The sequence below is a fragment of the Amycolatopsis marina genome, assembly GCF_900111885.1.
Taxonomy (GTDB): domain Bacteria; phylum Actinomycetota; class Actinomycetes; order Mycobacteriales; family Pseudonocardiaceae; genus Amycolatopsis; species Amycolatopsis marina.
The window spans coordinates 1-53,791 of sequence record NZ_FOKG01000031.1 but is presented as its reverse complement, the minus strand read 5'-3'; the positions used below and the strand labels follow the sequence as shown (position 1 = coordinate 53,791).

The following is a 53,791-nucleotide window of genomic DNA, read 5'->3' as shown; positions in this document are numbered from 1 at the left end:
GCTGGGCGTTCCAGCCGAACCCTGAACCGTGGGCCTTGTCATCGCTCGCCCGCGTTGTCCCGGTCGCGATCGCCCGGGATAAGCGCGTCGGTGGCCTGTTGTGACGGCGTCCGCGCGGCCTGTGCGCGCGGCAGGGGTTTGCCGGTGAAGGTGACGTGGCCTTCCCGGTGCATCGTCTCCATCATGTGCGGGTAGTGCAGCTCGAAGGCGGGCCGTTCGGAGCGGATTCGGGGCAGTTCGGTGAAGTTGTGCCGCGACCTCGCCGTAGCGGTAGCTCTTGAAGATGTTCCAGATGAACGGCAGCGTCGATGCGCCGAGGACGTAGGCACCGATCCTGCCGTAGAGCACGTAATGGAAGTGCGCCACGACAAAGTACGAATCGGACACTTGGAAGTCGATGGCGGGCGCGGCAAGCAGGATGCCGGTGAGGCCACCGAACAGGAAGGTGACGAGGAAGCCGACCGAGAAGATCATCGGCGTCTCGAAGCTGAGCTGGCCCTTCCACATCGTGCCGATCCAGTTGAAGAACTTCACCCCGGTGGGCACCGCGATCAGGAACGTCATGAAGGAGAAGAACGGCAGCAGCACGGCGCCGGTGGCGTACATGTGGTGCGCCCAGACCGCGACCGACAGTGCCGCGATGGCGAGCGTCGCCCAGACGAGGCCCTTGTAGCCGAAGATCGGCTTGCGGCTGAACACCGGGAAGATCTCGTACACGATGCCGAAGAACGGCAGCGCCACGATGTAGACCTCGGGGTGGCCGAAGAACCAGAACAGGTGTCGCCACAGGATCACGCCACCGTTGGCCGGGTCGAACACGTGCGCACCGAGGTGCCGGTCCGCGAGCAGGCCGAGCAGGGCGGCGGTGAGGATCGAGAACGCCAGCAGCACCAAGAGGCTGGTAGGTCGGCTCGCCGATTGCGGTACTCCTGCTCGTCGATCTCGCCTCGGGCATATCGCTCGTCGAGGAACTGGCGTGCGGAGGGGGAACCCGCTTGCGCACCGGGCCTTTACTCTGTAGACCCGCTAGGTCGCGCGTAACCGAGCAGAGTCAGCAGAACCAGCCCATCATAGAATCGTCCATCATGGTCATCACTCGAGTCGTCGCCGGTCGCCTGTTTCGCCTCGCTGACGGTGGGTTCCAGTCTTCGAAGCGCTGCTAACCATTGGCGGTTGTCAAAGCGTCGAGGGCGGTGTTGATGCGGTGTTCGGCGTCGTCGGCGATGGGCTTTAGGTCGTCGAGTTCGGGCACGGTGACCATGACCTGAGGGTTGAGGGCGTGGACCAGAGTCTGGTTGTCGCCGGTGACGCGGACGACGACGTTGCACGGCAGCAGCAGTCCGATCTGGCGGTCGATGTCGAGGGCGCGGTGCGCGAGCTGGGGGTTGCAGGCGCCGAGGATGACGTAGGGTTCCATGTCCGCGTCGAGCTTGTTCTTGAGGGTAGCTCGCACGTCGATCTCGGTGAGCGTGCCGAACCCCTGCGCTTGGAACGCTTCCTTGACTTTGGGCACGGCCTGCTCGTACGGCATATCAAGAGTAATCGTGCGTGCGTAGTCCATCGTCGACCTCCATCTGGTAACCGGCGTTCGTTCAGGCGGTCCTCGTGGCGAGGGTGCGTTCCTTCACCGCTTGGGCTTCGCGGGTTCGTCCCTGTGGTGTGTTTGTGGTTTCTTTGTTTCAGCAGCAGGCGCCGGGTTCGGACGTGTCGCACCCTGTTGTGTCGAGTTGGCGTCCGAGCTGGTAAGAGTCGGCGACCGGGAGCACGGTCCCGTCGGGGTGTTGGTCCAACCAGGGCTGCGCGGCGTGGGTGTCGGTGAAGAAGTGCACGTGGTTGCAGAAGGAGCCCCGTACCGAGGTCAGGTCGGCCGGGATGACGATGGACACGACCGCGGTCTCAGGGTCGACGGCGGTGACCTGGTCCGGTTCGACGGTCGCCCGGATCGGCTGGCCGGTGGTGTGGCAGGGCGATTCGACCTGGGCGGGCCGGCCGAGGATGGTGGGGAAGATCAGGGTGTCCAGCGCGCACCAGGTGTAGAGCTGGCGCCCGTCGAGGGTGAACCGGTGCTGGGTGGGGCGCAAGGTGACCCCGTAGCCGACGATGCGGCCGGTGTCGTCGTACTCGGTGTCGGGTAACTGTTCCATCGCCTGTTTGACCTCTTCCTCGGCGCGGCCGGTGGTGATAGCCAGGTCGGGGATGGTGACGGGTTCGCCACGGGAGAGTAGGAGCAGCAGGGGGTGCCACAGCCATCCGGTCGGGCTGTCCTGCCGGGAAAAGACACTGTCCATGGTGGACGCGAGCGTCTGGATGTCGTTGGTCATCGGGTGTTTCCTTTTTCTGCGTGGTGGTCAGGAGGCGCAGCAGGACAGTTTGGTGACGTCGCGGGTGTAGGTTTGGGCGGCGAGTTTGAGGCCTTCGGCCATGGTCAAGTAGGGGCACCACAGGTCGGCCATGTCGTGCACGGTCATGTGGTTGGCCAGGGCGTAGACGGCGGTGGCGATGACGTCGCCGGCTCCGGCGGCGAGCACGTGCGCGCCGAGCAGGCGTCCCGTTTCGCGTTCGGCGACGAGTTTGATCGCGCCGCGGGTGTCGCGGTTGACCAGGGCCCGTGGCACATACTCCAGGGGCAGCACGCGACAGTCGCAGTCGTAGCCCTGTTCGACGGCGGCGGCGTCGGTGAGCCCGGCCGAAGCGAGGCTGGGTGTGGTGAAGGTGACCGCGGGCAGATGGTGGTAGTCCAGGGTGCGGTCGGCGTTGTCGAAGGCGTTGTCGGCCACGACCGCACCATGGGCGCCCGCGACGTAGACGTACTGCGGGTGTCCGGTGACATCCCCGGCCGCCCAGATGCGGGAGTTGTGGGTGCGCAGGTGCTCGTCGACGACGATCTCGCCGCGAGAGCCGGTTTTCACGCCGACCGCGTCCAGGTTGAGTCCGGCGGTCACGGGATGCCGCCCGGTCGCGAGCAGCAGCCGCTGCCCACTGACCCGCTGACCGGTGTCCGTGGTGACCGCCACGCCCCCAGCGTCAGTGTCGTCGGTGTCGACGCTGGTGGCGCGTTCGGCGATGACGGTGATCCCGTCGTCGCGGAACACGTCGGCCAGGATCGCGGACAGTTCCGGTTCGGTGTGTGGAGCGAACCTGCCCACGACGGCGACCTCGACACCGAGGTGCGCGAACAGTTGGGCCTGTTCCAGGCCGACGTAGCCGCCGCCGACGACCACCAGCGATGTGGGCAGGTCGGTCTGCTCCATGGCGGTGGTCGAGGTGAGGTAGTCGACCCGGTCGGTGCCGTCGAGGTCGTGTGCGCGGGGGGTGGAGCCGGTGGCGATGAGGTAGTGCTCGGCCTCGATCCGGGTCCGGCTGCCGTCGCGGCGATCCACCTCCAGCGCGGGGCCCTCGGTGAACCGGGCCTCGCCGGGCAGGATCTCCCAGCCGTACTCGGCGGCCAGGTCGACGTACTTCTCCGCCCGCAGCCCCTCGACCAGGGCGTCCTTCCCGCCGATCAAGGCGGCACCGTCCACCGGATCCGCGCTGGTCGCGATCCCCGGAAACCGTTGGTCCAGGGCCACGTGGCGGGCCTCGGCCGCGGCCAGCAGCGCCTTCGACGGCACGCACCCGACGTTGACGCAGGTCCCGCCGACCGTGTCGCGCTCGATCATCACCACGCTCTTGCCCTTGCCACGCGCCGCGATCGCCGCCGCGAACGCACCCCCGCCGGAACCGATCACTGCCAGGTCGTAGTGCACCGTCGTTCTCCGTCCAGTCCCATGCATCTGTCTTGCCGAATGCCTCAATGCTAACCTAAGATTCGGACATCCGGATACGACAAGACTCGATGAGGGGACGGCACCCGTGGCCGATACTTCTGAATCCAGCATGACCCTGCTGCCCACCGAGGCCAACGGGGTGGAGATGGTCGCCAAGTTCTTCCGCGCCCTGGGCGACCCGAACCGGCTGCGGCTGCTGGAGTTCCTGCTGCACGACGAGCACTCCGTCAGCGAGTGCGTCACGCACATCGGCCTGTCGCAGGGCCGGGTGTCGAGCCATCTGGCCTGCCTGTCCGACTGCGGTTACGTGCACCTGCGCCGCCAGGGCCGCTTCTCCTACTACCAGGTCACCGACCCGCGCGTGGCCGAACTGGTGCTGCTGGCCCGGTCACTGGCCGCGGACAACGCCACCGCCCTGGCCACCTGCATGCGCATCACCCCCGGCAGCTGAGCGAGAGAGAAAGGACGCGGTCCGTCATGCCCACCAGTCCCGATCACGAGGGCCAGCGCACGGCCCGGGCCACCGGCGCTGTCGTCCTGCTGTCCGTCTTGTGCTGTGGCCTGCCGCTGCTGATCGCCGGTGGCGCACTCGCCGGGCTCGGGTCGGCCCTGGGCAACCCGTGGGTGATTGGCGCCGGCGTGGCGCTGCTCGTCGGCGTTCTGGTGTGGCGGCTCCGCCGCCACACCGACACCTCCACCCCCTCCGGGGACCCCGGATGCCGCCCACCGCAACAGCCGGCCCGTGACCAACCCCGCCAGAGCACGCAATCGCCGACACACCCCAAGGAGCACTGACTCATGCCCCACGCCCCGACCGGCGCCCGCGCCGAGGCGACCCCCGGTCGTCGACGCACGCTGTTCATCGCCCTGGCCGTCGTCGCCGTGCTCGGTGTTGCCGCCGTGCTGTACTCCGCGTTCTCCGGGGCAGAGCGCCCGGCCACCTCCGCCCCGGCCGGCGCGAACGCTGGTAACGCCGCGGCTCCCGCGGCATTGACGGCCCGCACGGTGGACGGCGGCCAGATCACGGTGCCCGGCAACCGGCCCAGTGTGCTGTTCTTCTTTTCCGTCGAGTGCGGCAGCTGCGGCCCCGCCACCACAGCGCTGGCTCAAGCCGAGCAGGCCGTCGGGGACACAGCGAACTTCGTCGCGGTCGACGTCGCCGGCTACGAAACCAAGGCCGACGTCACGGACTTCCTGACCGCCCACGAGGCCACGACGCTGGCCTACGCCATTGACACCGACGGGCAATGGATCCGCACCTATCAGGTCAACCAGCTCTCCACTGTGGTGGTGCTCGACGCCTCCGGTAAGGAAGTGTTCCGCGCCATCGAACCGTCCGCCGAGCAGATCCAGGCCGAGTTGGCCACGGTGACCGCCTGATGGAGGCGCTGCTCGCGCTCGCGTTCGGCGCAGGCATGCTCGCCCCGGTCAACCCCTGCGGATTCGCCGTGCTGCCGGCGTTGCTGGCCCACGCCGTCGGCACCGACACCACCGACGGAGCCGCGGCGAGCAGGAGTACGGCGGCGCGGCTGGGCGGTGGACTGCGCGCCGGGGCCGCGCTCACCCTCGGGTTCGCCGGAACCTTTACCGTCATCGGCATCCTGCTTGCGGTCGGCATGCGGTCGCTGATCGGCGTCGTCCCGTGGGCCGCCGCCGTCCTCGGCGGTGTTCTCGCCGTGGCCGGGCTGGCGATGGTGGCCGGAAGGCGAATTCCACTGCGCCTGCCCTCCCGCCGCAGCGGCACCCCACGCCAGGGCCCCAGGGGAATGATCGCCTTCGGCGCCGGGTACGCCCTCGCGTCGGCCTCCTGCACGCTGGCGGTGCTGCTGTCCGTGGTCACCCAGGCCCTGGCCACCACCAACTTCTCCGGAATCCTGGTCATGTTCGGTGCCTATGCCGCCGGATCGGCCACTCTACTGCTGTTTCTCGCGGTGTTCGCCGCGTTCGCCAGCGGTCTGATCAATCGGTTCCTGCGGCGGCTGCTGCCGCACATGCACCGCATCACCGGTACCGTGCTCGCCCTCTCCGGCGGCTACCTGCTGCTCTACTGGCTACCCCAACTCACCGGCAGCGGCGGGCCGGGCAGCAACGCCCTCGCCGGCCCGGTCAGTGGCCTCGCCGTGTGGATCAACACCCACCAACTGTTGATCGTTGCCATCGCGCTCACCCTCATCGCCGCCATCGCCCTCACCGCGTACGCCCAGCGCTCCCGCACCTCCGCGACTGGCGGGCGTGAAGATCCGCTGGAGGACTGCTGCGCACCGACCACCGCCGCGGAGGCCGAGGTCACTCAGTCCCGAGAGGACCGCGGCACCTGAGCGAGCTCGGGGCAGGGTGGGGTCACGACCGGCTCTCCAGGTCGAGGTTTTGCAGGGCTTTGAGGTAGCCCTCGTTGTAGGTGGGGAACTGCGCGATCTGGTCGAGCAGCCGGTCGATCGGGATCTGTTCGCGCACGGCCAGGGCCGCGGTGTGGATCCATTCACTGGCCTGCGGGCCGACGGCCCACGCCCCGAGCAGCACCCGGCGCTCGCGGTCGGCCAGCACACCGAGGTGCCCGCGCGGGTCGGTTTCGTAGGTCCACGGACGCGCGAGAACCTGGGCCAGGTCGACCTCGGCCGCGGCGTTCGGCAGCCCCTGGTTCTGCGCCTGCTCGGCGGTCAATCCCACCGCGGCGATCTCCGGATCGGCGAACACGACCCGCGGGATCCCCTCGTATCGGGCGGTGCGCGGGGTACCGAGGATGTTGTCGACCACGACCCGCCCCTGATACATCGCGACGTGAGTGAACGGCATGACGCCCGTGACATCGCCCACTGCCCACACTCCGTCACCGGCGCGGCAGTGCTCGTCCACGGACACCCCACCCCGCTCACCGAGGCGCACCCCGGCGCGGTCCAACCCCAGCCCGTCGGTGCGGGGACTGCGACCGGTGCCCACGACGATGACATCGCAGCGAACCTCGCCGCCGCCCTCGAGCTCCACGACGGTGTCCGCCCCGTCACGGCGGACCCTGCGTGCGGTGGCGTTCGTGCGCACGTCGACGCCGTCCTCACGCAGGTACTGCTCCGTCAGCTCTCCCGGCCGCGGATCCTCGCGGGACAGCAGCCGGGCCGAGCGCTCCAGCATGGTGACCTGGGCGCCGTAGCGGGCGAGGAACAGACCCAGCTCGACGCCGACCGCGCTGCCGCCGATCATCACCACCCGCGCCGGGATCTCGGTCAGGGTGGTGGCCTCCCGGTTGGTCCACACCGGCACCCGGTCCAGGCCCTCGATCGGCGGAACCACGGCACTTGAGCCGGTCGCGATGACGATGTCGGCGGCGCGCAGTTGCTGCCCGTCGACCTCGACGGCACCCGGGCCGGTGATACGCGCGGTTCCCTTGATCACCGTGGCGCCGGACTTCTCATAGCCCGCGACCTGGTTGCTGTCATCGAGGTGGCGAATCATGTAATCGCGGTACTCGCGCGTCGAGGACCAATCCAGCCGCGCGCCGTCCACGCCGGCGGCGCGATCCACGCCGCGCTGTGACTCCGGTGGACGCAGCAGCGTCTTGGACGGGATACACGCCCAGTAGCCACACTCGCCACCGATCAGCTCCCGCTCCACCACAGCGACCCGCTTACCGGCGGCCAGCAACTCCCCGGCGACCACCTCCCCACCCGGTCCCATCCCGACCACGATCACATCGAACTGCTGGACCATCCCGTGCACCTCTCCTGAACAGGCCGTGGTGGAACCCGCGCCACCTGCTTCAGGGTTCGGCGAGCCACCCCGGGCATAGAACTATCGCATTCGTGTTTCCGGATGAATCAGTCCTACCCTCGATGGCAGCGCCGCAAACTCGATCCGTCGCGACGCCGCTGACGTGTCCACGGCGTGCCAAGCGTGGTTTCGTCACGTGCACTCCGGCGTGTCCATGCCGCGCAGCATGAGGCCGAGGCCCAGGTCGAACTGCGCGCCGGGGTCTGACTGTCCACAGAAGACCTCGGCGACCTCGGCCAGTTCCGGCGGGACATCTGGCCGCAGCAAGTCACCAATGGCGGTCGGCCGGCATCCTTCTTGGCCGGAACCCCACGCGACCTCGTTGAGAGCGGCACCCAGTGCATAAGAGGTGACGGTGCGCAGCGACGCGTACGCGGACGCTTCCGGGACCCGTGCCCTTTTGCCGCGCTGATATGGGTGCGAATGCATCGCAGCGCGGGCACCGGCATGTTTCCGTGGCTGGCGATCAGGGGATGCCGCGTTCGGGTGGCGATGGACCGTGTCCCGCAGCGAGTGCGCAAAGCCCCAGTGTGCCAAAGGCTGCACGCCGAGGGCTCCGCCGCGTCGGAGCCGGGCCAGCGCCACGACGTGTCTCTCGTGTCTCTCGATGAGGCCCGGTCGATCACCGAGCAGTGCCCGAGGCACCGAAGAAGACGGCCGAGAAAATCCTCGATCACTACGGCGGGGAAGGAACCAAAGTAGACCCCGCACGACGTCCGGGTCACGGGGTCAATCCGAAAGGCACGCTACGCCCGTCGAACCGGGCCGGCTCGGGCCGGTCCGGCCACCGCGGGGAGACCACACGAGCTTGCGATCCCCGTTCGGCACCACCGGTCAAGGGGCGACTACTTGTGGGCGGTGTGGTCTGCCGCGTTTACCTCACAAACCCCTTTTGTCACGCTCGTGGGAGGGGTGGTGCACGGGCAGAGCTGGTGTGAAGGTCGGGCACTCGGTCCCGATTCCGGGTTAGCGGGGTGCGCGGTAATCCCTGCCCCTCTAAAAGTAGTAGGGACAGAGAGATTCCCACCGTCACTCCATCGAGCCATTGCGCCAGCCCTACGGGGTGACAACCGCAGATCGCTTGACGAGCAGGGGTTGCTGAGGATGCAGGACTTGAAGGTCTTGGACCAAGGTACCGATGAATCGTCAAACTCGTCCGTGGACAGCTGCGGTCGCCCGTGGTGTCCGGTTGACCTCCGTGGTTCATCTACTATGGCACTACGTAGTTGGCTGCTGTGGGGAGAGACGGAGAGGAATGCCGGACTCGGTTGTGTCGCGCCGCAGTGTGCTGTTGGGCGCGGCCGGTGCGGGAGGTGCTGCCTTGACCGCTGGCGCTTGGTGGGCATTTCGTCCCGAGGAAGCGGTAGGTGCGGGACGGGTACAGGCGTCCTCGGATGATGTGCGGAGGGTCGAGCAGGTCCGGCGGCGCCAGGGTTCAGGTCGCACCGTGCGGGCGTCGCTGGTAGCCGAGCCGGTCGAGGTGGACCTCGGGGGGCGGATGGTGCAGACCTGGGCCTACGACGGGCAGGTGCCGGGGCGGGTCGTTCGCTGTAGTGCGGGCGACCAGCTCGAGGTTGACGTGGTCAACCGGTTGCCCGAACCGACCACGGTGCACTGGCATGGGCTGCGTCTCCGCAACGACATGGACGGGGTACCGAACCTCACTCAGCCGTCGATCGGGGAGGGCGAGAGCATGCGTTACTCGTTCGTCGCGCCTGATCCGGGCACTTACTGGTTTCACCCTCACGTCGGATTGCAGCGTGAGCGGGGGTTGTTCAGCCCGCTGATCATCGACGATCCGCGCGAGGCCGGTGACTACGATGTCGAGTTCATCGTGGTGCTCGACGACTGGATCGACGACGCAGGCGCGACCCCTGATCAGGTGCTGACCCAGTTGCGCAGCGGCGGCATGGACGCCAGATTCCAGACTGCGGTGCAGGCCGGGCAGATCGCTGACAGATCGCAGGCGTGGCAGTACCACGTGCCCGAGTCGCTGGCGAATCCACCGGCGGGAATCGCCCCGGTGTCGGCGGCTTCTCGCCTGGCGGGAAGCGTCGACTTCCCTTTCTACCTGCTGAACGGGCGGCTGCCGACCGCGCCGGAAACGCTCCGGGCGAAGCCCGGCCAGCGGGCCCGTATTCGACTGATCAACGCCGCGGGGGCGACCGTGTTCCGAGTCGCCCTCGGCGGCCACCGGTTGACCGTGACACACACCGACGGCTTCCCGGTTGAGCCGATCACCGTCGACACGTTGCAGCTAGGCTCAGGAGAGCGCTACGACCTGCTGGTCACCCTCGACGACGGGGCTTTTCCCCTGGTCGCCGTCGCGGAGGGCAAGCGCGCCCAGGCGCTGGGCGTGGTGCGCACCGCCGCCGGTCCCGTGCCGCCCACTTCAAGCGCGCCGCGCGAGCTGGCCGGCCGGCTCCTCGCTCTCGCCGACCTCCGGTCGGCACCCGACGTGCGGCTTGACGACCGAAAGCCCGACGTGAGCCACAGCTTGTACTTGACCGGCGACATGTCCACCTTCGAGTGGCGCATTAACGCTGAGACCTACAACCACCACCGCCCGTTCGACGGCATCACCCCGATGCCCTTGCACGAGGGGCAACACGTCCGACTGGAAGTGATCAACCAGACCCCGATGTATCACCCGATGCACTTGCACGGGCACACCTTTGCCATCAGAACGATCGACAACACGAATGTGCCTACCGGCACCCGTAAGGATACGGTGATGGTCGCGCCAGGTGAGCGCCTGCTGGTGGATTTCACCGCGGACAATCCTGGGCAGTGGCTTATGCACTGCCACAATGCCTACCACATGGCCGCTGGAATGGCGTCTGTGCTGTCCTACCTGCCAAGCCGACCAACCGGTTGAGACCAGGGGAAACTATGCGCGGGACAGTCGTTGTCGTGGACGACGAAACCAAGATCCGCAGTCTCGTGCGTTCCCATCTCGAGCGCGACGGATACACGGTGCTGGAGGCAGGCACCGGTGCCCGCGCATTGGAACTGGCGCGCGTCGCCGATTTGATGATATTGGACCTGCGATTGCCGGATCGGGCGGGCGAGGACGTGGCCCGGGAACTCCGCGCGGCAGGCGGCCTGCCGATCATCATGTTGACCGCGAAAGCCGATGAGGCGCAGCGGATCGCCGGGCTACGGGTGGGCGCGGACGACTACGTCACCAAGCCGTTCAGTCTCGCCGAGCTGGCCGCCAGGGTGGATGCGGTGCTCCGCCGCACCAGGGGAGAAGCCGCTCGGACGGAACCGGCTTCCTTCGGCGGCGGGATGCTTCGCCTTGATGCCGAACGCCGCGAGGTTTCGGTGGGCGACCGCGATGTCGACCTGACGCGCGCGGAGTTCGAACTGTTGAGCACGCTGTCGGCCCGTCCAGGCCGGGTGTGGTCCCGCACTGAGCTGCTGTCGCGGTTGTCGGGTGAGCATGAGTCATCCGAACGCACTGTCGACGCGCACGTGAAGAACCTGCGTCGCAAGCTGGGGGACCGCAGCGGACAGCCCCAACTCGTGGCGACCGTGCCGGGTGTGGGATACAAGCTGGCGGTCGAACGGGATGGCTAAGTTGCGGTGGGCTGTCCGGAGTGGCCGGTACTCCCGGCGCATCGCTGTCGCGTTCTTGGTGACCGCGGTTGCGGCGGCGGCGCTGACCGCGATCCTGGTCAACCTCGCGATCGACACTCGGTTCGGTACCTACCTGCAGTCCCAACAACAGGCCCGAGAGCAGCAGATCGCGGCGGTGCTGGCTGCCGAGTATCGCCGCGTAGGACAATGGCGGCGCGAGTCGCTGGACGAACTCGCACCCGCCTTCGCAATGTCCGGCGCCACGGTGGAGGTCCTCGACCGCTCCGGAAACCGGGTCTGGACGTCGTCCGCGGCGGCGATGAGCCCAGCTATGTCGGCAATGCACCGGGAAATGATGGGGATGCCGTCGCCGGCACCGCAGAGGCGGTTGCCCATCGTGGTGGGCGGTGAGCAGGTCGGCAGCACAGTGGTGCGCGTGCCGCAGGCGGCGCTTCCGGCGGCGGATCGCGAGTTCCGGGACTCGGTCAACTGGCTGCTGCTCGGCGGCGCTGTCACCGCGGGAATGCTGGCACTGCTGGTGGGTTTGGCCCTCACACGGCGGACCACAGCCCAGGTCGGGGAGCTGACCGCGGCCACTAACGAGCGTGCGGCCGGACGGCGCGAACGCCGCGCCACGGTGTACGTGAACGACGAGATCGGCGAGCTGGCTGAGTCGTTCAACTCGATGGCCGATGCGGTCACCCGCGAGGACGAGCTGCGGTTGGCGTTTGCCTCGGATGTGGCCCACGAGTTGCGCACACCACTGACAATCTTGCAGACCCAGGTGGAGGCCATCCGGGACGGGTTGAGTGCTCCCGACAGTGCGGTCTTCGAGTCGCTACACGAGGAGATCCTGCGCCTCGGCAGGCTGGTCGCCGACCTGGAGACCCTGGCCGACGCCGGTGCGGCCGGGTTCACCCTGCACCGCCGTGAGGTCGCCCTGCGCCCCCTGGTCGAAGACGTCCTGGATAGCGTTGCCAACCAGATGGCCGTGAAGAATCTCGAACTCGGCACGGATCTCGGCGAGGTGACCGCCAATGTCGACGATGTGCGCCTGCGCCAGGTCCTCGACAACCTGCTCAGCAACGCACTGAAGTTCACCCCCGACGGCGGGCAAATCGCGGTCGCCCTCGACCAGCGCGACCGCCACGCGGAGCTGACCGTCGCCGACGACGGGCCCGGGATCCCGCCCGACGAACTGCCGCACGTGTTCGAGCGCTTCTTCCGCGGTGCGCGCTCGTCCGCTGCCGGTTCCGGGATCGGCCTCGCCATTGCCGCCGAGTTGGTCGCGGCACATGGCGGTGAGATCGTGGTCGAGAGCGAACCCGGCCATGGCAGCAGTTTTCTGGTGCGCCTGCCTCTATCCACACCAGACCACAACCAGGCGTGAGCGACACCGCCGGAATGGCCACTGCTCGTTGTCTACGACTTTCAAATAGTAGACAATGGTCGGGTGGGTGAACGTGGTGATGAGTTGAGCAAGCTGCTGGGACCACTGGGCGCCGAGGTGCTGCAGGCGTTGTGGTCGGCGGGCAAACCTGTGCCGGTGCGGGTTGTGCTGGACCGGCTGAATCGCGACCGTTCGGAGCCGCTGGCCTACACCACGGTGATGACTGTGCTGGCCAGGCTGAGCGAGCGAGGGGCGGCTACGCGAACTACCGCCGGGCGCGGATACCTGTACGCCGCGGCCGTGCGGGACGCCGCGGAACTGGCTGTGAAGGATGTGGTCCGAGAGCACGGGGACGCGGCGGTGACGTATTTCGTCGATCAGGCACGTGGCACGCCCCACCTGCGTCAGCGGCTGGAACGGCTGCTGGGCTCCACTTCGCCCGACTCGGCAGGTAAGGACTCCTGATGCGCCGCGCTGGTCGGGTGCTGTTCCACGGGGCCCTGCTGGGGCTCCTCGCTGGCGGAACGGTGTACGGCCTGGTGATGGTGGTGGGGTACATCATCATGATCGTCGGCAGGGCGTTCGGACAGGTCGCCGTGCCCGAGCTGACGGTTGCCCGCGTCGTGTTCGGCGTGCTGATGACTTTCCTGTGGGGCGGACTCATCCAGGCCGGGCTGACCGCTCTGCTGCGCCAGTGCCGGCGCAGTCACCAGTTGAGCCGATGGATTGATCGTGCCGCGTCCACTCCCTCGCCCGCACTGGCGGCCGCCGCCGAGCGCGCCGGATCGGAGCACCAGGTGGTCGAGATCGGTGCGGACGCTCCCTACGCCTTCACCTACGGGGTCTGGCACCCGAGAGTGGCGGTCAGTAGCGGTCTGGTCGCGCGGGTCAGTCAGGACGAGCTCGTCGCCGTGCTTCGGCACGAGGACTACCACGTCCGCCATCGAGACCCGCTCAAGGTGCTGGCGTTGCGCACCTGGGCCGCCGCGTTCTTCCTCATCCCGCTGATCGGCGACGTACTCCAGCGCATCCTGGACCGCCAGGAACTCAAAGCCGACCGTGCGGCCGTTCGACAGTGCGGTGTCTCGCCGGTCGCAGCCGCGCTACTCAAAGCCACCGGAGAACCGGATTCCGCGCCAGGGACGGCACAGGCGGCGATGGGTGGTCCCGCCCTGCTCGAAGCCCGCGTCATCCAGCTGGAGACGGGACGCGGCCCACGAATGCTCACCGCCGTCCGCCGCGAGACCGTGCTCAGGAGCCTGCCCGGCATCGCCATGGTCGCCGTCTACGGCGTTCTCCTGTATCAGCTGTGTCTCGCCATCACCGTGTGCTGCGTCAGCTGAGCCGCCGTCCTTCCCGCCAACGACTGCCTACTAGACTAGTGTAGTACTATTTATAGGTAGTAGATCGATGAGAGGCGGGTGGGTTCACATGGTGACCTCGGAGGGCGCGGTAACGGTCCGAGGGCGCGGCTGGGGTGCGTGGCGGTCGGTGCGGGCAAGTTTGGGTTCCGGTCTGCTGAGCGGGGTCTGCTGCATCGGCGGGGCGATCGCCACTGCGGTGGGGCTCGGTGCCGCCGGTTTCTTCGGTGCCTTGATGGAGCGCTACCAGGTCTACTTTGTCCTTGCCGGGGTCGCCGTGATGGTGCTGTGGTTGGCCCGCCGACTCCGCCGAACCGGAACGTCCCCGCGGGACTTGCGCGCGGTGATGAGGGTAATCGGCAGGCCCGCTCTTGTCATGGCCGTCGTATACGGGCTCACCCTCGGAATCGCCATGGGCGTCGCCGAACTCGTCACAAGCTAGAAGCTACGGAGGAACACATGTTCGGAACACGGGACCGCAGTGCTCGCTGGCAGCGGCACTGGGACAAGCACTCCCGCACGTACGACAGGCAGATGCAGTTCATGGATCGCGCCGTGTTCGGCGACTCCCGCCAGTGGGCATGCTCCCGAGCCACGGGGGACGTGCTCGAGGTTGCAGTCGGCACGGGCCTCAACTTTCCTGTCTACTCCGACGACATCAATCTGACCGGCATCGACCTGAGTGAGGACATGCTGGACATTGCCCGGGCGCGGGCGTCGGAGCTCGGTCGTTCCGTGACGCTCCTGCAGGGCAACGCCCACACCTTGCCGTTCGACGATGCCGCGTTCGACACCGTGGTGTGCACGTTCGGCCTGTGCGCGATCCCGGATCTGGACGCCGCGATCGACGAGATGCACCGGGTGCTGCGCCCCGGTGGTCGACTGGTTCTGGTGGACCATGTCGAAAGTTCGTCATCGCTGGCGCGGGTTGTGCAACGCCTTCTGGAGGCGGTCACGGTTCCGCTGGCCGGTGAGCATTTCCTGCGCAGGCCGCGCAATCACCTTGCTGCGGCCGGATTCGACATCGAGGACGTGCAGCGCTTCAAGGTCGGTCTTGTCGAACGGCTCACCGCCCTCAAGCCCGCCAAGGCCTGATGTTGGCGAGTGGCGGTTACATCGCCAGGAGCATGTATGTCATCGCGCCAGACATGGTGACGAGGCTGCCTCGCAGTGCTGGTGCCGTCGCCCGAACCGCCAGCGATGCGGTCTGACCCATCGTGGGATGGTGGCCGGAGAGGTAGTGACGGTCCCACTTTCCCAGTGCCCACACCGTACCGACTCCGGCCAGGTAGACAGCGAGTAGGTAGCTGAGCATCGGCGACTGCGTGTGCATGGGCAGGAACATGTAGACCATCACGGCCATCTCGATCGCGACTACGATCCACAGTGGATTGAGAACACCGTGGCGCGCCCGAAACACCGCGGCGGCAACGACCGCTGCGATGGTCGCTGCCGCGTACAACGCTGTCCCAGTCTCCGTCGACACAATGTGGGCCGAGTGCGGCAAGTACATGTACGCCATGCCCACCGACATCAAGACGTGCCCGACATGCCAGTAACGACGTTGCCCGGTCATCGTCCAGACGTGGCGAAGATGGACTGCGGCCACCGCGCACGACGCGATGATCCACCCCATGCGAAGCCAGTCAGGTAACAGTGCCGAATGCGTCATGCCCGTCCACACCTCTCCCCGCGCTACGCCCCACCGGCCATCCTTCGATGATCAGGACGTACGGCGCACCCGGTACCGCCACCTAAGCTAATTAGGAGAAGTGGGCTGCCCGGCGTGGACATCGGCAGTGGGATGGGGCTGGGAGTTGGGAGAATCCAGCCCGTTCCTCGGCGGGCCCGTTCTTCTCGCCAGCCAGGTGGCGAGCAGGGCGGCGACGGCAATGAGCACGCTTGCCGAGCCGGCTACCCAGAGCGTGATCTGACCCGCGAGGACCTGGTCGCCGAGCACGCTGGCTCCCCACGGGCGAGTCACGCCGATGTCGCTGTAGCCACCGATGTCGACGCTGGTGCGCATCAGCGCCACACCCAGCAGGTCCAGCAGGACGACGGTCGCTCCCAGCGCGGTCGCCTGGGTCCGGGGGGTGGGTCGGTGCGGGGCGGTGTCGATCCCGGTCACACCCCACCACAAGGCGTAACCCACGACCAGCACGAGTCCGTAGGTGATGAGGTGGCCGGCGGCGGAGCGCCACATGGTTTCGTAGAGCCCGGTGAAGTAGACGACGAGGGCAATTGCGGCCTGTACGGCCACGGCGACGTGGGGTCGCATCAAGATGTGCAGGAGTCGTGAGTTGAGCAGGTCCCGCAGCCATTCGCGCGGTCCTGGCCAGCGAGGGTCTTCGGCCAGCGGGAGTGTACGGCGTGCGAGCGTCACCGGGTGTCCGGCGACCAGGAGCAAGGGAATGGCCAGTGCCAGCGCGAGGTGCTGGACCAGGTTGGCGCTGAAGAGCACTTCGCCGTAGCGGGCGAGCCCACCGCTGGTGGTCCACGCGAACAGCAGCCACCCGGAGAGCCAACTGAGCGTCGCTCCCGGCGGCCAGGAATCGCCGTGCCGGCGCAGTCGGCGAAGGCCGGCGAGATAAAGCACGATCGCGACGCCGGCTGCGGCCAGGAATATGGGTTCGGGTCGCCACTGCAGCAACAGGGATAGTAGGCCTGGTGCGTCGGGCATCGCGGCGCTGGTCACTCCGTGGGCGCCGTGCGTGCCAGACGCTGTTTCACCGGCTGGCGGGGGAGTGCGGGACAGTCCGACGGCCAGGCCGATGGTGGCCGCGAAGATCACCAGCTCAACCGTGGCCAGCTGGATGAACGCCGACCGCCGCCCTTGGCGCAGCACGGGAAGCGTGCGCGTGCGGTGCAGACCCCCGACGGCGGCGAGCACCCCGAACGCGCCAACCTTGGCCAGTACCAGCCAGCCGTACGGGCTTTGCCACAGCTCGCTGAGTGGGTCGAGCCGCGCGAGGACGTTCAGCAGCCCGGACAAGCCCACCGCGGCCAGACACCACCCGGCCAGCCGCGAATAGCGGCGGACCGCGTGATCGAGGTCCGGGGTGGAGAGCCGATGAGCAAGTGCCAGTGCGAGCAGTCCACCGGCCCACAGCACGACCCCGACGACGTGCACCAGCATCGCCGAGACCGCCAGCCGGTGATCCCCCGAGCTGCCGCCCGAATGGCCGCCGAAGGCCGGGGGCAGCGTCGCGGCCAGTGCGATTCCCAGGAGCAGCACCACACCGGCTCGCGACAGCACGAACCGGCAGGCCACGGTGAGCAGCGCAACAAGGCCTGCCGCCACCAGCAGGCCAGGAACAGGCGGCAGATCCAGTGCTGAGCCGGCAACTTGCGGATCACCGATCAGCTCGTGCAAGGGGCGGCCGAGAATGTCCGAGGCGCTGTAGCCGATACCCAGTGCGGTGGCGATGAACCAGGCGAGCGCCGTCCAGCCGGCCGCCCGGACCCAACGGTAGGCATGAGGCCCCACTGTCCGGACCTGATTCGGGCGGCCGGCAGGTAGCGGGCCGAGTGCCGCGGCCGCCAGCAGCAGCCCGACCGTCGCCACGGCCGCCAGATCGGTCAGCACCCGCGTCGCGGGGAGTGCCCACCGGGTCACGGGGCCTGGCCCCGGCATGCCGGGGATCTGCCCGCTACTCGCGCCCCCGCCGAGTTGCAGGACCACGGCCGCCGTCAGGACGGCGGCGGTCAGACTGGCCATGCCGAGCCCCAGCGCGGTCAGCAGCCCGCGATGAGAGCCGCGCGTAGGTGTGGTGCTGGGGCGGGAGCTCGTCGTCATCGGACGTCAGCCGCGGTTCCGGCAGCGATGACCACATCGCGCGGTCGCACGACATGACCACGGCTCACCGAACAGCCGGGCGTGAGTCCACCTCCTGCAGGGGTAGGCATGACACGCAGTCTAGTACTAACATCTATAGTAGCTGCGCTGGGTCTGCCGGAACCGGCCTCAACCTCAGCGGCGCCGTGCTCGCCTCTTGCGTAGAACGCTGCGCAGCATGTCCGATTCCTCTTCGGACGCGGTGGCGGCGAAGTGCATCAGCACGGCCTCGGGATCGGTGGAGGCGTTGAGCACTTCGCGCAACGCGCGCGCTGCGGCTTCCTCACGGCTGAGTACCGATTCGTAGAAGTACGCCTTGCCGTTCAGGTCGCGCTCGACCCAGCCTTTGCGGAACAGGTTGTCCAGCACGGTCATGACCGTGGTGTACGCAAGTACCTTGCCGGTGTTCAGCTGTCCCATGACGTCACGGACCTTCAGTGGTTCCTGGGCGTGCCAGAGCACGTCCATCACCGCTGATTCGAGTTCACCGAGTCCCTGCATTCCGCCACCCACGAAGAAGGATAGTACCGCACGTACGCCGCGTCTGGTCCGTTGATCTACCGCCAGCGTCGGGTCATGAGTAGTCCGGTGACGCCAAGGACGAAGGTGATCGCGAAGTTCCACTTGCCGAGTTCGTCCATGAATGCAATCTCGGGTCCGGCGATGTAGAACACCGCGATCCACGCCAGTGCGAGCAGTAGCAGTCCGAACATCACGACTTTGTAGAGCAGTTGGGACGGCGCGACGGATCGGACCTTGACGGGAGTGCGCCGATTAGACGTAGGGGTGTATGCGGTCTTCTGGTGGATCTTGGATTTCGGCACGTGATTCTCCGTGGTGCGGTCAGCGGTTCGGGTTCCGGTAGCGTTCGACGGCGGCGTGCACCTCCTCGGGGCTGTGGAACACGAGGGGGTCGGTGATGCGTTCGACGGAGCCGTCCGGTCGTACCAGGTAGTTGACGGGCAGTAGCGGTGGGACGCGCAGAGCCCGCTGCACGAGCTCGTCGCCGTCATACAGTGAGGGGTAGTCGACGCCCGTGTCAGCCATGAATTCCAGCGCGGCGGAGGCTTGGTCCTTGACGTTTACGCCGAGCACGGGAACGGCACCGGGGCGGTCGGCGTAGCTGGCAAGCACTGGCATTTCCTCGCGGCAGGGCACACACCACGACGCCCACACATTCACCAGTGTGGTCTTCCCGGCCAGCGCGGCACCGACGTCGACGGTCCCGGGTGTTCCCAGGCACGCCGTGCGTACCCCGGCCAGTGGGCCGGGCGGCACGGGGGTTTCCGGGGCTGCCGGGCTGGGGCAGGGCTCGATGCCGGCATGCTCACGTAGCGGTGCGAGTTCGGCCTCGGGCTCAGCGGGGCCGGCGGAGCGCAGGACCGCGCGTGAATTCCGATCGGTCTGTGAGCCCGTCGTGTCGTCGTTGATCTCGGGCCAGAGCGCGACGATTCCGGCGATGGCCAGGACGACGACCACGATCGTCCAACGTCCCGCGCTCGTCATCGACCACCTCCAGATCTACTAGCATCGATAGTAGATGAGTTGGGGAGTGGCTCAGATCGGGGGCCAGCCGAGGCGGGCATAGACGGCGAGCAGGCGGCTCATGAGGACGGTCCAGCCGCCAGTCATGACAGCGATGCCCATCGCGACGAGGGTCAGCCCGCCGATGATCTCGATCTTGCGAGTGTGGCGCTGGATCCAGCCGATGGCGGCGCGTCCGCGAGCGAGTCCGGCCGCTAGTAGCAGGAATGGAAGTCCAAGGCCGAGTGAGTAGGCGAGCAGGAGCAGGGCGCCGCGGCTGATGGTGGCGGTGCTGGCGGCGGTGGTCAGGATCGAGGCCAGAACTGGTCCCACGCACGGGGTCCAGCCGAAGGCGAACGCGGCACCGAGCGGTAGGGCCCCAGCTGGTCCGCGGCTGACGCGGGTGAGGTCGAACCGGAGTTGTCGTTGCAGCAGTGGGAGTCTGATCAGTCCGGTCACCGTCAGGCCCATGAGGACGATCAGCGTCCCGCCGATGAGGTTGATCTCACGCAGGTTGTTGGTGAGCAGGAAGCCGAGGGTCGAGGCGGTGGCTCCCAACGCGGTGAACACCGCGGAGAAGCCCGCGACGAACAGCAATGCGCCTGTCAGGGTCCGGCGGCGCGCACGGACGACGCGCGATCCGCCGTCGTTTGATCCTTCCGACAAGCCGGAGACGTACGAGACGTAGCCCGGCAGCAAGGGCAGCGTGCACGGTGAGGTGAAGGAGAGCAGTCCGGCGACCACCGCGAGCGAGGCCAGCGCCAGGAACTCCACTGGTCTCCTCCTGACGGCAGCCGCTCGACGCGCCCCCGCTTCCGGTGCGAATGGGGTTGCACGTAACCTACGGTCGCAAATAGTAGGACAGTCTCGTTCGTGTACGGAGTCCGACCATGCCAAGCCCGGTGCCCGACACCGACCACGTCGCCATGTTGGTCGGCGTCGCGGTCGACGTCGAGCGCGCTCCGGTGTTGCGCAGCCTCGATTTCGCGGTGGCCCCAGGCGAGTCCGTGGGTCTCGTGGGCGCGAACGGGTCAGGCAAGAGCACTCTGCTGCGGGTACTGGCGACCTTGCTGCCGCCGGTCGGTGGACACGGTCATGTTCTCGGTGCGGCATTGGGCAGCGCAGAGTGCGCTGTCGTTCGCCCCCGGATCGCACTGGTCGGTCATACCGCCGCGTTGTATCCGCGACTGACCGTCCGGGAGAACCTGCGTTTCCTGGCCCGCTTGACGGGACGGCGGGAACACGCGGCCGACGAGGCCCTCGAGGCGGTCGGGTTGGCTGGCGCCGCGGACCGGCGCGCCGATGCGTGCTCACAGGGAATGCAGCGCCGTGCCGAGTTGGCTCGTGTGCTGCTCACCGAACCGCGGCTGCTGCTGCTCGACGAAGCCCACACGGGCCTGGACCCAGCCTCGACCGGTCTGGTGAACGCCGTGGCCGAGCAGGTGCGTGAGCGCGGTGGGGCGAGTGTGGTGGTCTCGCACGACCATGCACGGTTGCGCGGAGCGGCCGATCGGCTGGTCGAGATCGTCGAGGGTCGGGCACGGCCGGTGCGGGCGGAGGTGCCGGCGTGACGGACCAGACGACGGCGGTTCCCGGCGCGTTTCGGCAGTGTGTCGAACTCGCCCGTAAGGATCTGCGGCTCGAGTTGCGTGCGGGCGAAGCACTCTTGGTCACAGCACCGTTCGGCGCGGTGGCCTTGCTGCTGATGCCGCTGGCGGTGGGCAGCGATGTCCCGTTGTTGCGGCAGGTCGGGCCCGGTCTGTACTGGGTGGTGGTGTTGCTGTTCGGGGTCCTGGTGACCTTGCGGCAGAGCGCGTTGGACGGGCCGGCACAGCTGGCGGTGCTGCGGTTGTGTGGCGTGCACCCTGGCGTCCGTCTGGCCGGCCGGGCGGTGGCGAACGCGGTGCTGCTGTTGGCGTTCGAGGTGCTGCTCGCTCCGGTCGCTGTGCTGCTCTACGACCCGGAGTTGACTGGCTGGCCGTGGCTGCTTCCGGTCTTTCCCTTGGTGGCGGTTGGACTCGCGGTGCTGGGCACGGTGGCGAGCGCGCTCGCGGAAGGGCTGGCGGGAAGAACGACGCTCGGGCCGTTACTGGTCGTGCCGGTGGCGCTGCCGTTGCTGCTGGCCGCGAGCCAGACGCTGGAAGCGGCTCGTTACGGCCGCGAGCCGTGGTCGTGGTTGTTACTCATCCTGACGGTGGACCTCGTGGCGGTAGTGGCCACCGGGTTCGTCGCCAGGCACTTGGAGGAGTCCACATGAGACTGTTCGGACGTCGGCTGCCCATCGCGGCCGCCGTGATGGTGGCGATCGGGCTGACCGCCGCGATGCTGGCCCCGCCCGACCGGCTCCAGGGCAACTTGCAGCGGCTGATGTACGTGCACGTCCCTGCTGCCTGGATCGCCTACCTCAGCTTCGCCGTCACCTTGACCGCCAGCATTCTGTGGTTGTGGCGGCGCCGACCTCGCTACGACCGCCTCGCCGCCGCGAGCGCCGAGGTCGGCGTGTTCTTCACCGGGCTGGCGATCGCGCTCGGCTCGATCTGGGGCAAGCCCACCTGGGGCGTGTGGTGGACCTGGGACCCTCGCGTGGTCACGACCGCGGTCATGTTGTTCGTGTACCTGGGCTATCTCGCGTTGCGGCGTGCCACTCTGGACCCGACGGCTCGAGCGCGACGTTCCGCTGTGTTCGGTGTGGTGGCCTTCGTGCAGGTGCCGATCGTGCACATGTCCGTGGTGTGGTGGCGTGCGCTGCACCAGCCGCCGACAGTTCTCAAACCGGGCGATCCGACGATCGACCACACCATGTTGGCGACCCTGCTGATCAATGTGCTGGCGTTCACTCTGCTGTACCTGCTCGCACTACGGGCACGGATGCGCCTGGCGGCCGTCGAGGAGGAGCACGAAGCCAGGCAGCGGACGGAATCCGCGGAGCTGGCCGGTAGTGCCGTGCTGGCTCCCACACTGAAGAAGGGATCACGAGCGGATGTCTGAGTGGGCATGGGTCGTGCTCGGGTATGGCGTCGCCGGCGTCGCGGTAGCCGGGTACTTCCTCGGTCTCGCCCGACGCTGGGTTCGGCTGCGGCGCCGGATCGGGGAGCGGCTGTGAAGAGGTACCGGCTACTGGCGTTCTCCGGCGTGGGCGTGGTTGCGGTGCTGGCCGGGTTGCTGTTCTTCGGCAACCTCAACGACAACCTCGTGTACTACCTGACGCCGCAGGAGGCGATCGAGCGCCGCGCGGACTTCCCCGACGACAGGCGCTTCCAGCTGGGCGGGCTCGTCGAGCCCGACAGCGTGACACGCACCCCGGAGGGGCTGCGGTTCGTGGTCGCCGCCGATACCCGGCCTGGCGGGCCGTCCGTCGCGGTGGAGCACCACGGTGCGCCGGCGCAGCTGTTCCAGGCCGGGATCGGCGTGGTACTGGAGGGCTCCTGGCGGGGCAGTGGGTTCGTCTCGGACACGATGAAGGTCAAGCACGACGAGAACTACCAGCCGCCCGATGCCGAGGGTGAGTCCCCGTGACCGTGGTGACGCCCGCTGTCGGCTGGGTGGGCATCCTCCTCGGCCTCGCGGGCTCGATCGTGCTTGCGGTGTTCGGTTTCCGTGCACAGCACCGCCCGGGTGCCGTGCGGCGCAGCCAGTTGCGCTTCGCTGTGGGCTGCATGCTCGGTGGCGCCACACTGGCGATGGCGGCACTCGAGGTCGCGCTGCTCACCGACAATTTCGCCGTGTCCTATGTGGCCGAGACACATTCCCGCGCGACTCCGTTGTTCTTCACCATCACGAGTGCGTGGTCCGCGCTCGGCGGCAGCATCGTGCTGTGGGCTCTGGTGCTCGCCGGCTACACCGCGGCCGTGCTGCGGCAGGTACGAGACACCGACGACCGGCTGGGTACCGGTGCGCTCGCCGTGCTCGGGGTGGTCGCCGTGTTCTTCTTCGGGTTGGTGTCCACTGTGGCCAACCCGTTCCGGATCCTGCCCAACCCGCCCGCTGACGGCCCTGGCCCGAACCCGTTGCTGGCCGACCATGCGATGGTGGCGTTCCACCCGCCGCTGCTCTATCTCGGGTTCGTCGGGTTCACCGTGCCGTTCGCGTTCGCGATGTCGGCCCTGCTGCTGCGCAGGGGAGGAGTGGACTGGCTGCGCCGGACCCGCCGGGCCAACCTCGTGGCGTGGAGCTTCCTCACCGCAGGCCTGGTGCTCGGCGCGTGGTGGTCGTACGAGGTACTGGGCTGGGGCGGCTACTGGGCTTGGGACCCGGTGGAAAACGCGGCGCTGATCCCGTGGCTGGTCGCCACCGCGTTCATTCACTCGGCCGTGGTGCAGGTCAAGCGGGGCATGCTGCAGGCGTGGAACTTCGTGCTGGTCATCGATACGTTCGCGCTCACCATCCTGGGCACGTTTCTGACCCGCTCCGGGGTGGTGGCGTCGGTGCACTCCTTCACCGAGTCGGGGGTGGGTCCGGCACTGTTGGCGTTTCTCGTGCTGGTCCTGGGCGGCGGGTTCACCCTGTTCGCGCTGCGCGGTGAACGCGTTGCCTCAGGTTCCCGCCCGGAAACACTGGCCAGTCGCGAGGGCGTGTTCCTGATCAACAACCTGCTGTTGACCGTGTTCGCGTTCGTCGTCCTCGCCGGAACCGTCTACCCGATCATCGTGGAGGCCCTCACCGGTAACCAGGTGTCGGTGGGCCGGCCGTTCTTCGACCGCATGGCCGTGCCACTGGCGTTCGCCCTCCTGCTCGCGATGGGCGTGGGACCGTTCACCCCGTACCGCTACGCCTCCCTCGCCGTGCTGTGGGTCCGGCTGCGCCTCCCGCTGCTGCTGGCCAGTGCCGCCGCGGCCGCGGTGGTGGTGCTGGGCGGTGTCTCCTCGCCCGGAGTGGTCGCCGTCGTGGCCATCGCCGTGGGCGTCGCCGCCGCCAGTGTGCGGCAGCTCGTCGTCACCGCGCCGAAACCACGCCTGAGAGGCATACCGCGGGTCCTCGGCGGGCAGCGCGCCTACTGGGGTGGGCAGCTCGCCCACCTCGGGGTGGCCGTGGTCGCCGTCGTCATCGCGGTGTCCGGGTCACTCGCCACTCGCACGACCGTCACACTGGACCGCGGCGAATCGGTCGAGTTCGCTGGCTACACGCTGACGTTCGACCGCAGCGAGGAGCACGTCCAGCCGGATCGGGTGAGCCGCGACGCGCATATCGTCTTCCGCGAGGACGGGCAGGTCTCCTGGACCGCGACGCCACAGCTGACCGCGTTCAACAACCAGACCCAGTCGGTGGGACAGCCGGCCGTCTGGACCGCTCCCACCCGCGACATCTATGTCGCCCTCGCGCAGCTCGGCGACGAGCGAGTCTCCCTCAACCTTTACCGCTATCCACTCATGGCGTGGTTGTGGGTCGGCGGCGGGCTCGTCGCGGCCGGCGGGTTCTGGGCGCTGAGCGGCCGAACGCGGCGCACAACATCGGACACAACGGTCGAGCGAGTGGTGACTGATGCGTAGGCGCAGGCTGTCCCAGGCCGGGCTCGCCATGGCCATCCTGTCCCTGCTCGCTGTTGCTGTCGTCGGTCTGCTCACCGCGGGGTCCGGTCCGGCGGATCGTGCCTACGAGCTCGAACAGCGGTTGCGGTGCCCGGTGTGCAAAAGCGTGTCCATTGCCGAGTCTCCGTCCGAGACGGCGCAGATCATGCGTATCGCCGTGGCCGAGCAGGTCGCCGCCGGGCGCAGCGACCAGGAGATCATCGGCTACTTCCGTGCCCGTTACGGCGATTGGGTGCTGCTCGACCCGCCCGCCAGCGGAGCGACCCTGATCTTGTGGGTGCTGCCCGTCGCGGCGGTCGTGGTCGGCGGTATCGCAGTGTTCCTGGTGCGGCGTCGGCCCGAACCGGGCGGCGATCTCACGGCCGAGCAGCGCGAGCGAGTCGGCCACGCCGTCGAGCAGGCGCGCTCCACCGGCGACGACGAGGGTCTGTGATGAGCGCCGACTGGGAAACGCTGGAGCACCAACGTGACCAGGCCCTGGCCGACCTTGCCGACCTCGAACGGCAGGTCGCCGACAACGAGATTCCCGACGACGTCGCCGTCCAGCTCCGCCGGCGGTACGAGGCGTCCGTGGCTTCGGCGATCGAGGCCCTGGACGAGGTACCAGAGCCCCAGGCGCAGGACACCGGCCGTACCCCGCGCCGTTTCCGAGCCAGGGGCGCCGCATACGTCGTCGCTGCCGTCATCGCGGTGATCGCCGCGGTCGTGGTGCTTCCCCAGTATGTGGCGAGTCGGCCCGAGGGCGGGTTCGTCACCGGTAATGAGGCTGCCCAACTGCCAACCGCGGCCCCATCGGTGAGCCCGGTGCCCGCACCGCGGGACCTCTCCACGGTGACCGACGCGGAGATGGAAGCGGTGGTCACCGACAACCCCAGCGTGCTCGGGATGCGACTCGCTCTGGCCGGCCGCTACCTGGACCAGGGAAAGTACGACAAGGCCGCCGAACACTACGGCGTGGCGCTGAAACAGGACCCCGGCAACCCCGAAGTCCTGGCCGGAGCCGGGTGGGTGCTGTTCCAACTCGGCCAGGTCGACGCCGCCCTCCGGTTCATCGACCAAGCCCTGACCATCGACCCCAGATCACCAGACGCTCAGTGGTACAAGGCGAATATTCTGCTCGACGCCCGCAAGGACCCAGCCACCGCGCTCGCCCTGCTTCGACAACTTGCCCAGCGCGATGACCTGCTGGATGACCGCCAGGCGCAGGTGCGGCAGCTGATCACCCGAGCCGAGCAGGCGGACGGACAATGAACGCACGGGATACTCAGCCGGCCCCACATGTCCGCCGCTGGCGGCTGGTCCGCTGGATCGCGATCGCGGTGGTGGTCGTTGCGATCGGTGTCGGTTCGATATTCGGCAGCCAGCTGGGTGAGGATCCCACGCTGGTCGACAGCCCCTTGATCGGCAAACCCGCGCCCACTGCGACGATGCCGAATCTGGAGGGCGAGGGCTCGCTCTCGCTGGCCGACCTCCACGGCCAGGTCGTGGTGGTCAACTTCTGGGCCTCCTGGTGCGTGGCCTGCCGTGAGGAGCACGCTGCCCTGGTGTCGGCGGCGAACAACTACCGCGAGGCGAGCGCTGTCTTCGTTGGGGTGAACTACCAGGACCAGCGTGGCTCCGCCATCGCCTTCCTGGACGAGATGGGCCGCGGCGATCCTTCCGCGTACCGCTATGTAACCGACCCAGATTCCAGGATTGCGCTGGATTTCGGCGTCTTCGGTGTCCCGGAAACGTTCTTCCTCGACCGCACGGGAACCGTCGTCGCGAAGATCACCGGGCCGGTCACCTACCCACTGCTGTCCGGAACCCTCGACGCGATCCTCGCCGGCCACACACCGCGGTCCCACACCGAGGGCCCCGTCCAACCCGCCCCGAGGCAGTGATGCGACCTGACCGGAGCAAGCGCGTGACGGAACCGGTGTCGGCTCTACATCACCGGCGCTCTCGTGAATCGCGGCGACCTGTTGCTCTGCGCGTCGTGCGGGGCGGGCTGCTCACCTGTTCTTCGGCGGTGCCCGCGATCGTCGCGCACGCGCTCGCCGACGGTGGTATGCCGCGCGCCGTAGTGATAGTGCTGCTGACGCCGGTGATCGGCTGGCTCGCCACTGTCCTCGCCGAGCGTCTGCACGGGCTGCTCGGCGTCGTACTGGTGCTGGGCGTCGCGCAGGTCGTGATGCACGTGATGCTCGGGGGACACGGAACACACAGCCCAGCAGATCCGGGTGGACCCAGTATCCACAGTGGAGTCGACCCAGGTGCGATGATCCTCGCCGCACACCTGGGCGCGACGGTCCTCACCGCGATACTGCTGGCGCGGGCGGAGTCGATGCTGCAGGCCGTCGCGATGAGCCTGCGACGCTTGGTGCACACCGCATGGCGCCTGCCGCCAATTCCCAGCGGGGCGACACCCGCTGTCATCGTTCGTGCCGCTGGCGACGGGCAATTCGTCGACATCCAGTTGCGGCGCGTACACGGGCGTCGCGGCCCGCCAGAGAACTCCTGAAGTTCAGCTCTCCAACTTTCCCAACTTCTCAGGAGTTATCTGATGTCCAGAACCCATGTGATTCGACGTTCGGCCGTGCTGCTGGGGGCTGTCGGCGCGACCAGCCTGCTCACCACCGGGATCGCCGCCGCCCACGTCACCGCCAACGTCTACGGCGAGCAACCAGAAAAAGGCGGCTACGGGGCCATCGTGCTGCGCGTCCCCAACGAGGAGGCCGAGGCCGGCACCAACAAGATCGAGATGACGATACCGAACGAGTACGCGATCAGTTCCGCGCGCACCACGCCGGTGCCGGGCTGGACCGCCGAGGTCACGACGACAACACTGCCGAATCCGGTGCGGAACGGCAGGGGCACCGACGTCACCGAGGTCGCCACCAAGATCACCTGGACCGCGCAGCCCGGCAACGAGATCGCCGCAGGCACCACGTCCTACGAGGAGTTCGCCTTCACCGCGGGACCGCTACCCGGCACCGTCGACACGCTCATGCTTCCCGTGACGCAAACCTACTCCAACGGCACGGTGGCGAACTGGGACGCGCCGCCACCCGCCGAGGGCGCCGAGGAGCCGGAGAATCCCGCCCCGGTGGTCGAACTGGCAGCGGAATCCGGAAACGGCCATGGCGGTGGTGACCAGCCAGACACCGCCGACATCGCTGTGTCGCAGGACGACACTGCCCGCTGGCTCGGTGGTGCCGGTGTCGCGGTCGGCGCTTTGGGCCTCGGTGTCGGCGCCGGCGCTCTGCTCCGAAGCCGCAAGGCAGCGAAGCCGACATCATGAGGCGCGCACTGGTGATCGCGGCGCTGGTGCTGGCCACTACGGTCGGGCTGGCCGGCCCCGCGCTCGCGCATACCTCGTTGGTCTCCTCCGACCCGAGCGACGGCGCACAGGTCGACACCGGCCCGTCGGCGGTGACCCTGACATTCAACGAGCCCATCCAAGACGGAGGCACTAACCAGATCGTCGTCACCGGGCCCGACGGTGGACAGTGGACCGAAGGAGAAGTCGAGGTGCGGGAGAACGTCGTCACCGCCCGACTGCGTCCGCTCGGTCCGGCGGGTGGTTACACCATCGGGTACCGGGTGCTGTCCGGTGACGGACACCCGGTCTCCGACTCGATCAGGTTCGAACTGTCCAAGACGGGCACCGGGGCAGCAACGTCGGCGCCCGCCGCCGTGACGACCGCGCCCGGCACGGCGACCGCGGCCGAGTCGGACGACGCCACCGCGGGTGTGCCGATTTGGGTGTGGATCGCCGGAGCCGGCGTGCTGCTGGTAGCCGGGCTCGGATTGGCACTGCGCATGGGCCGGCACAACTCCTGACGGCAGGCTGGGGCAACCTCGACGCATGCCGAGGTTGCCCCAGCCGCCTTGGACGGCGCACGACCGACGTTGTCATCCCTGTGGTCGATGTGTCGGTGACACGCTCGTCAGATACGATTCGTGGTAGTAGCGGCTCTCCGGGTTACCGAGGGCACTACTCGGTGAGACCGACGATGGTTGTCCCCCTCCTAGCGCCGGTCTGCACCGCATCGCCGGGCGGGCCCGACCCCCAGGGGCCCGCCCGGCTTCCATCACGGTGCTTGCGGTTTTGGCCAGTGGTCAGTAGATGGTGCTCGGGTCGCAGAAGGCGATACCGGCGGCGGCGAGTACCCCGGTGAGCAGGGGGCCGACGGCCAGTAACGTTGCCGCAGCGGCGAGGAGTAGCCGGGAGCGCATCCGCTGCGTGAAGCCGGCGGGCTCGACGAGCCGCTCCGCCCGGGCAACGACTCCCACACCTGTGGCGCCCAGTGCGCCGGCAGGCAGCGAGGCGACACCGGAGAGGGTGAGCAGCGCCCCGAGCACCGTTTGGGGGCCGTGGCTGCGCGCGGCTGCGTCATCGGCGCACATCTCCAGCAAACGCGCGATCTCGGTGGCGCCGGCGGTGAACAGTGCGACCCTGGGCAGCGCGGCGGTGAGCCCGCGGGTCGTGGCCAGCAGGAGATGGTGGCGGCCGGTGAGGTGGGCACGTTCGTGGGCCAGAACCGCGCGCAGGTGGGTATCGTCGAGCACGTCCAGGGCGCCGCTGGTGACGACGATCGTGTGCGGCCGGCCCGCGACACAATAGGCCAGCCGTTCAGGTGCGTCGAGAACGATGGCGTCCGAGCCCGGCATGCGCCGTCCGACTACACGGGCCATCCGAGCGTGGTCGTGGGTGCGGGACCGGGCGCGGGCCAGGGAACGGGCGAGACGGACGGCCAGGACCGTCGCGGCTGCCGTCGCCAGTGCGGTGAGCACGAACAGTCCGAGTTGGAGGATGATCCCGGCGCCACCGGTGGCTACCACCTGGAGCACCGCGAAGCAGGTGCTCAGGATCTGCCCCGGCTGGTTCCAGTGGTGTATCAGCTCGACCGTCAGGAATACCGCCGCTGCCGCCCACGAGGCCAGCACGCTGGCAATCGCGACCAGCCACGCTGTGATGCCGAGCCGGGGCGCCACTCCGGCTCGGGTCCACCGGGTCAGCAGGCGTGGTCCGAGTACGACCACCGCGAAGCTGTACAGCAGCAGGCAGGCGGCGATGCTCACAGGGCCTCCTTGGCCGACGCCCACCGCCGTAGCACGCCGTGCAGGCGAGTGGACTCGTCGTCGGTCATCTGCTCGAGGAAGCGGGAAAGGACGACATCAGGATTCCCGCCGGATTCGAGTGCGTCCCGCATCAGCCGCGCGCTGTACTCCTCACGGGTGAGGGTGGGCCAGTACAGGAATGCCTTGCCCTCTCGCGTGCGCGCAAGCGAGCCCTTGCGGTGCAGGTTATCCATGGTGGACATCACGGTGGTGTAGGCGATCTCGCGGGTCTTCTTCAACGACTCGAAGACATCACGCACCGTGATCGTGTCATCGCTGCCCCACACGTGGTCCATCACCACCGTTTCGAGCTCGCCGAACCCACGCATATGTCCTCCCGTTGCACTTCGGCCCCCACCAGACTACGTGGTGCAGCCTGCTCACCTTTTCCCCTGGTCACCGTCCCTGTGGATGGACAAGACCACGAGTTCACACCCAGCCGCTACTATCTACGTACGTAGGCAGTAGACTAAGAGTTGTTCGGGAAAGGGTCTTCATGGGCACACCGGTGCCGCCGAGGGGGTCTCGCCGTGGGTGAACTGTTGTTCGGCACGACGTTGCTGGCCTCGTTTCTTGGGGGTGTGGTGGCGCTGCTGGCGCCGTGCTGTGTGTCGGTGATGTTGCCGGCCTATCTGTCCACTGGTTTCCGGCACCGTGGGGGCGTGGTGCCCGCCACTCTGGTGTTCGGTGCGGGGGTGGCCACGGTGATCCTGCCGATCGGTTTGGGGGCGACGGCGCTGAGCCGGCTGCTGGTGGAGCAGCACGTATGGCTGTTCACCGTCGGAGGCGTCCTGATGGTCGTAGGCGGGGTGGCAGTACTTGCCGGGTGGAAGCCAAACCTGCCCATGCCAGGTGCGCGCAGGGTGAAGGAGGGTAGCTTCGGCTCGGCCTACGTGCTCGGGGCGTTCTCCGGGCTGGCGAGTGCCTGCTGCGCCCCAGTGTTGGTCGGGGTCGCGGTGCTCTCCGGCGCCTCCGGCTCGTTCCCGGTCGCACTGGCGATCGGGGTCTCCTACGTCGCCGGAATGGTCGCGCCGTTGGCGCTGGTCGCCGTGTTTTGGGAACGGCGTCGTGACCGGGCCAGCCGGGTGTTCAGCGATCGCACGGTGCGGCTGCGGCTGGGCCGGTGGCAGCGGCAATTGGCACTGGGCACGGTGATCAGTGGCCTGCTGATGGTCGGCATGGGCGTGCTCGCGTTCGTGCTGGCCTTTACCGGGCCAGGGATGCCAAGTGGCGGCTGGCAGACCGAGTTGAGCGCCTGGCTGCAGCACCTGTCGTCCGTCACCGTGAATGCCCTGTCCTGGATCCCCGGCTGGGCGCTCGCCCTGATTCTTGTCCTGAGCTTCGCCGTCCTGCTGCGTCGTGCGATGCGCAGCAAGGCGGCCAGGGCGACCAGCGCCGCCGCGCCGTGTTGTGGCGGCGACGAGGAGAACCACGAGCCCGCTTCGATTCCCGTAACCATGGAGGAGAACCACCGTGAGCAAGACCAGCGGTAAGACGCAGCCGAAGCGTCCCGCCACCGGCGCAAGCGGCCGTGGCGCACCGCCCCGCAACCGCAGTCAGGGGGCCCGTACGGTCGCCAAGGCCCGTGGTGGGTCGCGCGGGCCGCGCCGCAGCACGCTGATCGGCGCGTCGCTGATCACCGTACTTGCTGTCGTCGTGCTGTACCTGGTCTATCAGAACTCGCAGACCACGCCGGACGCCTCCGGTGGCGGCAGCGGTTACAAGCACGTTGTCGGCGAACCCGGTATCGGTGCCACTGCCCCCGGCTTCACCTTGCCCTCCGGCAGTGGGGGCGAGGTCAGCCTCGCCGACTATCAGGGCCAGAACGTGCTGCTGTACTTCCACGAGGGCCTGATGTGCCAGCCGTGCATCGACCAGATCACCGACCTGGAACAAAACCAGGCAGCGCTGCAGAAGGCCGGGGTGGACGAGGTTGTGGCGATCTCCCACGACCCGATCAACCAGGTGAGCCGCAAGGCCGCCGACGAGAACCTGTCCACCCCCTGGCTGTCCGACCCGAGTCAAGACGTCATCCGCGCCTACGACGCGCACAAGTACGGCATGATGAACGAGACGACAGCCGGGCACAGCTTCATCCTCGTCGGCTCGGACGGAACCATCCAGTGGCGCGCCGACTACGGCGGCGCGCCTGACTACACGATGTTCGTGCCGACCGAGGACGTACTCGCCGACCTGGCTCGGGAGCGAGCTTCGTGACGGCGCCGGTGGAGATCACCTTCCTGATCCAGCGGGACTGCGCGTTCTGTGACCACGCCAAAGACGTCTTGCGCCGGGTCGGGCAGGACCACCCGCTGCACATCACGGAGATCGACCTGGCCGGCGAGGAGGGACAACAGTTGGCGAGACGAGCCGGCGTGATGTTCGCCCCCGGCGTGCTCGTCGACGGAGAACCGTTCTCCTATGGCCGCCTGTCCGAGCGCAAGCTCCGCCGAGCCCTGAGCAAACGTGCCGCAGCGAAAACACGGTCCGAGACAGAGGGAACTGCCTAGCGGGGGATCGATCACCTCGTCACACGACTGTCGACGTCTGGAAGAGGCTGGATGTATCCAACCCTGTTCACCCTGTTCGGTGTGCCGATCCAAAGTTATGGCGTGAGCAAAGCCCTCGCGGCTGTGGTGGCGATCTTTCTGTTGGGCCGGGAGTTTCGTCGCCTGGGTTGGGACCCGAACGTAGCGACCAATGTGGTCGTCGCGACCACGGTGGGTGGCTTCGCCGGGGCCAAGGTGTACTACCTCGCCGAGCATGCCGATAGCCTCACGCTGCACGATTTCGGCGGTTCGGGATTCACCTGGTACGGAGGATTCCTCGCCGGTCTGGCCATGTTCGTGATGATGGCCCGCCGTCACGGTCTGCCCCTGGGGCAGCTCGCCGGGGCCGCTGCGGTACCGATGTCGGTCGCCTACGGCATTGGACGGCTGGGATGCCTACTCGCCGGAGACGGCACATACGGGACACCGACCGATCTGCCGTGGGGAATGGCGTTTCCCCACGGGATGGTCCCCACGGCAGTACCGGTCCATCCCACCCCGTTGTACGAAGCTGTCGCCGCATTCGCGATCGCCGGTGTCCTGTGGAGCGTCCGGCGACGTTGGCGTCCGGCCGCCGTCATCGGCAGCTATGCGGTACTCACGGGTGCCGCCCGGCTCCTGGTGGAGTTCGTCCGCGTCAACGACGAAGTCGTCCTCGGCCTGACCCAGCCACAGCTGTGGTCCATCGCCCTGATGATCGCGGGCGCGGTACTACTCAGTCGTCCGAAGTGGACGTCCGGTCGGCGAGTCGACCAGGCCGGGGTAGTCGCAGGGCCGGAAGAGAGCCGCGGTTAGGGCGTGTCTGATGGATCTCCTCCGTGCGAGCGGTGATCCAGGTGGATGCATCGCAAGGCGCCCCCGCGCCCTCGTACTGGTTGTACGGGGGTGCGGGGGCAACGCCGCGAGGCGCCGCCTGGGCACCGCGCAGCCGGCAAGCGGATCCGTCAGACACGCCCTAGCCTCCGATCGGCGGGGCAGGCACGTGCCGGAGCGCCTGTTGAACCTGTGCCAGGCACCAGTAGGGCTGGGTAAGTGGGAGATCGTGGCCTCCAGTGGGATGAGTTGTGACGGTCACGGACGGACCGAACTCGGCGACGAGCGCAGCGGCGTGCCCGGGTTCTGCCATGAGGTCGGCGGCGCCGTTGGCCAGCAACAGCGGGGTACCGGCGGCGGCCAGATGGACGACGGCATCGCGCCAACCGTTGTGGAGTACCAGTTCCGTGAGGCTGCCGTGGTAGGACGCCCACGTGTGCTGTACCGCGGCTCGGGCGATGGGCACCGGCAGCTCCGGATGCAGCGCTGTGGCAATCCAGGATGCGGTGCGGCGGTACCGGCACATCCACGCACACATCCCCCGTGCAACTGGTCCGTCGCTGGTGGCCAGCGCCGCCATCGTGCCTAGCTCGCGCAGGCGTGCGCGGCCCTGCCGGGCGTTGGCGAACAGCGGCACGGCGAATGCGACCACCGCCTGGGTAGTTGTCTGACGGGCCGCCCACCGCAGACCCAGCGACGCGCCCATCGAGTGCCCGACGATCACCAACGGCCGGTTCGCCAGTCCGAGCGCGGCGAGCATCGCGTCCAGTGCCTCCAGGTGCGCTGCGGCGCTGTAGTCGGCGGGGTCACCGCCGGGCGGGCGCATCGAGGCGCCGAACCCCAGCAGATCCGGTATGACGAGAGTGCCGGTGCGACCGAGCTCGTCGAATGCGGCGCCAAAGTATTCTCCCGACCCAGCCAAGCCGTGTAGCAGCACGATGACGGGGTCGCCGGAGCCCAAGAGCCGGGCGAACAGTGGCCCTGCTCGGAGCCGCCGTCCCGTTGGGGTGTGCCAGCTCCGCACGGCGTCAGTGCCGCGATGGCGGATGGCCCACGCAGTGCACAGGCTAAGGGCGAGCAGACCCGACCCGGCAGCAAACATCGCCGAACGGCCCCAGTGAAACGCCGCTACACCGCCACGATCGAGCTCGAACATGAACACCGAGTTTAGCGGAACTCACCGTCACCCAACCGGGTGTGATAGTCCCGCTCTGGGCAGCGGCAGATTCCGCGGGGGGACTCCCGGGGCTGCGTCACCGATGGCGAGCTGCAACACTGACATTGCACAAACTAACCGTCTTAGGTGGAGAAGGAGTACCAAATTATGTTGCTGCGCAGGAGCGTTGCGGTCATGGTGGCAAGCGGTGCTGCGGTGCTCGCTCTGGCGGGTCCCGCGTCGGCGTCGCCCGCTCACGGGGCCGGCGCCGACGTCGATCGGGGAATGAGCACGATCTGCAAGATGATGATGCAGGATCGGCCGGGGATGGAACACGTCCGCGAAGCGATGATGCGCAATCCCGCGATGCAGCGGATGTGCGAGATGATGATGCGTCAGAATCCGGCGATGGCCGAGAAGTGTAAGTCCATGATGGACGGATCGTCGTCCCAGGCGTGACCATTCGGGTCGAAGGCCCAGCCTGAACTGCCCTGCGGGTGCTCACCAACCGAGGCCACTGAGCACCCGCAGGCTGCTCTTAACCATCCTGTATGGGTAGTTCCGCGCGGTTCCAGGCCGTCATGCCACCTGCGACGTTGACGACGTTGGTACGTCCGGCGCGGGCAAGGAGGCTGGCGGCGACGGAGGAGCGGTAACCGCTGCCGCAGGTAACCGCCACGGGTTTGCTGTCGTCGACGTCGTCGAGTCGCCCGGGCAGTTCGGCGCCGGTGATATGAGTCGCGCCGGGCGCGTGTCCATTGGCCCATTCGGCTGGCTGACGTACGTCGAGCAGGTGGACGTCTCCGCGCTCCAGTCGTTCTTCGAGTTCGTGGACGGTGATCTGCGGAATGGTCTCAATCGGACGTCCGGATGTGCGCCAGGTGGTGACCCCGCCCCGCAGCCACCCGAGCGGCGCGGGGTAGCCGATCCGCAACAGTTGCCAGGTGACCTCCCACAGGTCACTCGGCCGATCGAGAACCAGCAGTACAGGAGTGTCCTCCGGCAGGACGGTGCCTGCCCAGGTGGCGAATGCGGAGCCGATCCCCACGTTCAGCGAGCCGGGTACGTGGGAGCCGCCGAAGGCCTCCGGGGCGCGGGTATCGAGTACGGGCGCACCCGACTCGCGATGCCGATCGAACTCCTCGAGGCTCAGTGCGGGCGGCTCGGCCAGTGTTCCCAGCGGGCTGACACCCTCCAGGTTCTGCGAGCGCATGCGCCGCCAGTACGGCGGGACCGCGGGAAGGTTGTCCAACCGGATGCACTCGCGGACGAACCCGTCCGTGGAGTCCACCTCGGCCAGAATCGCGTTGGTGCGCCGCTCGTACCCCACGCTGGTCGACAGACGGCTGCCGATGTTGCCGCCGCACAGCGAGCCCGCGACATGGGTGGGGAAGACCTCCACGTGGTCGGGCAGAGGCAACAGCTTGTGCTGAATCGTCTCGCAGAACTCCCGCGCTGCGTCGCGGGCCTGCTCCTCGCCCCCGAGTAGGTCGGGACGAGCGAGGTCACCGACCAGCAACGCTCCGCCGGACAGCAGCAGGACAGGGATATCGGCGCTGACCGAACGGTCGTAGACCAACAAGCTGATGTGTTCGGGGGTGTGCCCCGGGGTGTGCATCACCTCGATGCCGACGTCACCGATCTCGATCACCTGACCGTCCTGGAGTGGCCGGTGCTGGTAGCTGAGGTCACCGGTTGCCGAGCCCCACAGCTGCGCCCCCGTGTGTTGGGCGACCTCGGTCAGGCCGGACAGGTAGTCGTTGTGGCCGTGCGAGTCGCACGCGTAGGCGATGTGCAGGCCATGCTCTCGCGCTGTGTCGAGGTAGTTGCCGACGTCACGACGTGGGTCGAAGATCAGCGCCTGTCCCGTCTTCTCGTCACCCACGAGGTAGGACGCGTGCCCGAGCGACTGCAGGTAGAACTGATCGAACAACATGCTTTCGACGTACCCGCTCCTGCGCCAACCAATCCCCGATCTGACGTCCGTTTCAGTACGGGCAGGCCGACGATGAGCGCAAGGGCTGGCTAGCCGAGCCGGACCGCGGCGACGATTACGAGGTACGGGGTTTCCGCTTGGCCTTGCCCAGGACTTGGCGGAGCTGGGCCGCCTCGTCAGGGTCCATCTCGGAGAAGAAGCGGGCCAGAACCGCGGTGCGATCGGGTGCTGCGGCGAGGACGTCGTCGATGAGCCGGGCGGAGTATTCCTCGCGGGATGCCAGTGGCCAATATTCGTAGGCGCGACCGGCCTTCTCCCGAGCCAGCCAGCCTTTGCGGTGCAGAATGTCCATCACCGTCTGGATCGTGGTGTAGGCGGGAGCCCGAGTAGGATGTAGCGCCTCGACCACCTCCCGGACCGGGACTGGTCTCTCGCTGGCCCACATCACGTCCATGATGGCGGCTTCGAGTTCACCGAACTGCCGCATCCCTCTCCGTCCATCCGCGTACTCAACCCTAACGAGTGTAGATCGGGTTGTTGCCGGTCCGGCGGACGGTGCCGCGTTCACGGTCGTCGAAGATCGTCGAGCCGTCGCAGGTACTCCTCCTGATCAATCTGCCCCGTGGCGTAACGCCGCCGCAGCTCGAGTTGAGCTGGATCCTCGCCTACCGGGGTACCGGCACGGCTGGAGTCCGAGCGGATCAGTCGGACAATAGCCAGCACCACGAGCACGAGCACCGCCAGTCCGACCAGCCCCCAGAGCACCATCCACCAGCCCATGCCGCCCATCATGCCGTCCATCAAGGCCACCACCGCCTCTCCGTCAGTCGGCCTAAGACCCATCGTAAGTGCCGCCGGTCGATGTCGCCTCCCGTCACACAACCCGGCGGTGCCTCCTACGAAAGTCGCCAACTAGTCTACGTAGTAGCTTAGGCGACATTCGGAGGTGTGGTGTGGGACGAGGAACCAAGAAGCGCAGTCGCGGCGGCCCCGTGGTCGCAGCGAGTCGGCCAAAACCATGGGGCATGATCGCGGCAGTGACCGCCGTCGTCGTGCTCGCCGGTGTGGTGTTCGGCTATATGTACGTCCGCGCAGCCGACAACCGGGAACTGGAGGCCGCACTGGAGCCGTTCGCGCCATCCGCGGAGAACAACGATCCTTCGACACAGATTCCCGGTGTGGTGGTACAGGACTACCAGGGCGCCAACCACGTGTCAGCGCAGCAGCGCGTTGCCTACGACGTGGTTCCGCCGTTCGGAGGACCACACGACCAGTCCTGGGCGGCATGCGACGGCGTGGTCTACGACGAAGCCATCCGGGTCGAGAACGTCGTGCACTCCCTGGAACACGGCGCGGTCTGGATCGCCTACCACCCCGACAAGGTCACCGGCGCAGCGCTCGACGCGTTGCGCGCCAAGGTGGAGGGGGAGAACTACCTGCTGATGTCGCCGGTGCCCACGCTGGACACGCCGATATCCCTGCAGTCCTGGGGTCACCAGCTCAAGCTCGACAACGCTCAGGATCCACGTGTCGATCAGTTCATCAAGGCCCTGCGCGCCAACCGCTTCACTCATCCAGAAGTGGGTGCCACGTGCTCGGAGTTGGGCCCGGGCCGGTTCGATCGCGACAACCCGCCTCCGTTCGACCCCACGCCGCCGGGCCCCGGCGCGTTACCAATGAACAGTGAGGGACAGAAGTGATGCAGGACAAACAGTCCGCACCCGGCGAGGAGTCCCCTTCGGTTGAGCCTCCCACTGGTGCACGGCATCCACGATGGCTGACCGCTCTCCTGGCGGCGGGAGCGTTGCTGGCCGCCGCGTTGTTGGGTGCCACGGGCGGTCTCCTCCTCGCCGACGCCCAGGACGATGGCTCAGCGGAAACGCCGAACGCCGTGGATGTCGGGTTCGCCCAGGACATGACCGTGCATCACCTGCAGGGTGTCACGATGGCGAGCTGGGTTCGCGATCACAGCTCCGATCCGGCAATCCGGCAACTGGCTTTCGATATCGAGAGTGGTCAGACCGAGCAGGTCGGGCGGATGCAGGGGTGGCTCGGATTGTGGTCCCGGGCGTCGCTGCCGAGTGGCGAGCATATGGGATGGATGAGCGACGCCGGACACGCCGGCCATGCCCAGGCGACGCCAGATGATGCGGGTAGGCCGATGCCCGGCATGGCGACGACCAAGGAGCTGGCCCGGTTGCGTTCGCTGTCCGGGGCAGAGCTGGACGTCTACTTCCTGCAGTTGATGATCCGGCACCACCAGGGTGGTGGGCCCATGATGCGTGCGGCCCTGGACAAAGCCGAAATGGGTGAGGTACGCAACCTCGCTGAGAAGATGCTCACCGCGCAGACCGCCGAGATCGAGGCGATGACCGCGATGCTCACGGAACGGGGTACAAAGCCGCTACCCGCGCCGCTCTGACCGCACGAGAACGTAGTCCGCTGTTCTTCCGTCGGTCCGACCGTCGGTTGCATCCGACAAGTTGCCGATGCGTGTTGCAGCAACTCCAGTCGCGCCGCCGCGCGCAGGAACCGTTTCGCCGTCTGCCGGGGGTGTGGTTCGGGTATGCCCTGTCCCGCGGTCCGAGGACTTGACATTCCACCGCACTGGAAGGTTCACCATGGTGCTCGAGACGAGTGACCGGAGGTGGGGTATGACGCTGCAACAGGAGCGGTCCGAGACGGATCGCCAGCGGCTGGTGTTCGGCGTCGGTGGGATGCACTGTGCGTCCTGTGCCGGGCGGATTGAGCGGACGCTGGCTCGTCAGGAGCGGGTGGCGTCGGCGGAGGTGAACTTCGGGTCGGCGCAGGCGGTGGTCGAGTTCGAGGGGCCCGCGCCCGATTCCGAGGCGTTGGAAGCTGCGGTGTCGGATCAGGGATACACGCTCAGCCCGCACCAACCGGAAGCGCCGCCGGAAGCCGTCACCGATGCCCATCGGCGAGAGCAGCACAGCTGGGGATGGCGGGTGCTGCTCGCGTGGCCGCTGGGGATCGCGGTGATGGTGCTGGCGCTGGCCTACGGTGACAGCCCGACGGCCGGTTACCTCGAGTGGATACTCACCACGCCGGTGCAGTTCGTGCTGGCTTGGCCGATCTTGACCGACGCGGCAGCCCGCGCTCGGCATCGTCAGCTGAACATGAACTCGCTGATCGCCTTGGGCACGTTAACGGCCTACACGTTCTCGCTGGTGCAGCTGTTGCGGGACCCGGGCAGCGATCTCTACTTCGAGACTGCTGCACTGATCCTGGCGTTCATCCTGCTGGGCCGGTACTTCGAGGCGCGCGCCAAGGGACGGGCGTCGCGGGCGATCACCGCACTGCTCGAGCTGGGGGCGAAGCAGGCACGGGTTCGTCGTGACGACGGCACCGAGGAACTGGTCGATGTGGACGAGGTCGAACCCGGGCAGTTGCTGGTGGTGCGGCCGGGCGAGAAGGTGCCCACCGACGGGGTCGTCGTGGAGGGTGCCTCCGCGGTGGACGAGTCGATGCTCACGGGCGAGAGCGTGCCGGTGGACAAGGCCGTTGGTGACACGGTGATCGGGGCGACGGTCAATGCGGGTGGCCTGCTGGTCGTGCGGGCGACGAACGTGGGCTCGGACACCGCTTTGGCCCAGATCGTCCGGGTGGTCGAGCAGGCCCAGGGCGGCAAGCCGGCGATCCAGCGGCTCGCCGATCGGGTTGCGGCCGTGTTCGTCCCGGTCGTGGCGGCTGTCGCGGCGCTGGCGTTTCTGGGCTGGGCAACGATCGGTGGTGCCCCGGTCCACGGCTTGGTGGCCGCAGTGGCGGTGCTGATCATCGCGTGTCCCTGTGCTGTCGGGTTGGCGACACCGATGGCGATCATGGTCGGTACTGGGCGTGGTGCCGCCCTCGGTGTGCTGATCAAGGGTGGCGAGGTCCTGGAGCAGTCGCGACGCGTGGACACCGTCGTGTTCGACAAGACCGGCACCCTCACCCACGGCGCGATGCGGCTCGTCGGCACGGTGGGCGATCCGGAGACACTCGAACTCGCAGCGGGTGTGGAGAGCGGCAGCGAACATCCCGTTGGGCAGGCGGTCGTCGAGGCCGCCAAGGAACAGGAGATCACTGTCCCGTGGGTGACCGAGTTCGCCGCTGTCGCAGGACGTGGCGTCGCGGGAACCGTGCACGGGCGACGGGTGGTCGTCGGTCGCGCGATTTTGCTGTCTGATGAGGACTGGGCGATTCCTGCGGAACTGACTGCTGAAGCGGAGCGCTTCGAGCAGGAGGCCGCGACGGCCTTCTATGTGGGTTGGGACGGGCAGGCCCGCGGGGTGCTCGCCGTGGCCGACACGGTGAAGGAGCAGGCGGTCGAGGTGGTGCGCGACCTGCATGGCATGGGACTGCAGACGGTGATGATCACCGGGGATAACCGGCGCACGGCCGAGGCCATTGCCAAGGAAGTCGGGATCGACCGGGTGCTGGCGGAGGTGCTGCCCGAGGACAAGCTGTCCGAAGTGGCCCGGCTGCAGGACGAGGGCCGCCGGGTCGCGATGGTCGGCGATGGAGTGAACGACGCTCCCGCGCTGGTGCAGGCCGACCTCGGTATCGCCATCGGCACGGGCACCGACGTCGCGATCGAGTCCTCCGATCTCACGCTGATCGGCGGCAGCCTGGACGGCGTCGTCACCGCTATCGAGCTGTCCCGGCGCACCTACCGGACCATCATGCAGAACCTGTTCTGGGCCTTCGCCTACAACACCCTGCTGATCCCGGTCGCCGCGCTGGGCTTCCTCAGCCCGATCTTCGCCGGCGCCGCCATGGCGATCTCCAGCGTGACCGTGGTGACCAACAGCCTGCGGCTCACCAGATTCGGCCGACGCCGCGGTAACGGCTCCGGCCAGGTCCGCGCTCGCGCCACATCTGGCTCGGATCGGAAGGACACGGATGATGAGCAATTGCCCGCAGACCGTCTCAGCCGGTAGCTACCTGATTGGCACACTGGATCCGCTCGACCACCTGCGGTTTATCCAGCATGTGGAGGACTGCACCAGCTGCAAACGAGAGATTACCGAACTACTGCCGGTCATGCGTCTGCTTCAACGTGCCAAGGAGGCAGGGGTTGATCTGGCCTCCATTGTTCCCGAGCAAGCCGGACCGCACCGCTGATGGCAGCGGAAACAGTGACCTGACAGCACTCGTATGGTGCTACGACGAAAGGTGATACCGATGTCCGAAACACTTCTCTTCGGCCTACTCGTGTTGGCCTGCCCCATCGGTATGGGGGTGATGATGTGGATGATGATGCGCGGATCGGGGCAGCCGAAGCCGGGCCAGTCGAAACAGCAGCAGAAGGAGCTCGCGCAGTTGCACGCCGAGGTCGATGAGTTGCGGGCCAGGCAAGACGGCTGAGGACGGAAACGTTCACAGCACCTGGAAGAGGAAGGGAGGTATCAATGAAGATCGGTGAACTCGCCGCCCGCAGCGGCACGACAGCCAAGACGGTTCGCTTCTACGAGCAGGCTGGCCTGTTACCCGATCCAGACCGGAAACCCAACGGCTACCGGGACTACGGTCCCCACGTGGCTGAACGCCTGTCGTTCATCCGCCGAGGCCAGGCCGCCGGCCTGTCTCTCCGCGAAGTGCGCCAGATCCTTGCGATCCACGATCGCGGTGATACCCCCTGCCGTCACGTACGTGAGATTCTGCATGCGCGATTGGACGGAGTACGAGGGCACATCGCCGAGCTGATCGCTCTGGAAAGTCACCTCGAGTCCCTACTCGCATATGCCAGAGATGGCGAGCCGACCGCGCACGACCGAGCCGGTGTCTGCTGGATACTCGACACCGACCCAGATGCCGATTCCGAGACTGGATGACACGCACACCACTCGGATATACAAGTCCCTGACGATCGTCCTACATTTTGGCGGAACGACGTGTGTTCCGATACCCCAGGCCGGTTTCGCCTCGGGTACTCGTCGAGCCCTTTCGGACGAACAGGGCGTCGGAGCCGTCGGTCGGCGAGGTAGATGATGGTGGCGTTGCATCTTCCCTCGGCTCGTTCGCGGAGGCCAGCTGCCGAAAGGATCCCGAGGTCCACAACCAACTCAGAGCGCAGTAGGCACCTACCGAGATGACCAAAGTTCAGTGCTCGCGCAGAGCCACTCCAAGTGCGTACCCCGGGGTGTCCGGTCTGGATCCTGGTTGATCCGGACCCAGATCATGGCCAGAGAGGTAAATTGTCGTTGCGGACCCTTTTGCTACCCGAGGCGCCATCCAGCCACTTCCTGGCCGCCCTCATGCTTCATGCAGCCGTTGCCAGCGAGACGACGCCTGGCCAAACGAGATCCACTCTCAGTGACACGTGGCGGCCGCCGCGAGTGGACCGGCGAAGGCGAGCAACGCGATACCCAGAAGCAGCGCGAGCGACATGAGCCCATGGGAGTAAGCATGACGATTAGTCGGCGACGCGGCCGGATCGGTATGCGGGAGATCGCTGGTCAAGGTCGCGAGATCGCCGACAGTACGTGCTTGGTAGGCGGCGGCTGAGCGCTCGGAGAACTCGTCCAGGGTCAACCGCCCGGTGCCGACTTCCCCCTGTAGCAGGGCGACTGCCTGCTCCCGGTCAGCGTCCGACGCCCGAACGTTCGAGCCGGTCATGGGCTTTACCTTCCAACAGCAGTGCGAGACTATCCCTCAGTGGGTGGCGCTGGTCGCCGGGGAAGCCGCCCTGACTCCAGCGAGTCCTCCGCACGCAGCACCCGAAGTTCTTCCTGCAGGTCCGCAATCTGTCGATCGAGGTCGGTGTCCTGCTTGGAACCAGGCATCATCGCGCAGTTCCCCTTCCGCATCGGACGGATGCAGAAGAAGTAGACGGCTGTAATCGCGGCGACTGCGACGAACGCAGAGAACCAGGTAGGCATGTCAGCGAGTTCCTTCCGCACGTCGAGACTCGCGCTCCGCCTTAAGCTCGTCGATTTCGGAGCGTAGCTGCTGCACCTGCTGCGCTTGCTCAGGCTGTCCGCTACCGGTGCTCTTGCCCTGACCGCGCATCATCATCCACATCATCGCGCCCATCCCTACCGGACAAGCCAAGATGGCAACGGTGTACAGCAGTGAGTCCATGCTTCCTCCATACGCTGGGAGTCGGTTCCCGCCGATCACTCTACTATACAACTTAGGAGTTTGGGAGACGTGGTCGTCTGGTGCCCGTCGTTTCGTTTGTCCTGTCCGGTACTCGTCAATGCCGCCTCGGTCGCAGGCCTGCGCCCCAACACGTGTCTGTTCGCGCTTGCCGGTGGTGGCCGCCGAGTTGCCACACCACTGAGAAGGGCTCACCGCCGGGGTGATGATCGATCAAGAGCTTGCGTACGCGTTCCTCACCGCCGACGTCGCCGGGAAAGACGGGTAGTCGCGACGCGGCGGGCAGCGCCTCGACTGCACGTGGAACACGGAAACCCTTGTGCGCTGAGTTGACTTGAGCGGGGCTCATTGTCAACTGATCCGGTTCATCTGACCGCGCACTCCAACAGCAAGGGGTCAGTCGTGCGAACCGAGCACCGAAATCTCACCATGGCGTGCCGATCTGAGTCTGGATCGCCGGAGGAGTTGAAGGGCACTGGTCGTCAACCTCGTGCTGACACCGGAGGTGGATTCCACAATGTCCTGACGATCATCGGCATCACGTCGACACGCCGAGGTGGCACCGACTGCCATCGGCTGCCCACGAATCACCGTGCCTGACGCGGAAGCCGTATCGAGACCAGCTAGTACTATCGAGATTCGTAGGCGACGTTCGCCACCTTGCTACTATCTGCGATAGTAGACCGCTCGAGATACGCGGCGGGAAGGTTGGCGGACGTGAGCAATAAGCCACGCAAGAAGAAGGCCGGTAAACGCTCAGGGCCCACGGCGGCGACGGGGGCACCGAAGTCGGCCGGGAACCCACTCGATCGGCGGCAGAGTTCGAGTGGGGTGCCGGTGGCACTCGCTCGCCAGCAGCAGCAGCGGGCGGGCAGCACCAGAGCTGTGCCGCTCGCGGTGCGCGAGTCCTCGACAGCGGCTCGTAGCGCGCGCGGCAATGCCACGTCAGCACGACCTGCCACGCTGCGGGTGGACGAAGAACAGCGCGGAAGTCACGGGTGCGCGCCCACCACAGTCGTCGCGGCCGAACCCCAAGGACTGGCCGCGACGTACACGTGGCGTGCCCCCACGGCCGGAGAGCCATACTCGATGACCGTTCGCTTCGTCGGAACTCGCGTCGGTGCCGAGGGCACCGACGACGCTCGCGATCGTTTTGAGCAGACCGAACGGGTCGACGGGCTCGCAGCGGGCACTGGCCCCGTTGCCCTCACCACCCGTGTTTCGGGAATCAACGCGGGGGAGTGGAGAGTGACCGCAAGCCCCGTCACGCGACCCGGTGCGACACCAGCGGTCACCGGCCTGTCCCGCCGGGTCATTACTACCAAGACCGTGTTCGGGCAGCTGGCTCAGGGGCCAGCTGTACGGCTGGCGGCGTGGCCCCTGCTCGTCGGGCTGGGCGCCGTGGTGGCGATCGCACTCCAAGCTCTGCTCGCGGCCCGGGTAGGCATCAACGTCGCGGCCGTGCTCGCGGTGTCGCTGGTCGGCTGCCTGCTGGGATTTGTGGGCGGGAAGGTGTGGTACCTCGTCCTGCATCGCAGGCATCCTCGCACGTTCCTGACCGCCGGCGCGTGCATTCAAGGATTCCTCGTCGTCGCCCTCGGTGTGATCGCACTCGGGGCGGCGCTGCTGCGACTACCGCCGGGCACACTACTGGACGTCACCACACCAGGGGTGTTCTTCGGCATGGCGCTCGGAAGGCCAGGATGCTTCCTCACCGGATGCTGTGCGGGCCGCCCGACCAGCTCACGGTGGGGCTTGCGGTCGTCGGACCGCCGACTCGCCATCCGCCGCTGCCCCGTTCAACTCCTGGAAGCCACAGCGGCGCTGGCGATCGGTGTCGTTAGCCTGGCTCTGGTTCTGGCGGCCCCACCGCCGCTCCCCGGAGCGATCTTCGTTGGCTCACTCGCCGCGTACACCTTCTGCCGGCAACTACTGTTCCCGTTTCGTACCGAGTCCCGCACCTCACGAGGACGCACGGTGACGATGGTTGCCAGTGGACTCGTACTCGTGGGTGTCGTCGGGGTGTCCGGGTTGCTCTGACTTTCCCGGCAGGGCCAAAGTGATGTATTCAACCAGTGTCCTGGCCGAGGACGAGTCATCCGGTGACCAGTTTCAGTCCACCGCGTTCCCTCCGCCACGTAGATTCCTCGTGCGACTGCCTTCTGCAATGCACTCCGGACGTTCATGGGATCTTCACAACCACGGTCTAGCGTCGGGGTTGTCAGAGTGAACACAACCCGAGGAGTGAGAAACAGTGCAGACGAAGACATCGCTGCGGTGGGGCCTACTTGCCACCCTCGCCATCGGCGCCGGAGCTACTGGGGCGGGCCTCGCAGCCGCCGACACGACAGCACCGGACGCGCCCCCAGTCGAGGACGGGTCCGATTCAGACACTGCGCGGATGCAGCAGATGGACCAGAGCATGCAGCGGATGCTGGAGACCATGCCACCCGACATGCGCGAGTCCGCCGAGCAGATGCACGAACAGATGCGACCGATGATGGAACAGATGATGTCCAACATGGACGACATGGGTGACATGGGCCGTATGGGCGAGAAGGGCATGGGCGGGATGATGGGCAATTGAGCAGCACCGATGTGACAGGGTGAGCAACCGGGACCGACTTAGCCATTCCACTCGACGGCCCGTCGGACCCCTGCAACATCCGCAGTACAGATGGATGTTCAACAAGCGACTGCTGTCGAGGTCCCGAGGACTGCTCGCCTACCCGCATGGTGTTGAGCCCAGCGAGGCAGTGCACGTCTGACTGCCCGTCCTGCCGGGTAATGAACGCATGATTAACTACTAAGGTGTATAGTAGGAACTATTGCGAGTCTGTTCGATCTCGAGCGTGACCAGCGTGGCGTGACGACTCTTGTGACTGGGCAGTGGCCAGCAAACCCAGGAAGGGCCCGGAGGCACTGATTCCCAGCTTGCGTGCCAGCCGCGATGTTCAGCCGCCGGGTCGACCAGACCGGGATCGTGGCGGGGCAGGAGGAGACCCATGGCTGATCGACTGAAAGCCCATCCCGGACAGGGCAACCACGCTCGGTGGAGCCGCCCGGCGGTCAACATGACCGGGGTGGAGCGGTGGGTGCGGCTGCTGGCCGGGATCCTGCTGGCGGTGGGTGGATCGTGGGTGATCGCGAGTCAACTCGACGGTGGGCTGGCGGCCGGGGCCTGGGCGCTGCTGGCGCTCGGAGTCGTCGATCTCGTGCTCAGCGGGCTCACCGGTTTCTGCCCCGTCTACCGGTTCGTGCGCGCCCCGGGAACACGCAGGAGGCCATCATGACCAACCAACACAGTCCCCGATGGCGCATGGTGGCGTCCTGGTCGATCTGCCTGCTGCCGGTCGTTGTCGTGCTCGTGCTGCTGGTTCTCGGGGTGCTCGGATGACCGCCCTGGGCGCGGTGGCCACCACGCGCACTATGCGGCGGCTATGGGGTGCGGGTGGGGCATCGCTGGGTCTGGTTGCGGAGGCAGCGGCACAGACGCACGGACCACTGCCGATGTGGCTGGACCGGCCCCTGGCTATCGCCCCTGAACTAGGCCGCGACCTGCACTGGGGCCATCTCGCCCGGCTCGTCGAGGACGCGTCCGGCTGGCTGCATGCCGCTGGGGTGTGTCCAGGCGACACCGTCGCCGTGCTGAAGGACCACAACATCGACGTCATCGGTCTGGCCCAGGCAGCGGCGCGGCTCGGCGCGATCCCTGCGGTGATCGCCCCAGAGTTCGACGCGGCGACCGTCGCCACACTGCTGGCACGCCTCGGCAACCCCGTGACGCTGGCAGACCGGTCCGCGATCACCCGCCATCGCCTCGGCGGGATCACGGCCCTGCGCCGTCTTGTCTGCGTGGACGGCGCAGCAGACGGGGCGGTGCCGCTCGATGAGATGCGCGGCACCCGCGCCCCCGCCCCCCAGTGCCGGACCGGAGATCAGCTGTTGGCGATCACGCACACCTCGGGCACCACCGGAGTGCCGAAGCTGATCGGGCACACCGGCGACAGCCTCGCCGGGCAGGCGGCGGTCCAAGTTCTGGGTGGACGGCTGCTACTGCGCTCCCATGACGTCGTCGCCACCTGCCTGACCACCGCGCACGCCAGGGCGTTGTCCGGACCGTTCACCATTGCCGCAGTCGGCGCACCGCATCTGGCGATGGTCGATCCGGATCCGATGGCGGCCGCGGGTCTGCTCGCCCGCCACCGGCCCACCCTGCTCGAGACGTTCCCCAACGTGTTCCAGCGCTGGGAGCAGCTCGCCGACCACCCCGACCAGCCATTGGCCAACGTGCGGATCTTTCTGTCCACGTTCGACGCCGCGCATCCACGAACCATTCGCCGGATGCTGGGCGCTTCGCGGCGACGGTTCCCGCTCTACGCACAGGCCTATGCACAAAGTGAGCTCGGCGCCATGGCCGTGGGATTCCGCACCCGGCGGCAGGCGAGGTCCGGGGACGCCCGCGACGTCGGCTGGCCGGGGCTCGCGCTCACCGGTGTCCGGATCATCGACCCGGACACGGGGAGACACACACCGCGGCCCGGTGTCTACGGGCGGATCCAGGCCCGCGGGCCTGGGCTGTTCGCCGGGTACGTGGGTGAGCCGCAGCGCACCCGTGAGCAGCGGCACGAGGGCTGGTGGGACACCGGCGACATCGGCACCCGCACCCGCACCGGACAGCTGCGACTGGCCGGACGGGTGGTCGATGACGTACCCGGCCTGCCGGACTACCTGGCCGTGGAGGACCTGGTTCTCGACCGGTTGCCTGAACTCACCGAACTGGTCCTCACTGCGCTGCCAGACGAGACCACGGTGCCGGTGGTATGTACCCGGGATGACGTTCCCCTCGACCCGGCCCGCTGGCGGGAGGCGACTGCAGACCTGCCAGTTATGGTGGCTCCACGGCAGTTCCGGTGGTCGGAGTTGCCGACCACCGCTACCTGGAAGGTCCGCCGTCCCGCCCTCCGCGAACAGCTCGCCACCCCCAGTCCGGTCCCCGAGGCCACTGTCTGAGCGGAAATCTGGGTACCTGAGCCGCATGGCACGTCGTTTCATCGTCCGACCGGATGCTTGGCGCTCACGCGGGCGCGACGCTCGCCGGCACCTGGTCGCCGGCGCGCGTTCGCTGGGTCGCCGGCTGCCCACCAGGGTGCGGACCGCGGGCAGACTCCTGTACCGCACGATTCGGGACACCCTGGACGATCGGGTGCTGAGCCTGGCCGCCGAGGCGAGTTTCTGGACGCTGCTGTCCCTGCCGCCGCTGGCACTCGGATTGCTCGGGATCGTCGGCTACGTCGGCCAATTGGCCGGTCCCGAGGTCGTGGCACAAATCCGGGAGAGCGTCCTTGCCGTATCCGGCGATGTGCTCGCACCTCAAGCGGTGGACAACGTCGTCCAGCCGCTCGTCAGCCGCGTGCTCGAACGCGGCTATGCCAGCATCGCCTCGCTCGGTTTCGTTCTCGCGCTGTGGTCCGGTTCTGCGGCGATGGGTGCCTACGTGCGAACCATTACGATCGCCTACGACATGCCGCACCTGCGTAGCGCCTGGAAGGGCAGGCTGCTCGCGTTCGGCCTCTACCTCGGAGCCGTCGCCGTCGGAGCTGTCCTGCTACCGGTGCTCGTGCTGGGGCCCGACCTGCTGATCGACCTGGCGCCAGGAGGGTCGCTCACCCAGGTCACCTCGACCCTGATCGAACTGGGCTACTGGCCTGCGGTCGCGCTGGTTTCGATACTGGCGCTCGCGAGCCTTTACCACCTCGGCGTGCCGGTGCGCAGCCCCTGGCGCCGTGATCTGCCCGGGGCTGCTCTCGCCATGGTGCTGTGGCTGGCCGGCAGCTTCGGGCTACGGGCCTACCTGGAGTCCACCGCCAAGTACGGGGTGTTGAGCGCACCGATCGGTGTGCTGTTGTTCTTCTTCGTCACCGCGCTCGCCGTGTTGCTCGGTGCGGAACTCAACGCCGAGATCGACAAAATGTGGCCGACCGCGTCCACCAGCGAAGGTCGGCGCCGCTTCGGTCACGATGAACCCGCGACGCCGGACTGAACCCATTGGACGTCCACACCCGCTGAAGGACACCAGGCGATGTCACGTCGCCACGGCGGCCCCGCCGTCCAGTGGAAGCCCCCACACCGGGAACCACCGATTCAGATCCGCTTCGACGGGAAGTTCGCCGTCCACCGCGCTGCGCAGCCGCAGTTCCACCTCGTTGTCGCGGCGCTGCTGCGATCGGGGCGCGAATGGGTAGAAGCTGCCGCGCTTGTACAGGTACACGAGGTGGCAGGGTGATTCGTCGTTCTCGGAGACGAACCCGAATACCGAGCACAGCAGCTGGGAACCGAAACCCGCATCGGCCAGGCTGGCATTCACCAAGTGCACGGTCGTGACGAGGTCTTCCAGGTCCGGATCGTCCAGCACGATCCAGCGGTAGCCGTACTCGTCGTCAACGGTCCGCAGATCCGTGCCCGATGACTTGCCGCTGAAGCGGGCAAGTTCCAGCAGTTCCTGGCTGGTCTCGGTGAAGGCGTGCGCTGACGCGGGTTTGAATGCCACCGCGGCCTGCCCGGACGGTCGCAACCCGACGGCGGCCTGCATGGTGATGGCAGCGCCAGTCACGGCGAACAAAGCGTTGAGATCGGGTTGTTTCGGTTTGGTGCGACCGAGGAGCGCATCGAGGAACTTCATGTCGCCGGCCCGCTCTCTGCTTCGATGCGCGCGAGCTGGTCCAGCCTGCGCTGTAATGGCGGGTGTGTGGAGAACAGCGAGGACAGGCTGAATCCGTTGGCGAGTGCCGGAGTGAAGAAGAACGCGTTGAGCGGTTCGGCGCTGCGCAGGTCGCGGGTGGGGATCTTGCTCATCTCACCGCTGACCTTGACCAGCGCTGCCGCCAGCGTGGACGGTCTGCCGGTGATCACCGCCGCTGCCCGGTCGGCCGAGAGTTCCCGGTAGCGCGAGAGCGCCCGGGTCAGCAGGAAGCTGATGCCGTAGACGACGCTGGAGACCAGCATGATCACCAGCACGACCGGCGGGCCCTGTTGGTTGCGCCGACCTATTCCACCGAAGAGGCCAGCATAGAAGGCGAAGCGCACCACCAGGGCGGCGGCCAGCCCCAGGAAGCTGGCAATCGTCATCACCGCCACGTCCCGGTGCGCCACGTGGGACAACTCGTGTGCCAGCACGGCCTCCAGTTCCGGCTCGTCCAGCCGCCGTAGCATCCCCGTGGTCACACATATGACCGAGTGATCCTGGCTGCGGCCGGTGGCGAACGCGTTGGGCATATCGGCGTCGGCGATCGCGACCCGCGGCTTGGGCATGTCGGCCATCGCGCACAACCGGTCGACGACGGCGTGCAGTTCTGGCTCCTGCTCCGCGCTGACCACTTTGCCGCCCACCGCGGCCAAGGCGATGCGGTCCGAGGTGAAGTACTGGACGACGAGCAGCCCTCCGGCAAGGAACAGAGCAATGATCGCCGAGGTGCCGATCGCGATGATGACCGCCACGAACACCACATAGAGCAGGCCGAGCAGGAACATCGTCGCCACCATTCGCGACGCCAAGCCGCGGTCGGCGGGGAACCGGGTGCGAGCCATCACATCAACCTGGCACGAGGCCGTCATCGCCCAGTAATGCCCGCACCTCGGCCAATGTGGAGTCGGGCCCAGGCAGGATCAGATCCGAGCTGTCGAGCGTGTCGACAGCGTGCGGTGTCGCGGCGGCCCGGACCCCCGCCAGCAGCGCCTCGAGAGCTCGCGTGAACGCGTCGTCGTCACCCGACTCCACGGTGGCGACCAGCATCTCGTCGAGTTCGTTTAGCGAATTCAGCGCAGTGTCCGGCACGTCGAACTGGCCCTCGCCCAGGATACGAACAATCACCGGTTTTCCTCCTTTTTGGGCGCCTCGAGCGACGCGGGTTGCTTATCTGACTCCAGTTCGGCCTTGAGTCGGGACAGCTCAGTGTCGACCGAGGAGTCGGTCGTGACGCGGTCGAGTTCGGCTTGGATCGGGTCGCGCGACGCTGAGGCGTCGTCGAGGGCTCCGGAGGCCAGTAGCTCGTCGATCGCCCCAGCCCGGGACTGCATCTGCAGGGTCTTGTCCTCGGCCCGTTCAATCGCCAGCCCGACGTCCCCCATCTCTTCGGAGATGCCCGACACCGCCTCGCCGATCTTCGTCTGCGCCTCCGCTGCGGTGTAGGTCGCCTTGATCGTCTCCTTACGGGTGCGGAAGGCGTCCACCTTGGCCTGCAGTCGCTGCGATGCTTGAGTTAGCTTGTCCTCTTCTGCCCGCAGTTGCTCGTGCTGGGTGCGCAGGCCCTCCAATTGCGGCCCGATCGCGGACCGCCGGGACAGTGCCTCTCGAGCGAGGTCCTCCCGCTCGGCCTCGACCGCCTGCCGGGCTTGGCTCTCCAGCTTCTCCGCCTTTTGCTGCAGCTGCGTGGCCTGCAATTCCACCCGCTTGCGGGAGGTCGCCACGTCGGCCACTCCGCGCTTCACGTCGCGCAGCATGTCGAGTTGGCGCTCGTAGGAGTAGTCCAAGGTCTCCCTGGGGTCCTCGGCCCGGTCGAGCGCCTTGCTCGCCTTGGACCGAAAGACCATGGATAGTCGTTGCATCAAACCCATGTCACTGAAGCTCCTCTGTGGTCGAGTTCAGGAGGCCGAGGCATCCCGAAGTTACTACTATACATATTAGTAATTGGGCAACGACGCAGAGGCGGTGTTCCCGCAGCGTGCTGTTGGTAAACGCGTTCCCGTTTCTCTCGTTCAGATAGGGAGGGTGAAGCCGGCGATGGGGCCTTGGAGCCAGCTGATGAGCTGGCCCCACAGGCCGGTGACGAGGGCGACGCCGAGGGCGAGGAGGAACGCGCCGCCGACTTGCTGAATGCGGCGGATGTGGCGACGGAGCCAGGTGGTGGCACGTACCGCCCAATTCGCGCCGAGCGCGAGCAGCACGAAGGGGAGACCGAGACCGAGGCAGTAGGCGAGGATGAGCAGTAGGCCGCGCCAAGTGGTGGGGCCAACCTGGGTGCCACTGGCCAGAGCGATCACACCGGTCAGAGTGGGACCCAGGCACGGGGTCCAGCCGAGCCCGTACACCGCGCCCAGCAGTGGCGCGCCCCAGAGGCCGTCGCGGGGCTTGTGCCGCAGTTTCATTCCACGCTGCAGTGGCGGGACAGCGCCAAGGAACACCAGTCCCATTGCGATGGTGATCACGCCCCCGATGCGCTGCAGCAGTTGCTGGTTGGTGATCAGGGCGTCGGAGAGGCCGAGCACCGCCATGATGGCGGCGGTGAATACCACGGTGAACCCGGCTACGAAGAGCAAGGCGGCGCCGGCGACCCGCCACCGCCGGTTCACCGGCGACGCCTGCGGATCCGTGACATCCGGCGCATCGGCGCCCACGAGGCCAGCGAGGTAGCCCAGATAGCCGGGCACTAACGGAACGCAACAGGGGGATGCGAACGACACCGTTCCGGCGGCGATCGACAACAATGCGGCCAACAACAGGGGACCAGAGACGGCCAGCTCGGTCAGATCCACTTGGTCATCGCTTCTGGCCACTGGTGCCGCATGCCCGCTCCTCGATCAGCTTCTACGTATCTAATACGTCACTACGACGTAGGCTAGGAGAAGCGCGAGCTGTCGTCGGCGCGGGCCCCATGGATTCGCGTGCTGTAAGGCTTGGCCGACGAAGCTGAGGCGCACGTCAGTGATTAGCGGTTGGCATCGCCGGATGCCGACGAGTCTGTATTGCCGAGTTCGTTCTCAAGGATCCAGCAGACGGCGGATCGGTCATGGTCACTGGGCGGCTTCTGCTCGGCCCGGTGTAGCAGCGATTCCAGGTGGCCCTCTAATCCCACGAGTTCGGCGATCTGGCCGCGGACGTCATCCAGGCGCTTCTGCAGCACGTCACGAACATGGCTGCACACTGCATCGCCGTGGTCGTGAATGGTCAGCACCTGGCGGATCTGCTGGAGGGTCAAACCGGCCGCTTGGCCACGGCGAATAAACCGGAGGCGATCCGTGACCTCCGGCTGGTAGTTGCGGTAGCCGGCTGATGTTCGTGCCGGGGGAGGTAGCAATCCGGCCTCTTCGTAGAAGCGGATCGTCTTGGTGTTCATTCCTGTGTGTCTGGCGACGTCACCGATCTTCATGTCAGAAAATTCCTTCCAGCTGACTGGAACGATACCATCGCGACGGTAAGGCTTCAGCGATGCGAACTCACGCTGGCAGGGGCGGCGACGGCCGTCGTCGTCGGGGAGTTCGGCGAATCGGACGTGGAGTACCCAGAAGCGTTTCTAGTGTGCCGTGTTTGAAGTCGTCTGACGGTTGGCCTTGGCGAGGATCTGGTCGGGGGTTTTGGTCCAGATGAAGGGGTGGCAGCGGTTGTTCC

65 protein-coding genes and 1 pseudogene (1 of these 66 cut by a window edge) are annotated in these 53,791 nt (G+C 67.3%); 39 read left to right on the top strand and 27 right to left on the bottom strand.

Annotated elements, in window-relative coordinates; all coding sequences use genetic code 11:
* A protein-coding gene (locus BM199_RS30825; RefSeq protein WP_218160477.1) for a methyltransferase family protein crosses the window boundary here: on the top strand, positions 1–25 show its 3' portion. Its footprint begins 551 nt before the window's first position; the window shows 25 of its 576 coding nt (coding positions 552–576); its start codon lies off the left edge, out of view; its stop codon occupies positions 23–25.
* A gap of 13 nt (positions 26–38) precedes the next feature.
* Here BM199_RS30825 and BM199_RS30820 read toward each other — a convergent pair.
* The 4 genes and pseudogenes from BM199_RS30820 to merA all read right to left on the bottom strand — a co-directional run.
* Positions 39–903 (bottom strand): annotated as a pseudogene (locus BM199_RS30820) (cytochrome c oxidase subunit I); the annotation flags it as partial.
* Between the two features lie 256 nt (positions 904–1,159).
* Positions 1,160–1,561 (bottom strand): DUF302 domain-containing protein, encoded by a 402-nt coding sequence (locus BM199_RS30810; RefSeq protein ID WP_091679212.1) that lies wholly within the window; start codon positions 1,559–1,561, stop codon positions 1,160–1,162.
* A gap of 118 nt (positions 1,562–1,679) precedes the next feature.
* The gene (merB, locus tag BM199_RS30805) at positions 1,680–2,321 is read right to left on the bottom strand and encodes an organomercurial lyase MerB (protein ID WP_091679209.1); all 642 of its coding nucleotides are present in this window, start codon (positions 2,319–2,321) and stop codon (positions 1,680–1,682) included.
* Positions 2,322–2,348: 27 nt separating this feature from the next.
* Positions 2,349–3,746, bottom strand: coding sequence for a mercury(II) reductase (merA, locus tag BM199_RS30800; RefSeq protein WP_177242864.1), 1,398 nt, complete (start codon positions 3,744–3,746; stop codon positions 2,349–2,351).
* Positions 3,747–3,852: 106 nt separating this feature from the next.
* Between merA and BM199_RS30795 the strand changes: the two genes are divergently transcribed.
* From BM199_RS30795 to BM199_RS30780, 4 genes are read left to right on the top strand one after another with little or no spacing between them, the layout of a single operon-like run.
* Positions 3,853–4,218, top strand: a complete 366-nt coding sequence (locus tag BM199_RS30795) for an ArsR/SmtB family transcription factor (protein ID WP_425425621.1) — start codon at positions 3,853–3,855, stop codon at positions 4,216–4,218.
* A 26-nt stretch (positions 4,219–4,244) separates the two neighbouring features.
* Positions 4,245–4,562 carry a hypothetical protein gene (locus tag BM199_RS34060; protein WP_177242863.1) on the top strand — a complete coding sequence of 106 codons (318 nt, stop codon included), beginning with the start codon at positions 4,245–4,247 and terminating at the stop codon, positions 4,560–4,562.
* Between the two features lie 3 nt (positions 4,563–4,565).
* Complete coding sequence (locus tag BM199_RS30785) at positions 4,566–5,147, top strand: TlpA family protein disulfide reductase (protein ID WP_091679201.1); 582 nt, start codon at positions 4,566–4,568, stop codon at positions 5,145–5,147.
* On the top strand, positions 5,147–6,085 hold the full coding sequence (locus BM199_RS30780; RefSeq protein ID WP_245788934.1) for a cytochrome c biogenesis CcdA family protein: 939 nt from the start codon (positions 5,147–5,149) through the stop codon (positions 6,083–6,085). The genes BM199_RS30785 and BM199_RS30780 overlap by 1 nt, the downstream gene beginning before the upstream one ends.
* Positions 6,086–6,107: 22 nt before the next feature.
* On the opposite strand, the gene BM199_RS30775 is transcribed toward BM199_RS30780, so the two are convergent.
* From BM199_RS30775 to BM199_RS34775, 3 genes are all read right to left on the bottom strand, one after another.
* Entirely contained in the window at positions 6,108–7,469 is a 1,362-nt protein-coding gene (locus BM199_RS30775; protein ID WP_091679196.1) for a dihydrolipoyl dehydrogenase family protein, read from the bottom strand.
* 192 nt (positions 7,470–7,661) lie between these two features.
* The gene (locus BM199_RS30770) at positions 7,662–7,958 is read right to left on the bottom strand and encodes a hypothetical protein (protein ID WP_091679193.1); all 297 of its coding nucleotides are present in this window, start codon (positions 7,956–7,958) and stop codon (positions 7,662–7,664) included.
* A gap of 1,006 nt (positions 7,959–8,964) precedes the next feature.
* Positions 8,965–9,150, bottom strand: coding sequence for a hypothetical protein (locus BM199_RS34775; protein ID WP_245788938.1), 186 nt, complete (start codon positions 9,148–9,150; stop codon positions 8,965–8,967).
* Here BM199_RS34775 and BM199_RS30765 point away from each other — a divergent pair.
* The 7 genes from BM199_RS30765 (at position 9,058) to BM199_RS30735 (ending at position 14,957) form a co-directional block, all read left to right on the top strand.
* On the top strand, positions 9,058–10,407 hold the full coding sequence (locus BM199_RS30765; protein WP_245788936.1) for a multicopper oxidase family protein: 1,350 nt from the start codon (positions 9,058–9,060) through the stop codon (positions 10,405–10,407). The genes BM199_RS34775 and BM199_RS30765 overlap by 93 nt on opposite strands.
* Before the next feature lie 35 nt (positions 10,408–10,442).
* The gene (locus tag BM199_RS30760; protein WP_218160475.1) at positions 10,443–11,111 is read left to right on the top strand and encodes a response regulator transcription factor; all 669 of its coding nucleotides are present in this window, start codon (positions 10,443–10,445) and stop codon (positions 11,109–11,111) included.
* Positions 11,104–12,501 carry a sensor histidine kinase gene (locus BM199_RS30755; RefSeq protein WP_091679184.1) on the top strand — a complete coding sequence of 466 codons (1,398 nt, stop codon included), beginning with the start codon at positions 11,104–11,106 and terminating at the stop codon, positions 12,499–12,501. The genes BM199_RS30760 and BM199_RS30755 overlap by 8 nt, the downstream gene beginning before the upstream one ends.
* Positions 12,502–12,564: 63 nt before the next feature.
* Positions 12,565–12,966 (top strand): BlaI/MecI/CopY family transcriptional regulator, encoded by a 402-nt coding sequence (locus BM199_RS30750; RefSeq protein ID WP_218160474.1) that lies wholly within the window; start codon positions 12,565–12,567, stop codon positions 12,964–12,966.
* Complete coding sequence (locus tag BM199_RS30745) at positions 12,966–13,844, top strand: M56 family metallopeptidase (RefSeq protein WP_091679182.1); 879 nt, start codon at positions 12,966–12,968, stop codon at positions 13,842–13,844. Before BM199_RS30750 ends, BM199_RS30745 begins: the two co-directional genes overlap by 1 nt.
* An 88-nt stretch (positions 13,845–13,932) precedes the next feature.
* Positions 13,933–14,304 carry a hypothetical protein gene (locus BM199_RS30740; protein WP_091679179.1) on the top strand — a complete coding sequence of 124 codons (372 nt, stop codon included), beginning with the start codon at positions 13,933–13,935 and terminating at the stop codon, positions 14,302–14,304.
* Positions 14,305–14,321: 17 nt separating this feature from the next.
* The gene (locus BM199_RS30735) at positions 14,322–14,957 is read left to right on the top strand and encodes a class I SAM-dependent methyltransferase (RefSeq protein WP_091679176.1); all 636 of its coding nucleotides are present in this window, start codon (positions 14,322–14,324) and stop codon (positions 14,955–14,957) included.
* A 16-nt stretch (positions 14,958–14,973) separates the two neighbouring features.
* On the opposite strand, the gene BM199_RS30730 is transcribed toward BM199_RS30735, so the two are convergent.
* From BM199_RS30730 to BM199_RS30705, 6 genes are all read right to left on the bottom strand, one after another.
* Positions 14,974–15,534, bottom strand: coding sequence for a DUF5134 domain-containing protein (locus tag BM199_RS30730; protein ID WP_143101961.1), 561 nt, complete (start codon positions 15,532–15,534; stop codon positions 14,974–14,976).
* A gap of 87 nt (positions 15,535–15,621) precedes the next feature.
* Complete coding sequence (locus BM199_RS30725) at positions 15,622–17,658, bottom strand: bifunctional copper resistance protein CopD/cytochrome c oxidase assembly protein (RefSeq protein WP_091679171.1); 2,037 nt, start codon at positions 17,656–17,658, stop codon at positions 15,622–15,624.
* A 174-nt stretch (positions 17,659–17,832) separates the two neighbouring features.
* Positions 17,833–18,198, bottom strand: a complete 366-nt coding sequence (locus BM199_RS30720) for a BlaI/MecI/CopY family transcriptional regulator (RefSeq protein WP_091679168.1) — start codon at positions 18,196–18,198, stop codon at positions 17,833–17,835.
* A gap of 56 nt (positions 18,199–18,254) precedes the next feature.
* The gene (crgA, locus tag BM199_RS30715) at positions 18,255–18,521 is read right to left on the bottom strand and encodes a cell division protein CrgA (protein ID WP_091679165.1); all 267 of its coding nucleotides are present in this window, start codon (positions 18,519–18,521) and stop codon (positions 18,255–18,257) included.
* 19 nt (positions 18,522–18,540) lie between these two features.
* Positions 18,541–19,203, bottom strand: coding sequence for a TlpA family protein disulfide reductase (locus tag BM199_RS30710; RefSeq protein ID WP_091679163.1), 663 nt, complete (start codon positions 19,201–19,203; stop codon positions 18,541–18,543).
* 51 nt (positions 19,204–19,254) lie between these two features.
* Complete coding sequence (locus BM199_RS30705) at positions 19,255–19,995, bottom strand: cytochrome c biogenesis CcdA family protein (protein WP_091679160.1); 741 nt, start codon at positions 19,993–19,995, stop codon at positions 19,255–19,257.
* 116 nt (positions 19,996–20,111) lie between these two features.
* On the opposite strand from BM199_RS30705, the gene ccmA reads away from it, so the two are divergent.
* The 12 genes from ccmA to BM199_RS30650 all read left to right on the top strand — a co-directional run bounded on the left by ccmA (position 20,112) and on the right by BM199_RS30650 (position 28,571).
* On the top strand, positions 20,112–20,792 hold the full coding sequence (gene ccmA / locus BM199_RS30700) for a heme ABC exporter ATP-binding protein CcmA (RefSeq protein WP_091679158.1): 681 nt from the start codon (positions 20,112–20,114) through the stop codon (positions 20,790–20,792).
* Positions 20,789–21,478, top strand: a complete 690-nt coding sequence (locus BM199_RS30695) for a heme exporter protein CcmB (RefSeq protein WP_091679155.1) — start codon at positions 20,789–20,791, stop codon at positions 21,476–21,478. Before ccmA ends, BM199_RS30695 begins: the two co-directional genes overlap by 4 nt.
* Positions 21,475–22,209: a cytochrome c biogenesis protein CcsA gene (ccsA, locus tag BM199_RS30690; RefSeq protein ID WP_091679153.1), complete on the top strand. Its 735-nt coding sequence runs from the start codon at positions 21,475–21,477 to the stop codon at positions 22,207–22,209. The genes BM199_RS30695 and ccsA overlap by 4 nt, the downstream gene beginning before the upstream one ends.
* A complete protein-coding gene (locus tag BM199_RS35045) occupies positions 22,202–22,324 on the top strand; it encodes a hypothetical protein (RefSeq protein ID WP_281245771.1) in 123 nt (40 codons plus the stop codon). The genes ccsA and BM199_RS35045 overlap by 8 nt, the downstream gene beginning before the upstream one ends.
* Positions 22,321–22,737 (top strand): cytochrome c maturation protein CcmE, encoded by a 417-nt coding sequence (locus tag BM199_RS30685; protein ID WP_091679150.1) that lies wholly within the window; start codon positions 22,321–22,323, stop codon positions 22,735–22,737. The genes BM199_RS35045 and BM199_RS30685 overlap by 4 nt, the downstream gene beginning before the upstream one ends.
* A complete protein-coding gene (locus BM199_RS30680; protein ID WP_091679146.1) occupies positions 22,734–24,707 on the top strand; it encodes a heme lyase CcmF/NrfE family subunit in 1,974 nt (657 codons plus the stop codon). Before BM199_RS30685 ends, BM199_RS30680 begins: the two co-directional genes overlap by 4 nt.
* The gene (locus tag BM199_RS30675; RefSeq protein WP_091679143.1) at positions 24,700–25,179 is read left to right on the top strand and encodes a cytochrome c-type biogenesis protein; all 480 of its coding nucleotides are present in this window, start codon (positions 24,700–24,702) and stop codon (positions 25,177–25,179) included. Before BM199_RS30680 ends, BM199_RS30675 begins: the two co-directional genes overlap by 8 nt.
* Positions 25,179–25,997 (top strand): tetratricopeptide repeat protein, encoded by an 819-nt coding sequence (locus BM199_RS30670; RefSeq protein WP_091679140.1) that lies wholly within the window; start codon positions 25,179–25,181, stop codon positions 25,995–25,997. The genes BM199_RS30675 and BM199_RS30670 overlap by 1 nt, the downstream gene beginning before the upstream one ends.
* The gene (locus tag BM199_RS30665; protein WP_091679137.1) at positions 25,994–26,629 is read left to right on the top strand and encodes a redoxin domain-containing protein; all 636 of its coding nucleotides are present in this window, start codon (positions 25,994–25,996) and stop codon (positions 26,627–26,629) included. The genes BM199_RS30670 and BM199_RS30665 overlap by 4 nt, the downstream gene beginning before the upstream one ends.
* A gap of 95 nt (positions 26,630–26,724) precedes the next feature.
* Positions 26,725–27,249, top strand: a complete 525-nt coding sequence (locus tag BM199_RS30660) for a hypothetical protein (RefSeq protein WP_245788932.1) — start codon at positions 26,725–26,727, stop codon at positions 27,247–27,249.
* Between the two features lie 42 nt (positions 27,250–27,291).
* Entirely contained in the window at positions 27,292–28,029 is a 738-nt protein-coding gene (locus tag BM199_RS30655; RefSeq protein WP_091679134.1) for a YcnI family copper-binding membrane protein, read from the top strand.
* A complete protein-coding gene (locus BM199_RS30650) occupies positions 28,026–28,571 on the top strand; it encodes a copper resistance CopC family protein (protein ID WP_091679132.1) in 546 nt (181 codons plus the stop codon). Before BM199_RS30655 ends, BM199_RS30650 begins: the two co-directional genes overlap by 4 nt.
* 279 nt (positions 28,572–28,850) lie before the next feature.
* Here the strand turns inward: BM199_RS30650 and BM199_RS30645 are convergent, their stop codons facing one another.
* Positions 28,851–29,813 carry a M56 family metallopeptidase gene (locus BM199_RS30645; RefSeq protein ID WP_091679128.1) on the bottom strand — a complete coding sequence of 321 codons (963 nt, stop codon included), beginning with the start codon at positions 29,811–29,813 and terminating at the stop codon, positions 28,851–28,853.
* Positions 29,810–30,181: a BlaI/MecI/CopY family transcriptional regulator gene (locus BM199_RS30640; protein ID WP_091679123.1), complete on the bottom strand. Its 372-nt coding sequence runs from the start codon at positions 30,179–30,181 to the stop codon at positions 29,810–29,812. Before BM199_RS30640 ends, BM199_RS30645 begins: the two co-directional genes overlap by 4 nt.
* Before the next feature lie 201 nt (positions 30,182–30,382).
* Between BM199_RS30640 and BM199_RS30635 the strand changes: the two genes are divergently transcribed.
* The 4 genes from BM199_RS30635 to BM199_RS30620 are packed head-to-tail and all read left to right on the top strand — an operon-like array spanning position 30,383 to position 33,196.
* A complete protein-coding gene (locus tag BM199_RS30635; RefSeq protein WP_091679116.1) occupies positions 30,383–31,345 on the top strand; it encodes a cytochrome c biogenesis CcdA family protein in 963 nt (320 codons plus the stop codon).
* Positions 31,326–32,069: a peroxiredoxin family protein gene (locus BM199_RS30630; protein ID WP_091679115.1), complete on the top strand. Its 744-nt coding sequence runs from the start codon at positions 31,326–31,328 to the stop codon at positions 32,067–32,069. The genes BM199_RS30635 and BM199_RS30630 overlap by 20 nt, the downstream gene beginning before the upstream one ends.
* Complete coding sequence (locus tag BM199_RS30625; protein ID WP_091679112.1) at positions 32,066–32,362, top strand: glutaredoxin family protein; 297 nt, start codon at positions 32,066–32,068, stop codon at positions 32,360–32,362. Before BM199_RS30630 ends, BM199_RS30625 begins: the two co-directional genes overlap by 4 nt.
* Before the next feature lie 51 nt (positions 32,363–32,413).
* Complete coding sequence (locus BM199_RS30620; protein WP_091679109.1) at positions 32,414–33,196, top strand: prolipoprotein diacylglyceryl transferase; 783 nt, start codon at positions 32,414–32,416, stop codon at positions 33,194–33,196.
* Positions 33,197–33,356: 160 nt separating this feature from the next.
* Here the strand turns inward: BM199_RS30620 and BM199_RS30615 are convergent, their stop codons facing one another.
* On the bottom strand, positions 33,357–34,370 hold the full coding sequence (locus tag BM199_RS30615; protein WP_143101960.1) for an alpha/beta fold hydrolase: 1,014 nt from the start codon (positions 34,368–34,370) through the stop codon (positions 33,357–33,359).
* Positions 34,371–34,517: 147 nt separating this feature from the next.
* On the opposite strand from BM199_RS30615, the gene BM199_RS30610 reads away from it, so the two are divergent.
* On the top strand, positions 34,518–34,829 hold the full coding sequence (locus tag BM199_RS30610; RefSeq protein WP_143101959.1) for a hypothetical protein: 312 nt from the start codon (positions 34,518–34,520) through the stop codon (positions 34,827–34,829).
* Between the two features lie 79 nt (positions 34,830–34,908).
* Here BM199_RS30610 and BM199_RS30605 read toward each other — a convergent pair whose 3' ends face one another.
* From BM199_RS30605 to BM199_RS30595, 3 genes are all read right to left on the bottom strand, one after another.
* Complete coding sequence (locus BM199_RS30605; protein WP_091679102.1) at positions 34,909–36,306, bottom strand: MBL fold metallo-hydrolase; 1,398 nt, start codon at positions 36,304–36,306, stop codon at positions 34,909–34,911.
* 115 nt (positions 36,307–36,421) lie between these two features.
* On the bottom strand, positions 36,422–36,793 hold the full coding sequence (locus BM199_RS30600; RefSeq protein ID WP_091679100.1) for a BlaI/MecI/CopY family transcriptional regulator: 372 nt from the start codon (positions 36,791–36,793) through the stop codon (positions 36,422–36,424).
* 77 nt (positions 36,794–36,870) lie between these two features.
* Positions 36,871–37,119: an SHOCT domain-containing protein gene (locus BM199_RS30595; RefSeq protein ID WP_218160473.1), complete on the bottom strand. Its 249-nt coding sequence runs from the start codon at positions 37,117–37,119 to the stop codon at positions 36,871–36,873.
* A 212-nt stretch (positions 37,120–37,331) separates the two neighbouring features.
* On the opposite strand from BM199_RS30595, the gene BM199_RS30590 reads away from it, so the two are divergent.
* The 5 genes from BM199_RS30590 to BM199_RS30570 all read left to right on the top strand — a co-directional run bounded on the left by BM199_RS30590 (position 37,332) and on the right by BM199_RS30570 (position 42,140).
* Positions 37,332–38,006, top strand: coding sequence for a thioredoxin-like domain-containing protein (locus BM199_RS30590; RefSeq protein ID WP_091679094.1), 675 nt, complete (start codon positions 37,332–37,334; stop codon positions 38,004–38,006).
* Positions 38,006–38,728, top strand: a complete 723-nt coding sequence (locus BM199_RS30585; protein ID WP_091679092.1) for a DUF305 domain-containing protein — start codon at positions 38,006–38,008, stop codon at positions 38,726–38,728. Before BM199_RS30590 ends, BM199_RS30585 begins: the two co-directional genes overlap by 1 nt.
* 232 nt (positions 38,729–38,960) lie before the next feature.
* Entirely contained in the window at positions 38,961–41,246 is a 2,286-nt protein-coding gene (locus BM199_RS30580; RefSeq protein WP_091679221.1) for a heavy metal translocating P-type ATPase, read from the top strand.
* 244 nt (positions 41,247–41,490) lie between these two features.
* The gene (locus tag BM199_RS30575; RefSeq protein WP_091679089.1) at positions 41,491–41,673 is read left to right on the top strand and encodes a hypothetical protein; all 183 of its coding nucleotides are present in this window, start codon (positions 41,491–41,493) and stop codon (positions 41,671–41,673) included.
* 44 nt (positions 41,674–41,717) lie between these two features.
* Positions 41,718–42,140, top strand: a complete 423-nt coding sequence (locus BM199_RS30570; protein WP_091679087.1) for a heavy metal-responsive transcriptional regulator — start codon at positions 41,718–41,720, stop codon at positions 42,138–42,140.
* A 478-nt stretch (positions 42,141–42,618) separates the two neighbouring features.
* Here BM199_RS30570 and BM199_RS30565 read toward each other — a convergent pair whose 3' ends face one another.
* Together BM199_RS30565 and BM199_RS30555 are read right to left on the bottom strand one after the other, a co-directional pair.
* Positions 42,619–42,924 carry a DUF1707 SHOCT-like domain-containing protein gene (locus BM199_RS30565; protein WP_091679084.1) on the bottom strand — a complete coding sequence of 102 codons (306 nt, stop codon included), beginning with the start codon at positions 42,922–42,924 and terminating at the stop codon, positions 42,619–42,621.
* 264 nt (positions 42,925–43,188) lie between these two features.
* Complete coding sequence (locus BM199_RS30555; RefSeq protein WP_091679078.1) at positions 43,189–43,389, bottom strand: hypothetical protein; 201 nt, start codon at positions 43,387–43,389, stop codon at positions 43,189–43,191.
* 735 nt (positions 43,390–44,124) lie between these two features.
* Between BM199_RS30555 and BM199_RS30550 the strand changes: the two genes are divergently transcribed.
* From BM199_RS30550 to BM199_RS30530, 5 genes are all read left to right on the top strand, one after another.
* A complete protein-coding gene (locus tag BM199_RS30550; protein WP_143101958.1) occupies positions 44,125–45,447 on the top strand; it encodes a prolipoprotein diacylglyceryl transferase family protein in 1,323 nt (440 codons plus the stop codon).
* Between the two features lie 214 nt (positions 45,448–45,661).
* Positions 45,662–45,994 (top strand): hypothetical protein, encoded by a 333-nt coding sequence (locus BM199_RS30545; RefSeq protein ID WP_091679072.1) that lies wholly within the window; start codon positions 45,662–45,664, stop codon positions 45,992–45,994.
* A gap of 418 nt (positions 45,995–46,412) precedes the next feature.
* Positions 46,413–46,700, top strand: coding sequence for a YgaP family membrane protein (locus tag BM199_RS30540; protein ID WP_091679069.1), 288 nt, complete (start codon positions 46,413–46,415; stop codon positions 46,698–46,700).
* Between the two features lie 100 nt (positions 46,701–46,800).
* On the top strand, positions 46,801–48,420 hold the full coding sequence (locus BM199_RS30535; RefSeq protein ID WP_177242861.1) for a class I adenylate-forming enzyme family protein: 1,620 nt from the start codon (positions 46,801–46,803) through the stop codon (positions 48,418–48,420).
* Between the two features lie 25 nt (positions 48,421–48,445).
* Positions 48,446–49,450, top strand: a complete 1,005-nt coding sequence (locus tag BM199_RS30530; protein WP_177242860.1) for a YihY/virulence factor BrkB family protein — start codon at positions 48,446–48,448, stop codon at positions 49,448–49,450.
* Between the two features lie 42 nt (positions 49,451–49,492).
* On the opposite strand, the gene pspAB is transcribed toward BM199_RS30530, so the two are convergent.
* The 6 genes from pspAB to BM199_RS30500 all read right to left on the bottom strand — a co-directional run bounded on the left by pspAB (position 49,493) and on the right by BM199_RS30500 (position 53,552).
* The gene (gene pspAB / locus BM199_RS30525) at positions 49,493–50,089 is read right to left on the bottom strand and encodes a PspA-associated protein PspAB (protein ID WP_091679062.1); all 597 of its coding nucleotides are present in this window, start codon (positions 50,087–50,089) and stop codon (positions 49,493–49,495) included.
* The gene (gene htpX, locus BM199_RS30520) at positions 50,086–50,994 is read right to left on the bottom strand and encodes a zinc metalloprotease HtpX (RefSeq protein ID WP_091679059.1); all 909 of its coding nucleotides are present in this window, start codon (positions 50,992–50,994) and stop codon (positions 50,086–50,088) included. Before htpX ends, pspAB begins: the two co-directional genes overlap by 4 nt.
* A 4-nt stretch (positions 50,995–50,998) precedes the next feature.
* The gene (gene pspAA / locus BM199_RS30515; protein ID WP_091679056.1) at positions 50,999–51,277 is read right to left on the bottom strand and encodes a PspA-associated protein PspAA; all 279 of its coding nucleotides are present in this window, start codon (positions 51,275–51,277) and stop codon (positions 50,999–51,001) included.
* A complete protein-coding gene (locus BM199_RS30510) occupies positions 51,274–52,020 on the bottom strand; it encodes a PspA/IM30 family protein (RefSeq protein WP_218160472.1) in 747 nt (248 codons plus the stop codon). Before BM199_RS30510 ends, pspAA begins: the two co-directional genes overlap by 4 nt.
* 141 nt (positions 52,021–52,161) lie before the next feature.
* Positions 52,162–52,938 carry a cytochrome c biogenesis CcdA family protein gene (locus tag BM199_RS30505; protein WP_091679053.1) on the bottom strand — a complete coding sequence of 259 codons (777 nt, stop codon included), beginning with the start codon at positions 52,936–52,938 and terminating at the stop codon, positions 52,162–52,164.
* Between the two features lie 173 nt (positions 52,939–53,111).
* Positions 53,112–53,552: a heavy metal-responsive transcriptional regulator gene (locus tag BM199_RS30500; protein ID WP_091679050.1), complete on the bottom strand. Its 441-nt coding sequence runs from the start codon at positions 53,550–53,552 to the stop codon at positions 53,112–53,114.
* Positions 53,553–53,791 lie beyond the last annotated feature (239 nt).

Excerpts from the sequence above, each read along its gene's own strand:
- BM199_RS30775 (WP_091679196.1), bottom strand. The coding sequence starts at position 7,469 with ATGGTCCAGCAGTTCGATGTGATCGTGGTCGGGATGGGACCGGGTGGG.
- BM199_RS30570 (WP_091679087.1), top strand. The coding sequence starts at position 41,718 with ATGAAGATCGGTGAACTCGCCGCCCGCAGCGGCACGACAGCCAAGACG.
- BM199_RS30600 (WP_091679100.1), bottom strand. The coding sequence starts at position 36,793 with ATGCGGCAGTTCGGTGAACTCGAAGCCGCCATCATGGACGTGATGTGG.
- BM199_RS30620 (WP_091679109.1), top strand. The coding sequence starts at position 32,414 with ATGTATCCAACCCTGTTCACCCTGTTCGGTGTGCCGATCCAAAGTTAT.
- BM199_RS30720 (WP_091679168.1), bottom strand. The coding sequence starts at position 18,198 with ATGCAGGGACTCGGTGAACTCGAATCAGCGGTGATGGACGTGCTCTGG.
- ccmA (WP_091679158.1), top strand. The coding sequence starts at position 20,112 with ATGCCAAGCCCGGTGCCCGACACCGACCACGTCGCCATGTTGGTCGGC.
- BM199_RS30590 (WP_091679094.1), top strand. The coding sequence starts at position 37,332 with ATGATCGCGGCAGTGACCGCCGTCGTCGTGCTCGCCGGTGTGGTGTTC.
- BM199_RS30785 (WP_091679201.1), top strand. The coding sequence starts at position 4,566 with ATGCCCCACGCCCCGACCGGCGCCCGCGCCGAGGCGACCCCCGGTCGT.
- BM199_RS30510 (WP_218160472.1), bottom strand. The coding sequence starts at position 52,020 with ATGGGTTTGATGCAACGACTATCCATGGTCTTTCGGTCCAAGGCGAGC.
- BM199_RS30575 (WP_091679089.1), top strand. The coding sequence starts at position 41,491 with ATGTCCGAAACACTTCTCTTCGGCCTACTCGTGTTGGCCTGCCCCATC.
- BM199_RS30770 (WP_091679193.1), bottom strand. The coding sequence starts at position 7,958 with ATGCATTCGCACCCATATCAGCGCGGCAAAAGGGCACGGGTCCCGGAA.
- BM199_RS30655 (WP_091679134.1), top strand. The coding sequence starts at position 27,292 with ATGTCCAGAACCCATGTGATTCGACGTTCGGCCGTGCTGCTGGGGGCT.
- BM199_RS30555 (WP_091679078.1), bottom strand. The coding sequence starts at position 43,389 with ATGGACTCACTGCTGTACACCGTTGCCATCTTGGCTTGTCCGGTAGGG.
- BM199_RS30810 (WP_091679212.1), bottom strand. The coding sequence starts at position 1,561 with ATGGACTACGCACGCACGATTACTCTTGATATGCCGTACGAGCAGGCC.
- htpX (WP_091679059.1), bottom strand. The coding sequence starts at position 50,994 with ATGGCTCGCACCCGGTTCCCCGCCGACCGCGGCTTGGCGTCGCGAATG.
- BM199_RS30540 (WP_091679069.1), top strand. The coding sequence starts at position 46,413 with ATGGCTGATCGACTGAAAGCCCATCCCGGACAGGGCAACCACGCTCGG.
- BM199_RS30745 (WP_091679182.1), top strand. The coding sequence starts at position 12,966 with ATGCGCCGCGCTGGTCGGGTGCTGTTCCACGGGGCCCTGCTGGGGCTC.
- BM199_RS30735 (WP_091679176.1), top strand. The coding sequence starts at position 14,322 with ATGTTCGGAACACGGGACCGCAGTGCTCGCTGGCAGCGGCACTGGGAC.
- BM199_RS30585 (WP_091679092.1), top strand. The coding sequence starts at position 38,006 with ATGCAGGACAAACAGTCCGCACCCGGCGAGGAGTCCCCTTCGGTTGAG.
- BM199_RS35045 (WP_281245771.1), top strand. The coding sequence starts at position 22,202 with ATGTCTGAGTGGGCATGGGTCGTGCTCGGGTATGGCGTCGCCGGCGTC.
- BM199_RS30710 (WP_091679163.1), bottom strand. The coding sequence starts at position 19,203 with ATGACGAGCGCGGGACGTTGGACGATCGTGGTCGTCGTCCTGGCCATC.
- BM199_RS34775 (WP_245788938.1), bottom strand. The coding sequence starts at position 9,150 with ATGCCAGTGCACCGTGGTCGGTTCGGGCAACCGGTTGACCACGTCAAC.
- BM199_RS30665 (WP_091679137.1), top strand. The coding sequence starts at position 25,994 with ATGAACGCACGGGATACTCAGCCGGCCCCACATGTCCGCCGCTGGCGG.
- BM199_RS30730 (WP_143101961.1), bottom strand. The coding sequence starts at position 15,534 with ATGACGCATTCGGCACTGTTACCTGACTGGCTTCGCATGGGGTGGATC.
- BM199_RS30565 (WP_091679084.1), bottom strand. The coding sequence starts at position 42,924 with ATGACCGGCTCGAACGTTCGGGCGTCGGACGCTGACCGGGAGCAGGCA.
- BM199_RS30530 (WP_177242860.1), top strand. The coding sequence starts at position 48,446 with ATGGCACGTCGTTTCATCGTCCGACCGGATGCTTGGCGCTCACGCGGG.
- BM199_RS30670 (WP_091679140.1), top strand. The coding sequence starts at position 25,179 with ATGAGCGCCGACTGGGAAACGCTGGAGCACCAACGTGACCAGGCCCTG.
- BM199_RS34060 (WP_177242863.1), top strand. The coding sequence starts at position 4,245 with ATGCCCACCAGTCCCGATCACGAGGGCCAGCGCACGGCCCGGGCCACC.
- BM199_RS30500 (WP_091679050.1), bottom strand. The coding sequence starts at position 53,552 with ATGAAGATCGGTGACGTCGCCAGACACACAGGAATGAACACCAAGACG.
- BM199_RS30675 (WP_091679143.1), top strand. The coding sequence starts at position 24,700 with ATGCGTAGGCGCAGGCTGTCCCAGGCCGGGCTCGCCATGGCCATCCTG.
- ccsA (WP_091679153.1), top strand. The coding sequence starts at position 21,475 with ATGAGACTGTTCGGACGTCGGCTGCCCATCGCGGCCGCCGTGATGGTG.
- BM199_RS30725 (WP_091679171.1), bottom strand. The coding sequence starts at position 17,658 with ATGACGACGAGCTCCCGCCCCAGCACCACACCTACGCGCGGCTCTCAT.
- pspAB (WP_091679062.1), bottom strand. The coding sequence starts at position 50,089 with ATGAAGTTCCTCGATGCGCTCCTCGGTCGCACCAAACCGAAACAACCC.
- BM199_RS30615 (WP_143101960.1), bottom strand. The coding sequence starts at position 34,370 with ATGTTCGAGCTCGATCGTGGCGGTGTAGCGGCGTTTCACTGGGGCCGT.
- BM199_RS30780 (WP_245788934.1), top strand. The coding sequence starts at position 5,147 with ATGGAGGCGCTGCTCGCGCTCGCGTTCGGCGCAGGCATGCTCGCCCCG.
- BM199_RS30580 (WP_091679221.1), top strand. The coding sequence starts at position 38,961 with ATGACGCTGCAACAGGAGCGGTCCGAGACGGATCGCCAGCGGCTGGTG.
- BM199_RS30640 (WP_091679123.1), bottom strand. The coding sequence starts at position 30,181 with ATGCGTGGGTTCGGCGAGCTCGAAACGGTGGTGATGGACCACGTGTGG.
- BM199_RS30650 (WP_091679132.1), top strand. The coding sequence starts at position 28,026 with ATGAGGCGCGCACTGGTGATCGCGGCGCTGGTGCTGGCCACTACGGTC.
- BM199_RS30740 (WP_091679179.1), top strand. The coding sequence starts at position 13,933 with ATGGTGACCTCGGAGGGCGCGGTAACGGTCCGAGGGCGCGGCTGGGGT.
- BM199_RS30755 (WP_091679184.1), top strand. The coding sequence starts at position 11,104 with ATGGCTAAGTTGCGGTGGGCTGTCCGGAGTGGCCGGTACTCCCGGCGC.
- BM199_RS30605 (WP_091679102.1), bottom strand. The coding sequence starts at position 36,306 with ATGTTGTTCGATCAGTTCTACCTGCAGTCGCTCGGGCACGCGTCCTAC.
- merB (WP_091679209.1), bottom strand. The coding sequence starts at position 2,321 with ATGACCAACGACATCCAGACGCTCGCGTCCACCATGGACAGTGTCTTT.
- BM199_RS30535 (WP_177242861.1), top strand. The coding sequence starts at position 46,801 with ATGACCGCCCTGGGCGCGGTGGCCACCACGCGCACTATGCGGCGGCTA.